Genomic DNA, 57,671 nt, shown 5'->3' on the forward strand with positions numbered 1-57,671 from the left:
GATTTCGGCGGCGACACCCACGCTGCGCTTATTGCGCTGTGCGCAGCGCTGTTCTCCATCGTGGTCTACAGTGTGGGCGCTTCATTGCTCGGCATCCCGACCTCCGAAAGCCACAGCCTGATTGCGGGCCTGTCCGGTGCGGCCATCGCCATCCAGGGCGGTATCGCCGGCATCAACATGGGGGAGTGGGTCAAAGTCCTCTATGGCTTGGTGGCAAGCTTGGTCATCGGATTCGGCATGGGCTGGCTCGTGTGCAAGATCGTCACTCTGGTATGCGCCGGATTCGACCGCCGACGCACCAACGGATTCTTCACATACGCCCAGATCGTTGGTGCCGCGGCCAACAGCTTCATGCACGGAGCGCAGGATGGTCAGAAGTTCATCGGTGTATTGTTCCTCGGCATGGCATTCTGCAACGGACAGCCCAGTGTAGCCGGTGTGGTCATCCCCGTATGGCTGATGATCCTGTGCAGCACCATCATGGGCGTAGGCACTTCCGTGGGCGGCGAGAAGATCATCAAGTCAGTGGGCATGGACATGGTCAAGTTGGAACGTTATCAGGGCTTCTCCGCCGATTTGTCCAGCGCATTGTGCTTGTTGTTCATGACCATGTTTGGTATCCCGGTCTCCACTACGCATACCAAGACCAGCGCCATCATGGGTGTAGGTGCCGTACGACGTCTATCCGCCATTAACTTCGGCGTAGTACGCGACATGATGCTTACATGGGTATTCACGTTCCCCGGTTGTGGCCTCATCAGCTTTGTCATGGCCAAGCTGTTCATGTTTGTGTTCTGAGCCGCAAGTTCTTCGTTTTTTCAGCACATCTTCAACCTCATCCCGCGCCCAGAGATCAAGAGCAGAAAGGAGCTTCCTCATGGCACGCAAGAACGATTCATTCTATTTCGACTGCTTCCGTCAGAGCGCCGAATGCGCCTGCCGTGCCGCACACCTGTTGTACGAGGTCATGAACGATTATGATCCCCAACGACTCAAGGATCATATGGATGCGATGCACAAAATCGAGCAAGAAGCCGACAGTGTCCGACACCGGTTGCTCGACGAGCTGGTCACCGCATTCATCACGCCGTTTGACCGTGAAGACATTGCTGAGCTGAGCCACGTGCTCGATGATGTGACCGACAGCATCGAAGGAGTGCTCGATCGCATGTATTACGACAACGTGACTACCATGCGTCACGAGGCGTTGCAGATGACCGATATGGTGGTCCACGCATGCGAACAGATCGCTGCCCTCGCCGATGAACTGCCGCAGTTCCGCCGCTCGAAGACGTTGCGTGAGCGCGTATTCGCCGTCAACACCATCGAAACTGATGCTGATCATGTGTTCATCGAGGCGATGCGTTCGCTGCACACTTCCGAAACCGATCCGCTGCAGGTGTTCGCTTGGCATGATGTGTATCGCAACCTTGAACAATGCGCCGACGACTGCGAACACGTCGCCGATGTGGTGGACAGCATCGTTATGAAGAACAGCTGACCAACTGACCGTTCCCAGTGTGAACACGCCGCGTCACACACCGATGATAGGATGAAATTCCATGGTTAGAAGAACACATGGCAATTCGCAAGAGCACGTTACCAAGCATATCTTCGTCACTGGTGGCGTGGTCTCATCTCTCGGTAAAGGCCTGACCGCATCGTCTCTTGGCCGACTGTTGCGTTCACGCGGCCTGCACGTTCTGCAGCAGAAGCTCGATCCGTACATCAATGTGGATCCGGGTACGATGAACCCCTTCCAGCATGGTGAAGTGTATGTGACTGAAGACGGTGCCGAGACTGATCTGGACATCGGCCACTATGAGCGTTTCCTTGATGTGTTCCTGAGCCAGAAGGCGAATGTGACCACCGGTCAGATTTATCAGGAGGTGCTGCGCAAGGAGCGCGCCGGCGAGTACCTCGGCCAGTGTGTGCAGGTCATTCCTCACATCACCAACGAAATCAAGTCCCGTATGCGTGCCCAGGCCTCCGACGATGTGGACGTGATCATCACCGAGATCGGTGGTACGGTCGGCGATATCGAATCCCAGCCGTTCTTGGAGGCGGCTCGTGAGGTTCGTCGTGATCTTGGTTCCGACAACTGCATGTTCGTCCACGTTTCGCTCGTGCCGTACATCTCTGCTGCTCATGAGCTGAAGACCAAGCCCACCCAGCACTCCGTGATGATGCTGCGTCAGCTGGGCATTTCCCCGGATGCATTGGTGCTGCGTTCCGACCGCCCGCTCAACCAGTCCATCAAGGACAAGATCTCCCTGATGTGCGATGTGGATGCGGAAGGCGTCGTCAACTGCGTGGATGCCAACAGCATCTATGATGTGCCGAAGATTCTGTTCGACGAGGGCTTGGATGCCTACGTGGTGCGCGAACTCGGACTGCCGTTCCATGACGTGGATTGGGATGAGTGGGAGGACCTGCTGGAGCGTGTGCATCACCCCAAGCATGAGGTCAATATCGCTATTGTCGGCAAGTACATCGATCTGCCGGATGCGTATCTGTCCGTTACTGAAGCTATTAAGGCCGGCGGTTTCGCCAACTGGGCTAAGGTGAACGTCAAGTGGGTGGCCGCGGATCGCTGCGAAACCACTGAAGGCGCCGCCGCCGCACTCGACAACATCGATGGCATCGTCATCCCCGGAGGTTTCGGCATCCGCGGTATCGATGGAAAGATCGGTGCCCTGAAGTTTGCGCGTGAAAACAAGCTGCCTGCTCTCGGCCTGTGCCTCGGTCTGCAGTCCATGGTGATCGAGTACGCTCGCCACGTGCTGGGCATCGAGGACGCCAATTCCTCCGAATTCGAGCCGGATTGCGCCAATCCGGTCATTGCCACAATGGAGGAGCAGAAGGATATCGTGGCAGGCAAGGGCGATATGGGTCACACCATGCGCCTCGGTTCCTACCCGGCCGAGCTGGAAGAAGGCTCTCTGGTCGCCGAATTGTACGGTACTACGCATGTCACCGAGCGCCATCGCCACCGCTATGAGGTTAATGTGGCGTACAAGGATCGTCTGCGCGAAGGTGGTCTGCGTATTTCCGGTCAAAGCCCGGACGGCGAACTGACCGAATTCGTGGAACTGCCGCGCGAGGTGCATCCGTTCTATGTGGCCACTCAAGCCCATCCGGAGTTCAAGTCTCGTCCGACCAAGCCCCATCCGCTGTTTGCTGGTTTGGTCAAGGCTGCTCTGGAGCATCAGGAAGCACGTTGATGTGATCTGACATAAAGTCGGTATCACTTAATTATCGAGGTGGTGGCGTTCGCCTGTTTGGCGCGGATGCCACCACCTCGTTGCATATGGGTGGACGATACACGGCGCTATCGCAGATTCATGCGGATTTGACGGTGTGATTCGTCGTTGAGACGAAAAGTATTCAATGGGTCGTGAGATTCGTCACTTTGCCTGTAAAACCGAGATATGAAGGGGTCTTATCGTCCTGCTGTTCCATAGCATACTGCTACTATGCAGGTAGCGTATGCGAAATATCGCACTAAACTGTAAGTAGCGTATAGGAAGACCGTCTATGACCAACGAAAATAGGCATTCAACTCTGCAATTCACTGCAGCGGGCAGTGATGCAGCGGCTCTTTCGGACACCGATATTCTGATGCCGATTGCAGACACTGCGTCGTCGGAGCATGGTCCATTATCGGTGAAAGATCACAAGCGTCATGTTTGGCCGTGGGCTGTGCTCGCCAGTGTCTTCATTGTCATGGCAGCAGCCTGTGGTTTTGGCGTGTGGTTCTTCCAAAGCCATGTTCTTCCCGGTACCACCCTTTGGGGCAACTCTGTGACCGGCAAGACCCAGCAGGAGATCGCTGACACCATCAACGATCAGGTGAAGCACACCACAGTGACGGCCAAGTATCAAGGTAAATCCGCTAAATTCACGTTGGAAAGCTTGGGCGTGGATGTTGACGGAGACGCGATCGCTTCCGATGTATTCAACGCGAAGCGTGGTGATGTTTGGTGGCAGCAGTATGCGTTTTGGATTACTAAAGACATCGCTCCTGAAATCAATGCCAAGCTTGCCAATGGATCGGTAGTCGACAAGGCTCTTGACATCGATGCTAAAGAGCCGGTCAACGCGCAGGTCAAGCTCAATGATGCCGGTGACGCCTTTACCGTTGTTGCAGGACAGAATGGACAAGGTGCCGATGCTTCCAACATCGCGGCACAGGCCATTAGCTCATTGAAGTCACTGGGTGCCACACAGCCCCGAACGGTTACCGTTACGCTCGATGTGACCGAACCAACTGTTACGGATGCCATTGCGAACGATGCCAAGTCGACTTTGGATACCATCGCCGGCAAGAACGTATCCATCAAGGTTGCCGGCACCGATATTGCCACTGTCACCGTGCCCATGCTGGCTTCATCCATGAGCGTGAACGCCAATCAGCAGGCGACATTGAAGAGCGGTGAAACCCGTAATGGCTATGTGGTGTTTGATTCCGCTAAGTTGCAGCAGTACTACAACGATCAGATTAAGCCGAGCCTTAAGCTGGAGCGCGAGGATACGAAACTGGTGGTCAACAACGCCGGGGAAGTGATCAGCACTGAAACAGAAGGCCATGATGGCGTAGTCATTGCTGATGGCGCTGATACAGGCGTCGGTACCAAACTTGCGGATGCCCTCGCTTCAGGATCGAACTCCATCACTGTGGCGGGTACGGTCGACCCGAAGCAGGAGGTCAAGGTTACGCACCATGTGGTTATTGACTTGTCCGATCGCAAACTCTACGCGTATGAAAATGATCAAGTGGTCAGGACGCTGAATGTTGCGGTGGCACAAGGCAATGACATGACTACAGGCGAATGCGTAGGCCTCATGTGTACTCCTACCGGTGATTTCACCATTTGGCAAAAGCTCCCCAGCCAGGATATGAGCGGATCTCTGACTTTGGCGGACGGCAGTGTGGAGAAGTGGGACGTCAAGGACGTGGGCTTCGTAAACTACTTCTCCCATGGTGGTTGTGCCATCCACCGTATTGCTGGTGGCTATACTGCTGACGCCTCGATGCCATATGTCGCCAACGGTTCCCACGGTTGCGTGGGCATCGGCTGGGATGTGGCCGAATGGTTCTATAACTGGTGCGGCATGGGCACCAGTGTGCATGTTCAAGTCTGAGCAAGCCGGCCAGAGTGTGTTCAAAGCGAACGCCGTCTCCGTTGTGAGACGGCGTTCGCCGTATTGCAACGTAATACAGACGAATTCGCCTGTAATGAAAAGCACAATCACTATTCGTCGTGGCCGGTAGTGTTTCCCCATGGGTTCTGCTAGGTTTACGTAAGACTATGTCTATGAGCGAAACGAGATGGAAGGCAGGAAGGTGACCGATAACACAGCACCGAACGCCGCCGCTGACGTGGAGATGAGCCAGTACGTGGCCGATCGTTCCCGCGTCAACGAGGACAAAATCAAACAGGATGACGAGATCATCAGCCAGTTCGGCGAATACAGCTATGGCTGGCATGATTCCGATGCCGCCGGTGAAGCGGCTAAGCGAGGTATCGACGAAAATGTCGTGCGTGCCATCAGCGCCGACAAGGGTGAACCACAGTGGATGCTTGACATGCGTCTGCGTGGTTTCAAGGCGTTCCTCGACAAGCCCATGCCCAATTGGGGTGTGGACCTCTCCGGCTTCAACGCAGATGATTTCAAGTATTACGTCAAGCCGATCGACAAGCAGGCCAAAAGCTGGGAGGAGCTGCCTGACGATATTCGCTCCACCTATGATCGTCTGGGTATTCCCGAAGCCGAGAAAAAGCGTTTGGTTTCCGGCGTGGCCGCTCAGTATGAGTCCGAGGTGATCTACAACTCCATTCAGGAAGACCTGAAAAAGCAGGGTGTGATCTTCGTGGACACGGACACCGCCGTGCGTGAATACCCCGAGCTGGTGAAGAAGTATTTCGGCACCGTGGTGCCGCCCGAGGACAACAAGTTCGGCGCGCTGAATACCGCCGCATGGTCTGGCGGCTCGTTCGTCTATGTGCCTAAGGGCGTCCATGTGGATATCCCGCTGCAGGCATACTTCCGTATCAACACCCCGGCCATGGGCCAGTTCGAACGTACGTTGATCATTGCGGATGAAGGCTCCTACGTTCATTACGTAGAAGGCTGCACCGCTCCAATCTGGTCCGAGGATTCTCTGCACGCAGCCATCGTGGAGATCATAGTGGAGAAGCATGCCCGCGTGCGCTACACCACTGTGCAGAACTGGTCGAACAACGTCTACAATCTCGTCACCCAGCGTGCCTACGTGCGTGAAGGCGGCACCATGGAATGGGTGGATGGCAATATCGGTTCCAAGGCCACCATGAAATACCCGGCCTGCATCCTTGCTGAGCCGTATGCCAAAGCTTCCACCATGTCCCTCGGTTTCGCTGGCAAAGGCCAGTATCAGGACACTGGCGCCAAGATGATCCATCTGGCTCCGCACACCAGTTCCACCATCGTGGCCAAGTCCATCTCCCGTGGCGGTGGCCGTTCCGCTTACCGTGGCTTGGTCAAAATCGTCAAGGGTGCGGAAGGTTCGTCTAATTCCACCGTGTGCGATGCGCTGCTCGTGGACGACTTCTCTCGCTCCGATACGTATCCGCATGTGGACGTGCGCGAAGATAATGTCTCCATGGCCCATGAAGCCACGGTTTCCAAGGTCTCCGAAGACCAATTGTTCTACCTGATGAGCCGCGGTCTTAACGAGGACGAGGCAATGGGCATGATCGTGCGTGGCTTCGTTGAGCCGATCAGCCGCGAGCTGCCGATGGAATATGCGCTTGAGCTCAATAGACTTGTCGAACTGCAGATGGAAGGATCGGTGGGCTGATCCCATGACCAACGAAGCAACCAAAAACGTCAAGGAAATCGCCATTCCGGTCGCGGATCCGAATGATCCGTACGCCGTACCGGCTGCCATGCCTTCTTCTGTGGACCATGCCGCCCGTTCGTTCGACATGAACGACTTCCCGGCGCCGGACCGCAAGCAGGACGAGTGGCGGTACACGCCGATCGAGCGTATCAGTGAATTCTTCGATACATTCAAGCCTTCCGGCGAAACTCAGATCGAAGTCTCGATGATTGACGGATCACCGCTCGTCGAAGGCGTGCAGCTCAGCCAGGTCAAGCTCGGCGAGGCTCCGTCCGGTACTGTGTCCAAGCCGAATGACCGAGTTTCTGCCGTGGAATGGAACTCCGGCGCAACCGCCACCGTCATCGAACTGAGCGGTGAGATCAATCAGCCGGTGCTCGTCAAGGTGCATGGAGCGGGGGAGGATCTCGACGCCTTCCATCTGGTGATCTCTGCTGCAGACAAGTGCCATGCAGACGTTGTGGTGGAACACGACGGTGACGCCCGTCTTGCCGAAGGCGTGGAAATCACCACCGGCAAGGACTCGCATATCTCTGCCACATTTATTCAGGAATGGGACAAGACGGCCAAACACGTGGGCAATCACCGTATTCATGTGGGAGAGGGTGCCTCGTTGCGTCACTCCGTGGTAACTCTCGGTGGTGATGTGGTCCGCATCCGCATGGATCAGGATTTCGGTGGGCCGGAGGGTGATCTCAATATGCTCGGCATCTACTTTGTCGATCCGGGCGAGCATATCGAGCATCGCACGATGGTGGTGCACAATCACCCCGAGTGCAAGTCCCGCGTGGTATATAAGGGTGCTCTTGACGGCAAGGGCGCTCACTCCACTTGGGTGGGCAACGCCCTGATTCAGCCGACAGCTCCTGGCACCGACTCCTATGAGCTCAACCGCAATCTGGTGCTGACTCCGGGAGCCATCGCTGATTCCGAGCCGAATCTGGAAATCGAGAACGGTAATATCGTCGGAGCCGGCCACGCTTCCTCAGTGGGGCGTTTCGACGATGAGGAGCTGTTCTACCTCCAGTCGCGAGGCATTCCCGAAACCGAGGCCCGCAAGCTCGTGGTACGCGGTTTCTTCGGCGAACTTGTAGAAGAGATCGGTATTCCCGCCATCTCCGAACACCTTATGGATGTCATCGATCGTCGTCTGGCTCGTGGTGAAAGCGACGCCATGGCTCAGGTACTCGAAGACAAGTAAGCCCGAAAGCAGATCGGATTGCCGAAAGCGATCCCTCCAAATAGACATCGCAGAACAGCACAGACATTTTTAGGAGTACGCACATGTCAACACTCGAAATCAAGGACCTTCACGTCCATGTCGAAACCAAGGACGGCATCAAGCAGATCCTTAAGGGGGCCAGCCTGACCGTCCATTCCGGCGAGACCCATGCCATCATGGGACCCAACGGTTCCGGCAAGTCCACGCTGGCCTATACGCTCGCCGGCCACCCCAAGTATGTGGTCGATTCCGGTGAGGCCCTGCTTGATGGCCAGGACATCCTCAAGATGACCCCGGATGAGCGTGCCAAGGCCGGCCTGTTCTTGGCCATGCAGTATCCGGTGGAGGTTCCGGGTGTATCCATGACCAACTTCCTGAGGACCGCCAAGACCGAGATTGATGGCGAAGCCCCTGGCATCCGTCAGTGGACCAAGGATCTGTCCGCCGCCATGAAGCGTCTCAAGATGGATCCGAAGTTCGCCACCCGTTCCGTGAACGAAGGTTTCTCCGGCGGCGAGAAGAAACGCGCTGAAGTGCTTCAGCTCGAACTGCTCAAGCCGAAGTTCGCCATTCTCGACGAAACCGACTCCGGCCTCGACGTGGACGCCCTTCGCATCGTGTCCGAAGGCGTGAACCGCGCCAAGGAAGCCAACCAGTTCGGCATCCTCATGGTCACGCACTACACTCGCATCCTCAAGTACATCAAGCCGGACATTGTGCACGTGTTCGCCGATGGCCACTTCGTCAAGACCGGCGGCCCCGAACTGGCCGACGAGCTCGAAGAGAACGGCTACGACGCCTACCTGCCCGAAGGTGCCGACTCCGAATCCGCACTCGCCTAATCCGTTGTCTGTTGACCGCGAGATGGATGTGGTATGTGTTGTTCGACACACTCAAGGCCGTTCGGCCTCGCTCTGGTGTGTGCTCGCAGAGCTTAGCACACACCTACGCTGCTTATGGTCGAACAACACATACCACATCCATCTCCCTCCTCATGAGATTGTCTGAGAGCTAGATGCCAATATCAGGCAGCGGCCAACGTCTCACGATACGGTAGGGAACGTAAAAACCTAAGGGGATAATGAATGATGGTTGATTTCAAGGCGATTCGGGACGAGTTCCCGATTCTCGATCAGGAGATTCACGGGCACCCGCTGGTGTATTTGGATTCTGCAGCCACTTCGCAGAAGCCGAATGCGGTAATTGACGCTGAGGCGAACTTCTACCGTACGATCAATGCCGGTGTGCACCGTGGTGCTCATGAGCTGGCAGCTCGTAGCACTGTGGCTTTCGAAGAGGCTCGTGCCAAGGTAGCAAAGCTTGTTGGCGCGAATGCGGCCGAGGGTGAGGAGGAGATCGTCGTCACCGGCGGTGCCACGGCAGGTCTGAACCTGCTGGCTACGGCATTCGGCAACGCTTCGCTGGGCCGTGGGGGAGAGGCCGCCAAGCGTTTCGCTCTGAAGCCGGGTGACGAGATCGTTGTTTCGCGTGCAGAACATCATTCGGTGCTGCTGCCGTTCCAGGAGCTTGCTTATCGTACCGGTGCCAAGTTTAAGTGGATTGATTTGACCGAGGACGGACGAGTTCGCACTGACAACCTCGATGAGGTTATCACCGAACGTACCAAAGTAGTGGCGGTAACGCATGTGGGCAACACCACGGGTGCCATCACCAACGTGGGCCCGATCATCAAGCGTGCGCATGAGGTAGGCGCAGTGTTCATTCTCGACGCTTGCCAGTCCGTGCCTCACCTCAAGGTGGATTTCCACGCGCTGGATGTCGATTTCGCCGCTTGGAGCGCGCATAAGATGTACGGTCCTACCGGCGTGGGATTCCTGTATGGCAAGCGTGAGTTGCTGGAGGCTCTGCCGCCGGCCAATTTCGGTGGTTCGATGGTCGAACTGGCGTATATGGATCATGAAGCGCAGTACATGGCACCGCCTGCACGATTCGAAGCCGGAACCCAACCGGTCGCTCAAGTGGTTGCTGCCGGTGTGGCCGCCGAATGGATGATGAACATCGGTATGGAAAACATCGAGGCGCATGAGAAGACCCTCTCCGCCGAGCTGCTCAAGCTCGGTGACATCGACGGTATTCGTATTCTGGGCCCTCGCGAGAATGTAAACCGCATTGGTACGGTAGCCTTCGATGTCAAAGGCGTTCATCCGCATGATGTAGGCCAGTTCATTGACGCACAAGGCATTGCCATCCGTGTCGGGCATCACTGTGCCCAGCCGGTGCATCGTCATTTCGGCCTATACGCATCCAACCGCGCTTCGTCCGGCGTCTACAATTCGGTGGCGGATGCGCATGCGTTGGTCGAAGCCGCCAAAGGCATCCGTCCGTTCTTTGGCGCGGAATAAACCTGAGATCGGGAATATTGAGCAGGACCCGGTCCGCAGATTAGGCAGTGAGGAAAAGGAATAACGATGAGTGATTTCGGCATGAGCGGCGATGAGCTGGAGCAGATGTATCAGGAAGTCATTCTGGAGGCATCCAAACATCCGCATGGCAGGGAATCGTTTGCCCCCAACGCGGCTGAGGAATCCTCCGGTGAAGCGGCTGCAAATACCACCGTGCGCGCCGCCCACGAATATTGCACACCCGGAGAATCCCATCAGTTCAATCCGACCTGCGGTGATGAGGCAACTGTTCATGTCGAGGTGTCGGACGACGAGCCGCACACCATCAAACGTCTGGTGTGGGACGGTCACGGTTGTTCCATCTCCCAAGCCAGCCTGTCGGTGATGGTGGATCTCGTGGACGGTAAAACCGTGGACGAAGCCATGCATCTGGAGCAGGTGTTCCATCAGCTGATGGAGTCTCGTGGTGCGGGCCTCCAGAGTGAATCTCTGGAAGATGAGCTTGGTGACGCTGTGGTGTTCCAAGGTGTTTCGAAATACCCTATGCGCATCAAATGCGCTCTGCTAGGCTGGGAAGGGCTAAAGGACTCCGTCGCCAAAGCCCTGGCTGCAAAGAACTGAGGTGAATATTATGAGCGACAATAATTTGGTGCCTGAACCTACGGCTTCCGTGTTTGAAGCCGTTAACGGTGTGTTGCAGGATGAAGAGGCCGCACGCCGCGTGATGGCCAATCCGGCATTGGCCAAGGGCTTCCCCAACGGCCATCCTGAGGAGCACGCCGAAAGTGCAGCCGGTGGCGCTTGCGGTTGTGGCAATCATCAGGGTGCCTGCGGATGTTCCGATGAATCGGATGGTAATGAGATTCCGCTCAAGGCCGTGGATGATATTGGCCGTGCTACTGCTGAAGACGTGCGTGAAGCACTGCATCAGGTTATCGACCCGGAACTTGGCATTGACGTCATCGATCTTGGTCTGGTATACGGTATCGAAATCGATGAACTTGGTCGTGCCATCATCACGATGACATTGACCACGCCGGCATGCCCGTTGACCGATTTGATTGAGGATGAATGCGCTTCCACGCTGGCCGGACTGGTGGAAGAGTTCCGTATCGACTGGACCTGGAATCCGCGTTGGACCGTTGAGCGCATTACGCCGGAAGGCCGGGATCAGCTTGCCGCGCTGGGTTTCAATTTCGACAATCTGCCAAAATACTGAGTCAGAAGAGCCATAAGAACAGCCATATCAAGGATATATTAAAAGGGTCTGGCAACCACGACGGTTGTCAGACCCTTTATTGTTACGCTGTTGAATGAGATCACTCAGTCATCAACGATGGTGTTCTTCGGCACCACGGTGATGCCCTCCGGCGTAACTGTGAAGCCACGAGCCAGATCGTGCTCGGTATCGATACCAACGGTGGAGTTCTCAGTCAGGACTACGTTCTTATCGAGAATGGCCTTGTACACGCGGGCGCGACGGTTAATGACCACGCCATCGAACAGCACGGAATCGACAATCTGCGCCCAAGAGTGAATACGGACGTTGGGGGAGAGCACGGAGTGGTGCACTTCACCACCGGAGACGATCACACCGGGGGAGACGATGGAATCAGTGGCATGGCCCAGACGATCACGACCGGCATGCACGAACTTGGCCGGCGGCAGGTTGCCGGACATCGTGTAAATCGGCCAATCCTGATTGTACAGGTTGAACTCGGGCACGTAGGCGATCAGGTCCATATGCGCATCGTAGAACTGCTTGATGGTACCCACGTCGCGCCAGTAGGCGTGATCAGTGGACGTGGAGCCAGGAATCTCGTTCGAGTTGAAATCGTATACGCCGGCCTCATTGCGGGCAGCGAAGTACGGAGCGATGTCGCCACCCATGTCGTGCTTGGTATCGGCGGCCTTCTCATCGAGCGCCAGAGCCTCGAACAGAGCCTTGGTATTGGCTACGTAGTTGCCCATGGAAGCCAGAATCTGATTCGGATTGTCCGGCAAACCAGTGGTGGTGGCCGGCTTCTCCTGGAAGTTCTTGATCATGTTCGGATGCTCCGGGTCAACCTCGATCACGCCGAACTGGTTCGACTGCTCGATAGGTTGACGAATGCCGGCGACCGTGAATTCGGCACCGGATTCGATGTGCTGCTGCACCATCTGCTCGAAGTCCATGCGATAGACGTGGTCGGCACCTACAATCACCACGATATCCGGCTGGACATCTTCGATGATGTTAATGGTCTGGTAGATAGCGTCGGCCGAACCCAGATACCAGTGCTTACCGAGACGCTGCTGCGCCGGAACAGGGGAGACGTAGGATCCCAGCAGAGGAGAGAAGCGCCAGACCTGCGAAATATGACGGTCCAGTGAGTGAGACTTGTACTGGGTGAGCACCACAACCTGACGGTAGCCGGAATTCACCAAGTTGCTCAACGGGAAATCAATCAGTCGGTAGACGCCGCCGAAGGGCACGGCGGGCTTTGCGCGATCACGGGTGAGTGGCATGAGGCGTGTCCCCTCACCGCCTGCAAGCACAATTGACAGAATCTTGGGATTCTTGGCCATCGTAACTGTCCTCTCTTGTTACCTAGCGCCTTTCGGCACCGTACTGCTGGGCCGAGCGCTTCCTTGCCCTCGGTGTACATAGTTAATAATTGCAGAAAAAATCGAACACGCAAGGTAATTCGCTCCGCGTGCCGCAGACTTTGTCATGAACTTGGAATGAACCCACGGTTGCGAAAGCCGTGAGATGCGGTTGCGAAAACCGGGAGGCCTGGCTAGAGGTTCTAGATCAACGGGCGTGTTGCATAGAATGCCACTGCGCTGGATGCGGCGACATTGAGACTGTCCACATCATGGCTCATGGGGATCTTCACAGTCAGATCGGCTCGGGCAATGGTGTGATGGGACAGGCCGTCGCCTTCAGTGCCGAAGATCAGTGCCAGCTTGCCGATGTGCAAAGGGTCATCACCGGGAAGATTGAGTCGTCGAGTAAGCTCGTCCAAGGATATGGAGTCGTCTTCGAGTGCCATGGCTACTGTGGTGAAGCCCAGCGATCGCAATTCGTCAATGCCTCGGAATGGCCAGTAATGCTTGTCTTCGGTGCCATCATCGTTGTATCCGGTAATGCGGGTCCACGGCACTTGGAATACCGTACCCATGGATACGCGGGCTGCACGCCGGTACAACGGGTCTCCGCAGGAGGGTGTTACCAGCACGGCGTCCACATCCAGCGCGGCCGCAGAACGCATCAATGCGCCCACATTGGTATGGTCCACGATGTTTTCCATGACCGCGACACGGCGGGCATCGCGGCAAATCTCGGATACCGAGGGCAAAGGCCATCGTCTCATGGCGCATAAGGCACCACGATGAAGTCGGTAGCCGGTCAAACGTTTGAGCTGGTCGGGAGATGCCACGTACACTGGAATATTCGGACCCCAGTGAGCGTCTACAAAAGCGAATGTTTCGCGCATGCCTTCCAGCCAAGGTTCCTCGACCAGTAAAGACAACGGCTCGCGCCCGGCGGCCAGTGCCCGATCGATAACCTTGGGGGATTCGGCTATGAATACGCCTTTAGCTGGTTCCAGCCGATTGCGCAGCTGCATCTCCGTAAGACTGACATAGGCTTCGACACGCGGGTCGTCGACTGACTGGAGCGTGATGAACTGCATAATCGCCTTTCATGCAAACGGCGGGGCCGTGGAAAAGTGCTGCCGATAACGAAAAACCCCTTGCAGTGCAAGGGGTTTATTCTGTGCCCGAGACGGGACTTGAACCCGTACGCCCGTATAAAATAGGCACTAGCACCTCAAGCTAGCGCGTCTACCATTCCGCCACCCGGGCAGGTGTCGTGTGGACAACGAGTAGATACTTTAGCAGCAGATTCGCGGAGTGCAACTCGACGGGTGCTTTCGGCGTGTCGCGTTTTCGCTCGGTAGCCTTGAGGCTATGACAGATGCTCTTTTCCTGTTCGATCCGCAGGTCGATGATGTTCCAGTAAACAGCGATGAACTCCATGCCGGTTGGAAGCTCACCCTTCCGCCGCATATCAAACGTCATGCCGTGCAGGCCATGCGTTTGAAGGTGGGCGACAGCCTGCAGCTTTCGGATGGTAACGGCCTGAGGATTCAGGCGGTATTGGATGATGCCGAAGCCGGATTGGCTGATGTGGTCAATGTAGGGAGAGAGCCCGAGCCGTTGACCAGGCTTGCCTTGATTCAGGCTTTGGCGAAAACCGGCCATGATGAGCAGGCCATTGATACGGCTACGCAGATCGGAGTGGATCAGGTCATTCCATGGCAGGCCGATCGTTCCATCGCCAAGTGGAAAACCGGCCGCACGGATCGGAAGTGGAGCTCTGTGCTTGATGCCGCCACGGAACAATCCCGGCGGGCGTTCAAGCCACGGCTGGAGGCATGCGTATCCAGCAAAGAGATTGTGGCGATATGCCGTCGTGCGTGCGTACATGGTGACTTGGTGATCGTTTTGCATCAGGACGCCACGGATACTTGGACCAGTGTGGAGACACGTGTCTCGCAGTTGATCGATCGTACGTTGGAGGACGGCAGACCTCGCACCATCAACGTGATCGTGGGGCCTGAGGGCGGTATCAGCGAGCAGGAGGTGTCTGCGTTCCTTGAGGCAGGGGCCGTCAGTTGTGTGCTTGGGCACAATATCCTGAGAGCTGCCGCTGCAGGTCCCGTGGCGCTTTCCCTGTTGTCTCGAACCCTGGGACGTTACGAGTAGATTGTCAATAAGGCCAACAGTATGAAAATGCCGGGGAAAGAATTGGCTGAAGGCTGACCTGGAAGTCATGCATGGGCATCGCCCCGCGCTAAGCTGAATACGGAGTAATACCAAACGTTCGAGGAGCAAGATGAGCGCATCTGATGATTGCCTGTTCTGCAAGATCATCGCAGGCCAGATTCCCAGCGGCAAGGTGTACGAGGATGAGACGACGTATGCCTTCAAGGACATCAATCCCAAGGCCAAAGTCCATGTACTGATTGTGCCGAAGAAGCATTATGCCAATGTGGCGGAGCTCGCGGCCGCAGACCCGGCCGAGCTGGCGCATATTGTTTCCGTTGCCCAGAACATTGCTGATGAGTCCTTCCACGGTGCTTACCGTTTGGTGTTCAACACGGGTCTTGACGCGGGACAGACCGTATTCCATGTGCATGCTCATGTACTGACCGGCGAGAAGCTGGACGAGTAGCGAGGAGCGAGAAGTTTTCGTGGCCACGACTACACGTACCATCACCATCCCGCCGCAGCTTGATCCGGTGTCTGTGCTCGGCCCGGTGGATGAGGTCATTCGAGAGGTGGAACGAGCCTTCCCGGACCTCACCATCATCGTGCGCGGCAATCGGGTGGCCATTGTCTCCCGTTCCAAGCAGTCCGAACCGCAGGCCGCGCAAGCCGAGGACTTGGTCAACACCATCATTCAGGCTGCCTATACCGCACCGATGGACGCCGATACGGTGCGCCGCATGCTTGACCAGAACGTGTTGAGGAATGACGTGAGATTAAGCCGTCCGGGGCATGGGCCCACTCACGCCAAACTCATACAGTCCACCTCCGGTGAGACGAATGGACGAACCCGGAATCAATCACGGGGCCAAGCCGGGCGCGAGAGCACTTACCGCAAGCCGACGGTGCCTGGCGTCATCACTTTTGCGGCGGGCGTGCCGGTTCGTGCGAAAACCGCCGGACAGGTGGCATACGTCAATGCCATCGAGTCGCACACCATCACATTCGGCATCGGCCCCGCCGGCACCGGAAAGACGTACCTCGCAGTGGCCAAGGCAGTACGTGCCTTTCAGGACAAACAGATCCGACGGATCATCCTGACCCGCCCTGCCGTGGAGGCAGGGGAGAACCTGGGTTTCCTGCCGGGAACACTCAACGACAAGGTCGACCCATATCTGCGACCGCTGTATGACGCTTTGGGAGATATGCTCGGAGCTGATCAGCTCAGACGTCTTATGGACGACAACACCATCGAAGTAGCGCCACTTGCCTACATGCGTGGCCGTACGCTCAACGATGCGTTTGTGATTCTCGACGAGGCGCAGAACACCACCGAGCAGCAGATGAAAATGTTCCTGACGCGACTTGGCTTCAATACCAAAATGGTGATCACCGGTGATATTTCACAGGTCGATCTGGCTGTGCCGCGATCCGGTCTGGCCACCATTGAACAGATTTTGGGGACTATAGAAGGCATTTCGTTTGTTCATTTGGACAGCGACGATGTGGTACGTCATCAGTTGGTGGGCAAAATCGTAGCAGCTTATGACAGACACGCTGCTATCGCCGGAGACCATCGTTCCATCGAACGTCGTGGACGTCGCCGCGGCAAAGCCGCCGATGATGCTGATGCCAATTCCGACCAACGAATCACTTCCACCGGCGCTTCTGATAACACTTCTGGCGACGACACCCCGACAACACGAAACGAGGCAGTAGATGAGCGTTGACGTGACCAACGAGACCCAATGGATTATCGATCCGAAGATTTTCTCGGATCTAGGCATATGGGTGCTCGATCAGATGCGTGTAAGCACGCAGTCTGATCTGACCATCATGTTTGTGGATCCCGACCCCATCGCCGAACTGCATATGCGTTGGATGAATTTGGAAGGGCCGACCGATGTGATGAGTTTCCCGATGGATGAACTGCGCCCCGGCGATGGCAGAACCGTGATGGAGGGCGTTCTGGGCGATATCGTGATTTGCCCATGGGTTGCCGCGCAGCAGGCAGCGGCGGCAGGACACAGCACCATGCAGGAGATGCTGTTGCTGACCATCCATGGCATTCTGCACCTGCTCGGATACGATCACGTGACCCCCGAGCAGGAGCGTCAGATGTTCGGTCTGCAGCGTCAGCTGTTGCTCACGTTCTTTGCCTTGCGTCATGACTCCGGAGTACAAGCCACATTGCCCGCTGGCGCTCCAGACGCATTGGCCATCTATGATGCCGCGCACGGCAGCGGACGCGATCTTGATGCGAAAAGCTGATCCGATTCCGTCCATAATTCTGATTCAGCCGACAGCACCGTACGGCCAGACGCAAGATGATCTTCGTCGACGCTGTACACGTATTGTTCTCCGATAATATTTTCCTCTCAACGACCAAGGACGACAATCGATATGGAGTATTCCAGTACCACCCTGATCGCCATCACCGTTGTTTTGGTGTTCGTGGCGGCCGTATCCGTCTGGTTCTCATTGACTATGGCTGCTGCGGAAGGTGCCGTAGCCCGTGTGACCCGATCCAGTCTGAACAATCTCATTCTGGAGGTGCAAACCGATTCTGAGACCAGTCAGTTCCTCAAGATGAAAAAAATCGACAGAATTCATCTGGTCCAACGGCTGATCTCCAATCGGTATGCCACGGCGGGAAGTTGCGCTTTCTTCCGTGTGGCTTGCAATGTGATCGATGGCGTGTTGGTGGCTTCTCTGGCATCGATATGGGGTGCTGAACTATGGGTGGGACTGTTGGCCGGGTTCCTGTTCGCGGCGATCGTGGCCGTGGTCTCGGTATTGGTCAGGCCGCGCACTGCTGGCATGGCTAAGCCGGTAGACAGCCTGCTGTCCCACTCCCGCACGGTGTCGATTGTTGTATGGTTGACGCCATTTGCCCGTCTGGGTTCTGACAAGAATGGCGGTAAGACAGGCCGACGCTCCAAGAACGACGATTTGTCCGATGATGAGGAGCTGGAAAAGATTCAGCTTGAACAGGGCAAGGCAGCCATTGATCGATTGGTGGAATCCAACGAATTCGATCCCGAAGTCTCGGAGATGTTGCGCAATGTGCTCACCCTGTCCGACACGCTCACTCGTGAAATCATGGTGCCGCGCACCGACATGATTTGCATGGAGCGGGACACCACTTTATCGGCAGCTCTCAAACTGTTTTCGCGTTCAGGCTTCTCCCGCGTGCCGGTGATCGGCGAAGATATGGACGACCTTGTAGGCGTGGCCTATTTGAAAGATGCCGTGCGCGCCACAGCCTTTAACCCGGCTGCTTTGGATCGCCAAGTGGAGACCATCGTGCGTCAGCCGATGCTGGTGCCCGAATCAAAGCCGGTGGATGATTTGTTCCATGAGATGCAGCGGTCACGTCAGCATGTGGCCGTAGTGGTCGATGAATACGGCGGCATCGCCGGTATGGTAACCATCGAAGACGCGTTGGAACAGATCGTGGGCGAGCTGGAGGATGAGCATGATCGTACCCAGCGTAGCGAGCCCGAGAAGATCGGCGACAACAAGTGGAAGATGCCGGCCCGCACTCCAATCGCCGATCTGGAGGAGATCTTCGAGATCGATATCGATGAGGACGATGTGGACACGGTCTACGGTCTGCTGACTAAGATTCTCGGCCGTGTACCGATCGTCGGTGCGTCGGCCGTGACCCGTGGCCTCAAACTTACGGCGGTCGACTCCGCTGGACGTCGTAAGAAGGTGTCCACCATCGTGGTCGAACCTGCCCACGTCGAGGGTGACGAGGAAGATGGCAAGACCAGCGAGGAAGACGGCGAACCGTCCGCCGACGAAGACAAGACCGCCAGCAAGGAGTGAGATGAGCGATCAGAACAATACCGCACACGTTGATGAGCCGGTTAAGCAGGATACCCCATATCGTTCAGGATTCGTGGCCGTGGTGGGTCGTCCGAACGTGGGCAAATCCACGTTGATCAACGCGTTGATCGGCAAGCAGATTGCCATCGCATCCTCCCGTCCGGAAACCACGCGAAAGGCGATTCGTGGCATTCTGACCACGGATCATGCACAGCTGGTATTGGTGGACACTCCCGGTATCCATCGTCCTCGCACCCTGCTTGGTCAGCGTCTTAACGATGTGGTGGAGGAATCCCTGTCCGACGTGGACGTAGTGGCGTTCCTGTTGCCTGCCGATCAGGAGATCGGTCCTGGAGACCGTCGCATTCTCTCTCGCCTGCGCTCCGATTTCGCCACCAAGCGTGAGGACGGTACCTTCGCTTGGAAAGTCCCGCTTATCGCCATCGTCACCAAAATCGACGAATTGGGCCGCGAACAGCTGATCAACAAGCTTATCGAAATCAACGAGTTCGCTGATTTCGCGGATATTGTGCCGGTCAGTGCGCTGAAGCATGACAACCTCGCCGAGGTCAGGAACGTGCTGATCGATCACACGCCGGAAGGTCCGCAGATGTATCCAGAGGACCAGATCAGTGAGGAACGTCCGGAGGACACCATCGCCGAGCTTATCCGCGGCGCGTTCCTGGAAACGCTTGATGACGAATTGCCGCACTCGCTGGCTGTAGTGGTAGATTCCATCGATTACCCCGAAGACAATGAAACCGGGGCGGCTTATGACGGCAAGGCTCAGGTCAACGTATCCATCTACGTGGAGCGCGACTCGCAGAAGCCCATCATCATCGGCAAGGGCGCGTCGAATCTCACCTATGTCAAGAAGAAGCTGCGTACTCCGGTCAATCGCATCGTCGGGCAGAAGGCTCGCCTTGACCTCCACGTCAAGGTTGCCAAAGGTTGGCAGTCCGATCCTAAGCAGTTGGAAAAATTAGGTTTCTAATTATCCCAACTGCTTAAGGTCACTTTAGGGAAGTCTGTTGGCTTCCCTTGTTATTGCATCCGCTGTCTCACCGATGGGTGTTGATCCACAGGATAGCGAGTTGTGTACGATTGGCTAGGCCCAGTCGGTCCAATATAGTGCTGATACGGTTGCGGACCGTGCCCTCGCTCAGGTAAAGGCGCGCAGCGATATCCCGATTATCGAATCCCTGCGCCACGAGCTCAGCGATGCTGCGGCTGCGTTCATCCATGGCATCCAGTGCGCGTCGGTCCGCATCAGAATCGATGGGAACGGACCCATGCCGGTGAGCTGCGGTAACGGTCTGTGATGGATGGCTCGGTTCATCGGCTTGCGTGTCGTCGCCGTTGGCATTCGCACTGTTGCCGGTGAGCTTGCCGAGCACCTCAGCCCCTAGCACCACTTGTCCGGCCATCACCGCTTGCAAGGCGGGCGCTACGGCGGAGACATCCTGCTTGATGAGATATCCTCTGGCACCCAGCGTCATAGCTTGTGCTATATATTCCCGGTCTGCGAATGTAGTGAGGAACAACACGCGAGCGGCAGGATCTTTCTTCAAGATATCTCGTGCCGCGTCCAAACCACTCGTGCCGGGCATCTGTATATCGATGAGTAGAATATCCGGGTGATTGGCCGGTGTGGTGAAATACTGTTCGACCGCGGTCTTTCCATCGTGTGCGGTCCATAGCACCTCAGCCGCGCCGGTGGCAGACAGGATGGTTGCCAACGATTGGCAGACGATAGGATCATCGTCCACGATTGCGATTCTCATCATGCTGCTTCCTTCATCGAACGATTCCATTGCTGTTTTGGCACCGAGACGAACACGCGCCATCCTTGTCGATATGGTCCACATGACGATGTGCCGCCGATCGCACGTACACGTGACTCGATATCAGCCAATCCCATGCCCCGGGACAAGACGCTGCTGTTCTTGCTGTTCGTTTGTTGTTGCGGGATCGCGGGTCCAGGATCCTGCACAACCAACTGCCAGAATGCAGGAAAATCACGCAGTGTGACTTGCGCTGTGCGAGCTTGGCTGTGGTGGATGACATTCGACAAAGCCTCGCGAATCACTGTGGAGCAACAGCGAGATACGGGAGCCGGAGCAGAGGCAATATCATTCTCAAGTTCGACGATAAAGCCAGGAGAAATGCCATTGAACGAGCGTACAGCCGCTTCAATCTGCGCAGTAAAATCAGTGCCGTCATCCTCCAGATCATGTACAGACCGGCGCACCATCATCATCGCATCATCCAATGTTTCGCTCAGCGCTCCAAAATGTTGAGATGCCATGGTGTCGCCGGTTGCGTCGGCTACGGCTCGTCCGGCTTGAGCTTGCATAATGGCACGAGTCAGCAAATGGCCTACATTGTCGTGAATCTCACGTGCGATACGAGTACGCTCACCCAGCGTGGCCATACGGACCGACTGAGCTCGCTCCTCGTCCATATCGGCGAGCCGTACGCGGTTGGACCGGCTCGCCTCACGTGCGCGGTCCTGCAATGCACGCAACTGGTGACGTTCCTCAGCCTCTTTCGCTGATCGGCCTCCCAGCGCGAAACCTAGCGACGCTATGCCTGCGATAAGTGCGATTCCAGCCAGGTCGTAGTTCGTTCGATCAACGTCGATTACCGGCAACAGCCAGGCTGCCGCCAGCGGGGCTAGCCATATCCAGTGAGATACGGTAATGCAATATGGCAGGAAATTCGAAGAATCCTCGGTCAAAAGCGTTTTGTCCGGCCTCAACGAAAAACGATGCAGCTGCGGCGTCGAAGACGGTGATGCTGACATCATCCGCGCACTCGGCAACCTTGCAGCGTCATAGGCGATGACTGGCAGAAACACGATCCAGTGAGGTATGGCAAACGTCATCAACGCATATCCGGCTACTGGAATCCATGCCCATGTTGTTTGTCGCAGCCAGTCGAACAACCCTGTTGCCGACAGTACCAGCAACATTCCAGCGATGATTTTGGCACTGGGAACATTTCCGGACGCATTTACCCCCAGAACAGTGCTTTTGACAGCGAATAACAGCACCATGCTGATCGCCACCATCAGCCCTTTTTCCGCCATCGTGCGCATACGTCCTCCGAAGTGCGAGCCTTCCCCTTATCCAAGACTACCCGCTTTGTGCAGATGCGGCTCACTCAACAGAAGTTTTTTATGAAGCTTGTGTCAGATCTGTATGTTTTTGCCTCGGATAGTACCATGTATTGATGTTTCTGATGATTATTCAACGCGTGAAGAGGCAAAGGGGACTCTGATGATGAACGATCATTTGTCTGATTCAGACAGTGACAAGAAAATCTCTGCATTCGATGAAGCTATGTTCGAACATGCGGTCATTCAACGTCTGCAGTCGTTAGGGTACGAATGGCTATACGGTCCGGATGTAAACCGTACGAATGAGTTATATCGCGATGCTCTGTTGCCGGGAGTATTGGAAGATTGTTTACATCGTATCAATCCTCAAGCGCATCCTGCTGCTCTTGCTGAGGCTTTACGTAAGGTAACAGATATCGAAGGGATGGATCTGCTATCCCGCAATATTCAATTCATGGACTATCTCCAATCCGGTGTTGAAGTGTCGTTCTTCGATGGAGAGAAGACGGACACCGACCATGTGAGAATTATTGATTTTGAGCATCCGGAACGGAATATATTCAATGTGGTCAATCAATGGACATATGTTGAGTTTGAAGAAAAACGACCTGACATCATCGTATTTGTCAACGGTATGCCACTCGTGGTATTCGAGCTGAAATCGCCGTCACGTGAGAACGTTGATGCTTCGGACGCCTATCTGCAGCTGAGAACCTATATGAAGGTCATTCCTTCGCTGTTCACGTACAACGCGTTTTGTGTGATGACCGACATGAGTGACACTCGTGTGGGAACTATTACGGCCAATGAAGATCGCTTCATGCAATGGAAGACCGCTGATGGTGACTATTCAAAGATTGCTAACAAGATAGCTGTTCGATGGACTACCTTGCTTGATGGTATGTTTCCGAAAGAACGATTGCTTGATATTCTTCGAAATTTCATCTGTTTCTCCAAGTCAGAAGAAGGAACCGCGAAAATTCTCGCGGCATATCATCAGTACTTCGGTGTTCATAAGGCTGTGGAGAGCACCTTGCGCGCCGTGAATGGCGATGGTAAAGCTGGTGTGTTCTGGCATACTCAGGGTTCCGGTAAATCATTGTCGATGGTGTTCTATGCTCATTTGCTGGCTGAACAGGTGAATAGTCCAACGATTGTCGTGACTACTGATCGCACTGATTTGGATGGGCAGTTATATAGTCAGTTCGCTAAATGCTCAGATTTCTTACGCCAGATTCCCCAGCAAGCGGAAAGCCGTGAGAATTTGATCGAACTGTTGGATAGCCGACAGGCAAACGGCATCATATTCACGACGATGCAGAAGTTCAGTGAATCCGATGAACCGTTATCAGAACGCCGCAACATCGTAGTCATGGCCGACGAAGCGCACCGCAGTCAGTACGGACTGGAAATAAAACTCCATGCGGATGGTACTCATTCAGTGGGTGATGCGTTAAAAGTCAGGCAAGCGCTCCCGAACGCTTCCTATATAGGATTTACCGGCACTCCGATTGAGACTCAGGATAAATCCACCCGCGAGATATTCGGTGATTACGTGGACGTGTACGACATGACCCAATCGGTCGAGGACGGTGCCACTCGTCCGGTGTTCTATGAGAGTCGTGTGGTTTCGCTCAAGCTGGATGAGAACATACTCCGCGAATTGGATGAGCAGTACGAGAACATCTCGGATGATGCCGATGAGATGGCTATTGATCGTAGTAAACGTGACTTGGCGACGATGGACAGTGTGCTGGGAGCTCCTGAGACCATTGACTCACTGTGCCGTGACATAGTGAACCACTATGAGGAAAATCGTGCTGATGAGCTGACGGGCAAGGCATTGGTCGTTGCGTATTCGCGGACCATCGCCATGCGCATGTACGATAAGTTCCTTGAACTGCGCCCGCAGTGGAAAGACAAAGTGCATGTGGTCATGACCTCTTCTAATCAGGACCCGGAGGAATGGCACAAGATTATCGGCAACAAAGCGCACAAACTGGAGCTGGCTAAAGAATTCAAGGATGATAATAGTCCGTTCAAAATCGCCATCGTTGTAGATATGTGGCTAACCGGCTTCGATGTACCTTCGCTGTCCACGATGTATGTCTACAAGCCTATGAAAGGACACAACCTCATGCAGGCTGTGGCGCGAGTGAATCGTGTGTATAAGGGCAAGGAAGGCGGCCTGATCGTCGATTATATCGGCATCGCCGGTGCCCTGAAACGTGCGATGCACGACTACACTAAGCGTGATCGTGAACGGTATGGCGACATGAACGTGGCCGACACTGCATACCCGTTATTCCTCGACAAGCTGAGTGCGTGCCGAGACTTTCTGCATGGTTTGGATTATCAGAACCGAATCCATACCAATTCTGCCGAACAGATGGCTGAAGCCATCGCGGATGGTGCGGACTACTTACTTGATCCCGAGCGGGAGAAAGATCGTAAGGACTTTATCAAGTGTGCCAAGGAGATGGCCCAAGCATTTGGCTTATGCCGCAGCATGGTTGCTGATGAACTGAAGATCGAAGAAGCGTACATCGATGTGTTGCGCACGCAGATGCTGAAAGTGCTAAACGTCAATCCAGACAACCCGCGTATGTCTTTGAAGGAGATTAACAAGCAAATCGCCGCCATCATGGAGCAAGGCGTACATAACGAAGGCGTTATCGATCTGTTCGAAGACCGGACAGTTGAGGTCTCGTTGTTTGATGAATCGTTCCTTGCCGAAGTCGCACAGATGAAGCAGAAGAATCTTGCGTTGGAATTGTTGCGCAAGCTGATTGACGATCAGGTCAAGGCATATCGCAAGAAGAGCGTGGTCATGGCTGGCAAGTTCTCCGAGATGTTGCAGCAATCGGTTAATGCATATCTCAACGGCATGCTCACCAACGCCGAGGTCATCCAGCAGCTGTTGGACATGGCCAAGGAGATTATGGCTGCACGCCAGGAAGGCAAGACGCTGGGTCTGGATGATGAGGAGCTTGCCTTCTATGATGCGCTGACCAAGCCGCAAGCTATCAAGGATTTCTACGAGAACGATGAGCTGGTTGCTATCACCCGAGAGCTGACTGACACGTTGCGCAAGAACCGCACGATAGACTGGCAGAAGAAAGAAGATGCCCGCGCTCGCATGCGTAAGTCAATCAAACGATTGCTGAAGAAGCATAAGTATCCGCCGGACGAAGTGCCGGAGGCCATCGAGACGGTGATGCAGCAGTGCGAGTTGTGGGTTGACTACGGAGAGGGAAACTGATTCATGGCGAAAAAGACAAGCACCAAAGCCCTCGGCTTCGAGGAGCAGATTTGGGACGCAGCTTGTAAACTGCGTGGCAACATCGATGCTTCGGAATACAAGAATGTTGTGCTCGGCTTGATTTTCCTCAAATATATCTCGGATAACTTCGAGGCCAAACACGCCGAATTGGTGGCTGAAGGCGAAGGATTCGAGGAAGATCGCGACGAGTACACGTCCGAGAACATCTTCTGGGTACCGAGAGAAGCCCGTTGGGAAGTCGTGGCCGCGGCCGCGCACACTCCTGAAGTCGGTAAGGTCATCGATGAATCAATGAGGCTCATCGAGCAGGAGAACAAGAAACTCAAGGGTGTGCTGCCCAAGAACTTCGCACGTCCTGAACTGGACAAGCGCCGGCTCGGGGAAGTGGTCGACCTGTTCACCAACGTGAAGATGGCTGAGAATGGAGACACCCATGATTTGCTCGGCCGCACGTATGAATACTGCCTGTCGCAGTTTGCATCGCAGGAGGGTAAGAATGCCGGTGAATTCTACACGCCGAAGTGCGTGGTGAAGACACTGGTCAATGTGATTGAACCGTTCAAAGGGCGCGTCTATGACCCGGCGTGCGGCTCGGGCGGCATGTTTGTACAGTCGGCCGAGTTCGTGCGCAACCATCAGGGTAACATTAACAACATCTCCGTCTATGGTCAGGAGTCGAACCCGACAACGTGGAAGATGGCCACGATGAACCTCGCCATTCGTGGTATCGATGCCGATCTTGGCCCGAAAAACGATGACACGTTCTTCAACGATCTGCATCGCACTGAACGGTTTGACTACATTCTCGCCAATCCACCGTTTAACCTGTCCGATTGGGGCGGCGACAAGCTCAAGGACGATCCACGATGGGAATACGGTGTGCCGCCTGAAGGCAATGCAAACTTCGCATGGATGCAGCACATGATTCACCACCTGTCTCAGTCCGGCAGAATCGGTCTGGTGCTTGCCAACGGCTCGCTATCATCCCAGACGAACAATGAAGGGGAGATTCGCAAGAACATCGTGAATGCCGGACTGGTCGAAGGTATCGTTGCCATGCCGACGCAGTTGTTCTTTTCCACGCAGATTCCGGTATGCCTATGGTTCCTTCGCAAAGGTCGTCCTGCTGATTCGAAGACACTATTCGTGGATGCTCGCAATATGGGTACGATGATCAGCCGCTCGCAGCGGACTCTGACCGATGAGGACATTCAGAGGATCGCGTTCACGTTTGATGCGTTCCGTGACGGAACGTTGGAAGAAGAAAAGGGCTTCTCCGCCGCAGTGTCTATCGAAGACATTGCCAAGCAGGATTACATTCTTACTCCCGGCCGCTATGTCGGCATCGCCGAACAGGAAGAGGACGATGAGCCCTTCGATGAAAAGATGAAGCGTCTGACCGGTGAACTTGCCAAATGTTTCGAGGAGTCCAACCGACTGCAAGCCGAAATCAAGAAAAACCTGGAGGCGATTGGGTATGGGGTGTAAATGGAATCAAGAACCGTTACGTGAGTTCGTTTCGGATCTTTTTAAAGGAGTTGTACCAATATACATCGATGAAGGTCACGAATATGCAGTTCCGGTTATTGGACAGCGATGTGTTAGAAATTATGAGATAGATTTGTCTCCTATTCGATTCCATAATGGATTTTCCAAGCCGATTCCGATTCGGAAAATGCTGCGTAAGCATGATATTTTGATTAATGCGACAGGTGTCGGTAGCGCTGGAAGAGTTGCTCAAATACGGGATGACATACGAGCAACGATTGATGGCCATGTCATTGTGGTAAGAGCGCAAAAAATTGATCCTATGTATTTGGGATATGCACTCAAGTGTCAACAGTCGAAAATCGAGCAGTTGGCGGAGGGATCTACTGGTCAAACCGAGATGAATAAGCAACGTTTGCAAGATGAGATCATCATTTCGTATCCCAATTCAATTGTTGACCAGTTGAAAATAGTTCATATCCTTAATTCCATTGACAGGCAGATAGTATTTCTTAATCAGGCAAACGGCCATTTGTTGGAGTTGCTATCAGCTAAACACGACGACAATTTCAGTTCTCGGCTTGATGCTGAACTGCGTGATGTGTGTGTTCTTGTAAAGGAAAAGACTACGGTCGAAAATGCAAATCTCAACACCTATGTCTCAACGGAAAGTCTTATCCCCGATAAAGGCGGTAGACAGCGTGCTTCTGGTCTGCCGCAATCCGGGAAAGTGACAGTGTATAAATCAGGCGATATCTTGATTTCTAACATTCGCCCTTACTTTAAGAAAATTTGGTTTGCAGATTGTAACGGCACTTGCTCGAATGACGTACTGGTCTTCCGCGCAAAGGATGAAAACCTGGCACCTTATATCTTTTTCACCCTTTACTCGGATGTGTTTTTCAGATATATGGTTGCTGGTTCTAAAGGAACAAAAATGCCACGTGGAGATAGGAACCAGATAATGTCTTATAACATTCCCATCATCAGTAATGAAGCACGAGCATTTTCTAACGACGCCAAAACAGTTTTGAACCTTATTTCTAATAACACTAAAGAAATCGTTACACTTGAACAACTTCGTGACGCGCTGCTGCCCAAACTGATGTCTGGTGAGATTGATGTGTCGAAGGTTGAACTGCCTACGCCGCCAGAACAAACCGTTCCAACAAATGGCCGTTTGTCTGATTAAGACAATCAATCTGACGATCGTATGTGCCAAGGACATAGGCGATTTTGTGCTGAGTGGTTATATCTGGAATGTTGATTACGCAATAGTGAACGTGATTTCGGTTGATACCCGGAACCGCGCTCGCTGTTGTGTAATTGCTCCAGTTGATGGTTTTCAGCAGGTAGTAGATAAAATGAGGATAATTCCCTTTGAAATCAGAGACGTATAGGGTTGTATTTAGAGGCCAATAGTCATTTTCTGTATAGAAAACCTCGCCGATAGTTCCATACCGTCCAGTGATCACTCCTGGGCCATGCACTGCGACCTCATTGTGATATCCAGAGCGTCCCGAAGATGAATAAACCGGAATTTCTCCATTGAGTCGGTTCTTTGAGGGCAGATCATATCCACGTTTGAGCGTAATTGCTTCACCTAGTTTCATGCTCTGCCATGTCATATTGTCCTCTTCTTCTAATTGATAGCGTTGAGGCCATCCGGTGCGATGCGGGATGGCCTCAACGAACTGGACATAGTCCAGCTTATTTCATCCATAGGCTACAGTCCCGGCTGTGAAAATGCAATACTTACGCATGCCTTATAAACGAGTTCTTTCCCTGTTAGTAGGCTCCAGTACATACTCTCCAGTTACCCCAGATACTTTCGGTGCGACGCTTTCACGTTGCTTTGGCTGACCAATGCGTATTGCATGGTGGTGTCTATCTTGACGTGTCCAAGTAGTTTCTGAACCTGTTCCACTGGCATGCCGCGGTTTATGGCGTTGGTGGCCATAGTACGTCGGAACTTATGTGGGTGTATGCGAGGGAGTCGCAGCTTTCTGCCAAGAGAACGAAGTCGACTTTCCACAGAACAGATGGCAATGCGTTTGTGGTTGCCGCTGAGACTGACGAATAGGGCAGGATTATCGTCGTTACGACTTCGCAGATATTCTTCAAGATGAAGTTTGGCTCTGGCGTCGAAGTAAGCTTTTCGTTCCTTATTGCCTTTGCCTTGCACGATGCATTCACGCTCATTGAGGTTGATGCTGCTGCGGTCGAGCTTCACTAATTCGCCGACTCGCATGCCGGTGGAGGAGAGCAGGTCAATCATCGCAAGATCGCGTGGTGTCTCGCATCCGTCACGCAGGCGTTCCATATCCTCATCTGAGATGGTTTCTTTAACTCTGATTGGGGTTTTCACGCGGCGTATCTTACGTGCGGGGCTTTTGACGATATAGTCCTCATCTTCTAACCATGAGAAAAATGTGGCGAGAATACGACGGATATTGTCCACTGTGACCTTCCCTACGTCATGCGTCGTCTGGTATTCGGTGAGATAGGCTCGAAGCTGTTCGGTATCCACTTGAGGCAGCGGAACAGAGGTTTCTTTTAAGTAATGCGTGAGTGTCGAATCATAGTATTTCAACGTACGCTCACTGCACCCTTCAAGTTCCTTGGCAGTAAGGAAGGAGTTCAGCAGTTCTATAGCTTCGTTGTCATTGCCAGGAAGATTATCTGTGCTGAGATTGGCTGACAGCACGGTTTTGAGCTGTTTGAGCTGACGCGCATCCAATGTGTTCTGCATGGCCTTCAGAATCGATTCTATGGTGCTGCTTCCTATCATGTGGAACCTTTAGCTTTAATGCGTGTATGGGATACATGCATGCATAATGCGAGCCGCAGAAAAACGAGGCAATAGGCAGACAAACGGCCATTTGTTGGAGATTGGGCAAAGCCTATTTGATGTAAAGCTTGGACTTTGTGAATCCATGGATGGCAAGATTGGCGTTCTTGGTGATATCGCTGAAGGAAATCCTCGTCGAAAACTCAGCAAAAACGCATTTGCAAAATATGTTGATATGGGAAGCTTATCGACTACTGGATCATATCCTAGTGGATGGAATAAACGGTCATATAACGGAGGAATGCGTTTTACGAATGGAGATACGCTCATAGCTCGTATTACACCATGTCTCGAAAACGGCAAAGCCGCATATGTTAATTTCCTCGATGAGAATGAAGTCGCTTTTGGATCGACCGAATACATTGTTTTAACCGGCAAGCCAGGAATCCCCAATGAGATAATGTATTTTCTTGCGAAGAATGAGGCCTTTGTTGATTACCTAATTCAGCACATGACCGGCAGCAGTGGCAGACAAAGAGTATCAGTAATAGATGCTCTGAATTGTCCGATTCGCATTCCCTCTGATGCGCTCATACAAGAAATAGGGCAAGAACTGTCTAGGATACTGAATGTTGTGCGAGCAAATTCCGAACAGATCATGGAGCTCTCACAACTTCGCGATACATTGCTGCCCAAGCTCATATCAGGTGAGATTGATGTGTCGAAGGTTGAGCTGCCTACGCCGCCAGAACAAACCGCTCCAACAAATGGCCGTTTGCTATATCGAATGACAAATGTCATTGAACTTGGCAGTACTCGTGACGAATGTGGCTGGTTCTATGTGCTCGCGCTTGGGATGATGGAATCATCCAAGGAAGGGAGCGAACATGACAACCGACACTACGGCAGTCCACGTCAGCCAGCTCGTCAAGCGGTACGGCGACATGGTGGCGCTCGACTACTTCGACCTCGACGTGAAGCAGGGCGAGATCTTCGGCCTACTGGGGCCCAACGGTTCCGGCAAGACCACGGCCATCAACTGCATCCTTGCGCTGCTCACCTACGATTCGGGCACCATTCGCGTCTTCGGACAACCGATGACGCCCACTTCATACGACCTTAAGCGGCGCATCGGTATCGTGCCGCAGAACGTAGCCGTGTTCAACGAACTGACCGTCACCGAGAACATCGACTACTTCTGCTCGCTGTACGTGCCGAAGAAGGCCGAGCGCGAGCCTCTGGTCGAGGAGGCCATCGAATTCGCGGGATTGCAGGATTTCCGCAAATTCCGTCCCGGCAAACTCTCCGGCGGTCTTCTGCGACGCCTCAACATCGCCTGCGGCATCGCCCACAAGCCTGATCTCATCTTCTTCGATGAACCGACCGTGGCAGTCGATCCGCAAAGCCGCAACGCGATCCTTGAAGGCATACAGAAGCTCAATAAAGCCGGTGCCACTGTGATCTACACCAGCCACTACATGGAGGAGGTCGAGCAGATCTGCGACCGTATCCTCATCATGGATCACGGCCGTCATCTTGCGCTCGGCACCGCCGACGAGCTCAAAGCCATGATCGACACAGGAGAGCGCATCGCTATCGAAACGCTCGACCTGACTGACGAGACGCTTGCCGCCGTGCGTGCGCTCGCGTTCGTCATCGAAGCCTCCTATGACGGGCGCGAGCTGGAAGTGCGTTGCCGTCGCGGCGAGCACAACCTTGTCGACTTGATCGGTGTGCTGCGTACTTCAGGTGCGAACATCGGACACCTGACCAGCCGGCCGCCGAGCCTCAACGACGTGTTCCTGGAACTCACCGGCAAGGCGCTACGCGACTAGGGGCCCTCCAGCCCCAAGGAAAGGAGAACGCCATGTGGAGCACATTCATCGTCACGATGAAGGCGAACCTCAGGGACAAGAGCTCGCTGTTCTGGCTCATCGTGTTCCCGATCGCTCTAGCGACCATGTTCAACGGCGTATTCGGCAACCTGGATCAGGCCATGAGCATCACCCCGGTATCCGTGGCCGTAGTGGAAGACACGAATTGGACGAACGCGGTCGGCGTGGACACGCTCATCACAGCGATGTCCGGCAAAAACGGCGATTCAGGCAAGGCTCAAGATGACAGCAGGGATGTAATGGACATCGATCCCGGTGTGACCCTACTGGACGTCACCAAGGTCGACTCTGTTTCGCAGGCCCGCGAACTCTTGTCCCAAGACAAGACAGACGGCTATCTCAAGGCTGACGACGACGGACGAATCGCCCTCACGTTGAGCGACAACACTGTGACCGTGGCCAATAACGGCACGCAGGAGGCGGGACTCGACGTTTCTCTCTCGGCGCTTGACAATGTACTCGATCAGTACAACCGCACCAGCGTCACCGTGAAGTCCGTGCTCAAGGACAATCCGACCGCCCCGGCCACGCGCACGTTCTGGAACGGCATCAACGCGTCCATGAACGCCACCAAGGAGGTCACGCTCACCAACTTCAAGCCCAGCGTGATGGCGAGATATTATTATGCACTCATGGGCATGGCCTGCTTAGTCGCCATGTCGTACATGATTCATACGGTCACCACCGCGCAGGCGAACCTCTCCGCGCTCGGCATCCGTCGCACCGTAGCGCCGCTCGGAAGGGCCAAGCAACTCATCGCCGGATTCCTCGCCGGATGGCTGTGTTCCTGCGTCTGCCTGCTCGTTGCGCTCGCCTACATCCGCTACGGTTGCGGTATCGAAGTCGGTGGGCGTGAACCGGCGGCCGTGCTCGCCGTGGTCGTCGCCTCGTTCATGACCTGTGCGTTCGGCACGATGATCGGCGCTATCCCCAAACTCACAACCGGTGTCAAGCAGGGCATGTCCACCGCGATCGCCTGCTCGCTGTCCCTGTTCAGCGGCCTGTATGGCGGATTCGCCATGGAACTCAGCGACCTGATCTCACGCAAGGCGCCGCTGCTCGCCGCCATCAACCCCGCCCAACAGGTGACTGACCTGTTTTACTCACTCATGTACTACGACACCTACCAGCCGTTTATCCGCACCTGTGCCATCCTGCTCGCGATGAGCGCGGTGTTCCTCGCGGCCGGCGTGATCATGCTCAGGAGGCAACGCTATGAACACCTGTAAAGCCACGGTGCGCGTACTGCTCGCACACCGCACGTACATCATCATCTACTTGGTGCTCATGGGCATCATGATGTTCACGCTCAGCTGGTCGCAGATCACCGCAGCCACCCGCACGGTGGCCGACACCTACGAGCCGGAGAAGGTCAACGTCGCAGTCGTCGATCGGGATTCAAACCGAGGTGGCATCGCGGAAGGACTACGCGACTACCTGTCCGATTCCGCCACGTTGGTCAAGCTGGATGACGATCCCGAATCATTGCAACAGGCCGTCGCCTCGAACTGGACCGACCTCATCGTCATCATCCCGAACGGTTACGCCGCCGACTTCCTCAAGGCCGCGCAATCCGGCAGCGACATGCCGAAAGTCGAGACGGTCACAAGCTACACGTCCGGTGCCGGCACCATCGCCGGCATGAACGTGAACGGGTTTCTTTCGCTGACCCGTATCGCATTGATCGGCGGAAACGTGCAGATCGATAACAGCGAACTCGCCGCATGGTACGCCAAGAATGCCAAGATGATCGGCAGCACGAACCCCGGTGAAACTGCTGGTTCCGCTACTGCCGGACAGAATGGCGACTGGTCGCAGGTCATGGACGACTCATCCACGTTCGACCTCAACTCACTACCAGAGGGAACGTTGTCTGGACTGACGATAACCGATATGCAGTCCGCCGCCAAGCGTGCTGCACGCACGGCACACGATGCGAAGGCAAACCGGCCGGTCGCGGTGGAGGACATCACATCGCAGGACGACCAGAAGGCAGACACGGCGAATCCGGTTGCGTCCGGGTTCGGCGACACGATGAAGACGGCGATCTACCCGTTGTTCCTCACCTTGAGCGTATGTGTGAGCCTTGTAGCCCGCGTGTTCGGTGCGGGGGAGCTGCGTCGCAGACTTATGGCTTCTCCGTCCACGGCCTCGATCGGGATCAAGCGTATGGGAGTCCTGTGCGGCTTCGCGTTGCTGATCTGCGTGGGCTATCTGGTTGCCGCGATGGGTCTCACAGCTGCGGCAGGTGTGAATATCGCTTCGATACCGGTAGACGGCGTGATGATGACCTTTACCTCGATCTGCATGTTCGCTCTTATGTGCACGGCCTGTGGATTCATGCTCGGTGAATTCGGCGCTTCGGACATGGTGGCCAACGGCTTCGCCAACGTGTTCGGGCTGCTCATCCTATTCGCCTCTGGCATCGCATTCCCGATGAGCATGATGCCGGACATGATGGTCACCATCGCCCGACTCACGCCCGGCTGGTGGTACTGCACGGCGATCGACAACGCACTCGGCTTCGGTTCCGCCACATTCGGCGTAGACGCAGGAGGCTGGGCCGTGGCCACCGGCATCGTGGCATTGTTCGCCGTCGCATTCGTCTGTGTGGGACTCGCTGCCGGACGGTTCCGTCGCTCCCGGCCGAATGCGGTGGCTTCGACCGTCACTCAGCTCGCCGAAGCATAAACTGGGTGCCGCCCTTACATCCCCTTCAACCGATACCGCTGGGTCGGGTCGTCTTGGAATTTCACCTTGGCGACTCGACCCTCGCGTATGAGTTCGCGCATGCCAGAAGTGGCGGCCAGGGGAGTGAGCTGCAGCTCGCGGATGATTTCCTTGATGCTCATTGCGGAATGTCGTTCCAGTACGGTCAGAATCGCCTTCGATATATCACTCGGCGTACTGTTCGCGGCTGAACGTTGCTTGGTGATGGTCATTGTGAACGTGTTGATGTCATTGACCGTGGTGGCCGGTTCGATACCCGCCTCCCTGAGACTTGCCGCGATACGTTGATAGCCGTCGCCGCCCTCCGGGTTCACGAACCCGCCATCCGGGTACGGAGTGGACTCCAATAACGTGAACAGGAACTGGTTGCGAGTGGAAACAAATGGTGCGCCTGTCACAGGATTCGGATTCGCTAGCACATCGTGCGTCACGGTGCCGTACAAGCCGCCCGGATTGGTGATTTCGATACGATTCGTGAACACGCTGATTCGTACCTGCGTGCCACGTGCATCAGGGGAGTAGTCCCGGTGGGTAAGTGCATTCGCTATGGCCTCACGCAACACCACGGGTGGATAGTCCGGTTTCTTCGCGCCGATCCAGCGCATCAGTGATTCGACCGCGTCGCTGATCATCACAGGAATAGGTCCTACGATGGTCTTGGCTGCCACCAGCCGGTCATCGCCTCGGAATACCTCGTCTCGATCGATGCCGGGAAACACTGCGATGGCAATGGACAGTCGTGGATAATACTTCTGCGGATAGCGGCCAAGCGCCAGAAGCCCGGCTAACGTGGGACGTAAGATGCCTCCGATTTCGTTGCCGTCAGAATCATCGTGACGCAGCACCTGCAAATCGAGTAGTGTGCGGATGTCGTCTTGCCCGGCAAATGCATGTGGATGCTGCTCACGAACACGGGCCAACAGTCCTGAAACCAACGTGGGATCTAGGTCATCGACGGCAGCATCCGGAACGATATCCAAATCATAGGTGGGTTGCAGATGCTCCTCGATAAGGCGGTCCACCTCGTACGAGGTCATGCGTCGGTCGCCGTCGCCGGTGCGGATGAACGAGCCCCCATGCGGGCCTAGCGCAGTAGTGAAACAGGGTTTGTCTCGTGGCAGCATTTCATCGATGCGAGCGAACACCAGATTCGCGCCTTCGAACGGACAGGTCACGATCACCGGACGAACCACCGGCGTCATCTTTTCGCACGCTTGGCTCAGCGCCTCCTGCATGGCGCGCGCGTCGAATCCTTCCACTGGTGTGAAGCCAGCTTTTTCGGAGAGCCCTAGGATGATCCACCCGCCGGAACCGTTTGAAAACGCGGAAAGCGTATCCGTGATGGTGGAGGAGATACGACGTTTGCATTCTTTGACCTCGCACTGCTGCGTATCGTTGCCGATCATGCGCATAAGTTCAATGAGCTCGGTCATCTTTGCGGTGTAGTCATCAACCATGGGAGCGCCTCCTTGACACCATTGTGCCGTATACGGCGCATCTTGATGAACTATATACTGTGCATCATGACGCAATTCATCGAGAATTCACGGTGGTGAATATGCCGTTTATTCCGGTGCCTGAACAGTACAATGGTGAGTGTGTCGGCACTGATGCCGCCTCGCGCGCGGAAAGCATTTCCGTCAGATCGATAGGGGAAATATCATGACCGAAATCAACGAAATCAAAGATCCCGGTGCGTCGCTAGACGAGCCCGACATCGTAGCATCGGCCAGTGAGACCGAGGATTCGGCCGCAGCTTGTCCCAAGTCTGCGCACTGCCCGCTTAAGCATCACCCGGGTATGTGTGGCAAAAATGGTAAGTGCCCGGTAAAGAATCTTTCTCAGAGAGATGTGGTCGCTGGCGCCGTCACCTTGGTATCTGTGATCGCACTCACCGCTGTGGCATATTATGCTCAGTTTGCGCTCACCAAGGCTGCCGTCAAATCCGCGCTGAAGGAGACGCGTCTGCGTTAGCGCGGCATAATACAAATCCAGCGTGATAACGCTCTGTTGCGTTGACGGTCCTATGATTCCTGGGGCGATCTGCTTGTGGGGAGTGTGGTTTCAGCCCAGTGTCACGATGATGGTGTCTTGTATGCTCTCTTTGCCGGTCCAGATGCCGTCTGTGCGGTTCCAGCTCATACCGTTGGCTGTTACGGAGTCGATGCCGTACTCCCGGGCGTGGACGACAAGCCAGCCGGCTGTTTGCCAGCATACATGCTGCTGGTCGGCATCGGATAATCCGGCCGGCAACGCGACAGTCAGTGTGGAGTCAGTTGTTGCGTTCGAATGTTTATCGTCATTGATGGTGTCTCTGGTAATGCTGACATTGGGCAGCGCTGCCGTGGCCGCAGTGATGAGTCCGTTTGCGTCGGAGCCGTTTATAGGCTCAAGTGCGCATGTGATGCCCGCGTTCACCTCGCCGGTCAAGGCCGACGCCCAAGCGTGTGCCATCGAATCCCAATTGGCATACAGATCCGGGTATCCCGAACGCTGCACTTCCTGTGCCGCGTCCTCTACCGGAATAGTTTGCCAATCGGGTACCTGCATCAGGTGGTCGTAGAAGATATTCGTGGCGTATGCCGGATCGGACACCTGTTCAGCCGTGCCCCATCCTTGACTGGGACGTTGCTGAAAGAGCCCCAGTGAATCCAAATCGCCGTGGTCGAGATTCGTGAGTCGCGACTCTTGCATAGCCGTGGCGATAGCTACTGTGACCGCATGATCCGGCAGCTCACGATTGACGGCGATGTTCGCAATCAGCGCGGCGTTGCCGGCCTGTTCGGGGCTGAGCGTGTGCCGTGTGCCATCAGAGGATATGGCGGCGCAATAGGCGTCATCGGCCGAACGCACATATTGCTTTGGTGCGAGCAACCGCGGAAGTAGCATGACGCCCAATAGGACAATGACGGCGAATATGGCTACCGGTAGCATGATCCACGCTGTGAGCGCGACGGGACGATGTACGCCATATCGGTTGTGCTGTCGTCCCATAAATCCCTCCGTTCGTTGCGCCGTCCTGTCGGTATTTCCATACTCCATGTTTGAGCACGTGAGGACAATGCGACTGAAGTATGATTTCGCGTACGGTCATGACGCGGCGATCACTCATCCGGGGCGTATTCGAGGATATCGCCTGGCTGACAGTCGAGGGCTTGACAGATGGCGTCGAGGGTGGTGAAACGTACTGCTTTGGCTCGCCCGTTTTTGAGAATCGACACGTTGGCGGGTGTGATGCCGATTCGTTCGGCTAATTCACCCACGCCGATTTTACGTTTGGCCATCATCACATCCAAGTTGATGCGGATAGTCATATCAGATCACCTGCTCCAGTTCGCTGGACTGATCGGTGGCCGCGCGCAGTAGCCCTTTCATGACTATCATCAGCAGAATGAAGCCGATCTCGGCTACAAAGGTGGCGCCAAGCGCGGCGAGAATGCCGAAATAGTCCATGGCTCGCATGGTGGCGTCATTCCATGAGGAGAACGCGAATAATCCTAATACGGTGGCGGTGAACACCGTGCCGGCGGACGCGCAACCAATGATCAGATTCACACAGGGGAGCGCTTTGGCGGTGAACACCGTGCCTGAGCCGGAGAGCGAGAACAAGCGCCACACACCGATGAATGCAATTTCAACGCAGACCAGAAACAGTTCGCCAAGTATAAGGTACAGCCAACGCAGGGGAGGTTGCGAGGAATAGAGGCTGGCTATCGCCTCACTGAATACGGGCGCGGCAATAATCTGTCCCCATATGCACCCCAGCCAGATGGTCACAACGATGATCTTCAACCCAAGCAAAACCCATCGGTTCATGTACTGTTTCATAGCGGCCTCCTCGTATTACGCCACATCATACCGGAATATATCGAAAAACGATATGTTGACTTGGTTCTGCGATGCGTCATAATGTGGAACTCGTAATCGTCTGGCGCACAACCGTGCGAAAAGTCGGTTTTCGTGCAGTTGTGCACGAGCCTGCGCGTCAAATGTTGATTGCGGAAATTGGAGAATGGCGAGATTCCGCCATTCTTGTGCCGCGATGTTACAGGTGTATCTGTCGGACCTGTACACAACTGCGCAGAACATACGAAAAATCCCTGTTGTGCGCAAGCAACAACAGGGAAAATGAGGAAAGCGGAGACTCGCTCATGCTTTCTGTACGCGGCTCAAGCCATTACTCTTCTTTCGCTGCTGGCGCGCTCAAGAAGTGCTCCTCACTGGGCAGCACGGCGTTGAGGATCACCGCTACCACGAACGCCACGGCGATGCAGTTGGAGGCGAAGATCTGCTGGAACAGGGCCGGGAAGTGCACGAAGATGTCACTCACCTGCGTGAAGCCGATGCCAATAGTCAGCGAAAGTGCCGCGATGGTGATGTTGCGCTGCGAGAATCCGGCCTCGGCGATCATCTGGAAGCCGGAGAGGATGATGTTGCCGAACATCATGATGGTGCAACCACCGAGAACCGCCTGCGGCAACGAGTTGAACACCTCGGCGATGGCCGGCACGAAGCTCGCCAGAATGAGGATCAAGCCGCCGGAGAGAATGACCTTGCGGTTGACGACCTTGGTCATGGCCACCAATCCGATGTTCTGAGCGAAGGAGGTCAGTGGCAGACAGCCGAACAGACCGGAAACCGAGGAGATCAGACCGTCGCCGGCGATGGCGCCTGCAGTCTCACGCTCGGTGGGTGTGCGGTTGAGACCCACCTTGGTCAGAGCTGCGGTGTCGCCCAGCACCTCGACCGAGGAAACCACATACAGCAGTCCGATGGAGATAATCGAACCCCAGTCGAATTCAGGCTTGAATGGCATGAACTGCGGCACGGAAACAATAGCGAGGTTTTGGAAACCGGAGAAATCGACCTTGCCCATGCAGATAGCCACCACATAGCCCACCACGAGACCGAACAGTACGGAGAGCTGTTTGGCCGTGCCCTTCATCAGCAGCTGGAAAGCGAGGCAAGCCACCAGTGAGATGAGCCCAAGCGTCAGGTTCTGCCACGAGCCGAAGTCCTTGGCGCCGGAACCGCCGCCGAAGCTTGTGGCACCCACATTGAGCAGCGAGAAGCCGATGGAGGTCACCACGATGGCCGAAACAATAGGCGGCACGAATCGACGCCAATACTTGGCCGTCAGACCTAGTACCAGCTCCAGAATGCCGCCAACCAGTACGGCACCCACAACGGCACCGTAACCCTTATCCGCGCAGATGGCCACAGCTGCGGCCACATAGGTGAAGGAGATGCCGGTGACCATCGGCAGCCTGGAGCCGATTCGCCATGCGCCGTAGAGCTGCAGACAGGTGCCCAGGCCCGCCACGAGCAGACCGGCCTGAATCACCGCGGCGGACTGTGCTGGTGTCATTTTTGCAGCGGACGCCACGATGAAGATCGGGGCCAAATTCGCCACGAACATAGCCATCACGTGCTGAAGGCCGAACGGGATGCCCTTCCAGAAGGAGACAGGCGCATCCAGTGAGCTCAACGCTTCAAAGGAGACAGCGGATGATTTGCTGGATTGCTTTGCTTCGCTCATGCTTCTTCTCTCTTCTTTGATCGCTCAGTGGCGAAACTCGATCGTGCCGGTCTCGGGGTCCATGGATTCCACAATTGCCAGTGAATCCACGTCGTAGCCCTCCTCGCGCAGCTTGTCGCCGCCACCTTGGAATCCCTTTTCCACCGCGATACCGATGCCCTCGACCGTGGCTCCGGCTTTTTCGCACAGTTCGATAAGTCCCCGCAATGCCTTGCCGTTAGCCAGAAAATCGTCGATGAGCAGTACATGGTCTCCCGGGTTCAGGTACTTCTTGGAGACAATCACCGGGAATTCCTTCTGCTTGGTGAAGGAGTAGACGGTAGTGGTGTACTGGTCACCGTCCAGATTGATGGACTGGGCCTTCTTGGCGAATACCACCGGTACGTCGCCGAAATGATGAGCTGCGCAGCAAGCGATGCCGATGCCGGAAGCCTCGATGGTCAGGATCTTGGTGATGGTCTTACCGGCGAAATGCTCAGCCCACGCCGCACCCATATGATCGAACAGACGTACGTCGCACTGATGGTTCAGAAATGCGTCGACTTTGAGCACATCGCCGACCTTGACAGTGCCTTCGGCTTGGATTCGCTCCTCAAGTTCCTGCAATGGATTACCTCCTTGACATCAAGCTGACATAGTTACGGTTCAGTAACTATTGGATATGGCAAACCAGCTTACGCTGACCGCCGCATATGGGCGGCGCGTATGGTAGATATGAATGTCGCGTTATATATGGGAGCAGAGTGGACGGTTGCCCTGTGAGGCTGTGGTCCACATGGCCAGCTTTCCTATCGGGTATTTACAACGTCGGAGGAGTAGATAGTGTTCGAGGAGCCAGAAGTCATCGCACGCAGCGCTCAGGAACTTGTAGGCGACCTCAATCCGCAGCAGTCCGAGGCCGTGCAGTACCGAGGTCAAGCGCTATTGATCGGTGCAGGTGCAGGCTCCGGCAAGACCCGAGTGCTCACTCGTCGCATCGCATGGATCCTGAGCCAGTTCGGCGCATGGCCCAGTCAGGTGCTCGCCATCACCTTCACCAACAAAGCCGCTGCTGAGATGCGCGAACGACTCGGCTCGCTTATCGGACCGGTGGCCCAACGCATGTGGGTGTCTACCTTTCACTCCGCGTGCGTGAGGATTTTGAGACGTGATGGCAAAGCCATCGGGCTGAAGTCCGGTTTCTCCATTTATGACTCTGCCGACTCCGAACGACTGGTCAAAATCATCGCCACAGAATTCAATCTGGATATCAAGCGCTACACTCCACGCTCGATTCTGGGCCACATCTCCGATCTCAAGAACAACCTGACCGGTTGGAAGGAATACTTGTCCGTGCATGCCCCGGACTTCACGCCCGGCCAACGCGGCTACCAGTTCGGCACGGTAGGGGATCTTGAAGCTATCTACGCAGTGATCTACGCCGAATACGAGCATCGTCTGGCGCTTGCCAACGCCGTGGATTTTGATGATCTCATCGGCCGTACCGTTGAACTGCTGCGAACGGATCCGGCCGTGGCCGAGTACTACCACCATCGTTTCCGCTACATTCTGGTGGACGAGTATCAGGACACCAATCATGCCCAATACGTACTTGTACGTGAATTGGCGGGAGTCGATGCCGGCCTGCAGGCTGTTCCGGGCGCGCCGAACGCTGGCAAGACCGGTCCTGCATGGATCACCGTGGTGGGTGATTCAGACCAGTCCATTTACGCGTTCCGAGGCGCTGACATTCGTAACATTCAGGATTTCGAGCAGGATTTTCCGGCGGCGAAAACCATCATGCTGGAACAGAATTATCGCTCCACGCAGACCATCCTCGATGCGGCCAATGCCGTGATCAGCCATAATGAAGGGCGCAAGCCGAAGAAACTATGGACAGCCCTCGGCAAAGGCGAACCGATCGTCGGCTATGCTGCGGATAACGCCCAGCAGGAGGCGCAATGGGTTGCTGGCGAGATCGCGCGGCTGCACGCCGAAGAGGGCATCGCCTATTCGGACATGTCCATCATGTACCGAGCCAACGCACAGTCCCGTTCGCTGGAAGAGGCGCTGATCAACGCGAATTTGCCCTACCAGCTGGTCGGCGGCACCAAATTCTACGAACGTCGTGAAATCAAGGATGCGTTGGCATACCTGCAGGCGCTCGTCAATCCGGACGACGATGTGAATCTGCGTCGCATTCTCAACGTGCCTAAGCGTGGCTTGGGAGAACGGGCCGAAGGCGTGTTGCTGGCGTATGCGCGCGAACGGGGAACGAGTTTCTTCTATGCGCTTATGCATGTGGACGAGATACCGGACGTTCCTACTCGCACGGCCACGCAGCTCAAGGCGTTCCGCGAACTTATGGGATCGCTTTCCCAGTTCACCCGCGCCCACGACTCCAAACCCAGCGAAGTCGTGGCCGAAGTGCTGGAAAAGTCAGGGCTGAGGGGCGAACTGGAGAAATCCGTGGATCCTCAGGATGCTTCCCGTCTGGAGAATCTCTCCCAGCTGCAGTCCACTGCTGCTGAATTCGAGCAGAACACTCCCGATGCAACATTGTCTGCATTTTTGGAAACTACAGCGTTGGTGGCCGATTCTGATCAGCTTCCCGGCGAGAGCGAAGATTCAGGCAAAGTGACGTTGATGACTTTGCATACCGCCAAGGGACTTGAATATCCGGTGGTGTTCCTAACAGGCATGGAACAGGGTACGTTCCCGCACTCCCGCTCCATGGAAGACACCACTGAGCTACAGGAGGAGCGTCGTCTTGCGTACGTGGGCATCACACGTGCCAAACGTCGTCTGTATGTAACGCGCGCGGCCGTACGCTCCCAGTGGGGACAGGCGGCAGACATGATGCCTAGCCAGTTCTTGGATGAGATTCCGGCCGAACTCATCGATTGGAAACGTCGTGAAGCCGGTGTGGAGCGCATGCGTGGCGAATGGACCGACGGATTCGCCGATGATCTGGGTGGATGGGATGACGATGATTTCAGCGGTGCCACGTTCGGCGGGTCATCTACGTTCGGTGGAAGGGGTTCTGGCTCCTCGTATGGTTCCAGATCTCGATACGGTTCTTCGTCTTATGGCTCGGGCTCATCTTATGGATCGTACGGATCCTACGGTTCGCGCTCCGGCTCCTCGTCCTATGGTGGATCCGGCTCGACATACGGCTCCCGGTCCCGATCAGGTAGCTCCGCCTACGGTTCGCGCACGGGCTCGTCCGATTCGTATGGCCGTACTCGCGGTGGCAAGGTCACGACTCGACGCACCGCTCCCAAATCGTCTGCGACCGGTGGAAAAAGCGTTCCTAGCTCCCAACTGGCCAAAGACAATGGCCTGAACATTGCGGATTTCGCCATTGGCGATATGATCAGTCATGACCAGTATGGCCTTGGCAAGATTACCGATGCGCAGGATAAGGGACGCAACTCTGTGATTACGGTCGATTTTGGTTCTGCGGGAGTCAAGCGCTTGATGCTGCGTGTGGCTCCTATTGAAAAGCTCTAGTGAGCTTTCAATAGGAGCCTGTCGCAGCGAAGCCGCTCCCTTCGCCTACGGACAGTCCGCTGGACTGTCCGCTTAACGGCTCAGCCATTGAAAAGCTCTAGCGAGCTTTCAATAGGAGCCTGTCGCGGCAAGCCGCTCCCTCTGATCGAGCACATAACATAGGTGTGCGGTAAATTCAAGACTTGTTTTTCTGATTTCTCCGTGGACATAATACATAGGTTGCCTTGTATCTCATGCAGAGGAGAGAAGAATCCATGAAGAACAGACTGTTCGCCGCGCTGCCCAATATCGTGTTCGGCGCGCTGATTGCCATTGCGCCTCAGACATTCGCTCACGCCTGCGGTGCTCATGACGGCATGATGCCCGCCTGCCATTATTCGCAGCAGGCCGCCACAGGCATAGGCGTAGTGATTCTCGCTCTCGGCATCGTCGCATTGTTTGTAAATCCTCAGGTGCGTATTGGGCTGAACATCGCTGCCGTTGCCAATACGCTGCTGCTGTTCGCCATCCCCACTGTGCTGATCGGTATCTGCAAGGGTGCCATGATGCACTGCCGTATGGTAATGCTTCCCACGCTTATCGTGCTCGGCGTGTTGGTTATCGTCTTTGCCGCCGCGGCTATCTGGATGGACGCTCGTTGCGCAAGGCGTGCCTGAGATGACTGATCACGCCACCGTGTACGACAGTGTCCAGCATTCACAACGGCGCATCTTGCGTACGCTGGCCGCTCGCAACCTCGTCGGCAGGCCCATGCGCACCGGTGCGCTGCTGGCTGTGGTGACCATTCTTGCTCTTGCCTTCTTCGGCGGCACCATGCTCACCATGAACCTCAACACCGGCATGGCCAGCATGGAGCGCCGTCTTGGTGCGGATCTTATGGTGGTGCCGCAAAATACGGCGCAAAAGGCCGAAGCGCTCCTGACGGACGGTAACCCCAGCACGTTCTATTTCACTAAAGACATCGCCGACGAAGTCAAGAAGGCCGATGGTATCGATCAGGCCAGTGAACAGACGTATATCGCTTCATTGGCGGCAGAATGCTGCGCCGAGAAACTGCAGATTATAGGCTATGATCCATCCACTGACTTCGTGATCGAGCCATGGGTGGCCTCCCAATTCGATGGCACGCTGGAAGACGGTCAGATGATCGCCGGAGCGAACGTCAATGTTTCCGCGGACGGCACTGTGGAGCTCTACGGCCATAAGTGGCCGGTCGTGGCACAGCTGGCCTCCACGGGCACCAGTTTGGATAACTCCGTGTTCATCAATCTTGACACTGTGCCTCAGATGGTGGAAGCCTCTGCCAAGGTTGCCAAGCGTGTCATGCCAGCGGAATATGCGGACAAGGCAGTATCTACTGTACTGATCAAAGTGAGTGAAGGATACGGTGCCGAAACCGTGGCGGAGAACATCAAACGTTTGGACTCGCGTTTCTCTGATCTCGGTTACGTCTATCCAGGCGGCGTTACTGCCACTACTAAAACCGCGCTGAACGCGTTGGTGGCTTATCTGACTGTATTCGTGGCGGCCATCTGGGTGATGGGTGTCATCGTGCTTCTGGCCGTGTTCGCGGCTTCGGTCAACGAACGCAAGCGTGAATTCGCTTCACTGCGCATTCTCGGTGCCACACGAGGAATGCTGGCCGGAATACTCCTGCGTGAATCCGCGTTAATCGGCTTGATCGGAGGTGCTTTTGGCGTGGGGCTGGCGTCATTGGCCATTTTCCCGTTCAGCGCTCTGATCGGCAAACAACTGCAGTTGCCGTATCTACAAGCATCGGTACCAACAGTGCTTGCCATAATGGCGGTGACCTTGGTGTGCTCGGTGGCGATTGGCGTGGCAGGCTCTCTCGCCGTACTTGTTCGCATCGGTCGTCCGGAAGCCTACCTGACATTGCGGGAAGGGGAATGATATGAGCGAATTCCAAGCTGATGTTGCCCCATTGCGCGGCGCGCAGAGTACCAAGAATACGCAGAGCACGAGGAATACGCAGAGCGCTGGGCGAGATGCTGCGCGGAGTACTGCTCAGATGGATTCGTCGAATTTCGCTGCCGAAGATGATCGCGGTACTGCACTAGTCGAGATTATCGATCTCACACGCAGCTTCAGCCGTCGCGGGGTGCCATTCGATGCGGTCAGCCATGTGAACCTCACCATCAAGCCGGGGGAATTCGTGGCCATAGTGGGCCGATCCGGCAACGGCAAGAGCACGCTCATCAATATGATCGCCGGTCTTGTACGCCCTTCATCGGGCAGCGTACGTATTGACGGACGTGACATATCCGCATTGCGGGATCGTGAACTTTCGTTGCTGCGCAACAGCACCATCGGTTTCGTTACACAAAGTCAAACCTTGCTCGCCAACCTTACTGTGATGGACAACGTCACGCTTCCGGCCATGCTTTTCGGCGTATCGACGGAGGAACAAGGTCGGAGTCATAAGATAGGGCAACAGCCTTCCGCTGTCGCCCCGTATGATTCGTCGACTAGGCAGGTAGCTGCCGGCGGCACGACAGCATCCGGGACCATCGATGACCCATACATGCCTGATGTCATTGCGCCAATTCGTGTCGAGAAGCAAACGGCGGATACCGTGCAGAAAAAGCAGAACAATCCAATAGAAGACCGCGCGCGCACGCTGTTGGAACGTCTCGGAGTGGGAGAGCTGGCAGAAAGCCACCCGCGAGAGCTGTCCGGCGGCGAAATGAAGCGCGTATCCATCGCTAGGTCGCTGATGAATAACCCCAAGCTGGTGATTGCAGACGAGCCGACCGGTGATCTGGATCAGGCCAGCACGGATATCGTTATGCGATTGCTGCGAGAACAAGCGAATAATGGTACGGCAGTGCTGGTGGTTACGCATGATCCGGACGTCCTGACGTGGGCGGATAAGGTGTATCGCATGGACGCTGGAGCGCTGTCCATGGCCTCGGTGTAGTATTGGACGCTGGTGTTTGCCGACCGGCAAATGCCGTCTGGAGTCATAGCCCATCAACGGGTCGGCGGTAGGTGATCGCAAGAGAGCCAACCCGTTCGTGAACATCACGACGAAGCGTTGGGGAGGCCCGACTCAGCGTCTGCTCGTAACGGTGCAGACGTTCCGTTCAGATAACGACAGAAGGAATAATCCAATGACGAACGTTCAGCGTTCTCGCCGTCAGGTGCGTCTTTCCCGCGCCCTCGGCATCGCACTGACCCCCAAGGCTCAGCGCATTTTTGAAAAGCGTCCGTATGCTCCGGGCGAGCATGGTCGTGACCGTCGTCGCGCCGAATCCGATTACGCAGTGCGTCTGCGCGAGAAGCAGCGTCTGCGCGCTCAGTACGGCGTCTCCGAGAAGCAGCTGCGTGCTGCCTACGAGAAGGCCACCCGTACCGCCGGCCAGACCGGTAACGCCATGCTGATCGATCTGGAGTCCCGTCTTGACAACCTGGTGCTGCGCGCCGGCTTCGCCCGCACCACCGCTCAGGCTCGTCAGTTCGTGGTGCACCGTCACATCCTCGTTGACGGCAACATCGTGGACCGTCCGTCCTACCGTGTCAAGCCCGGCCAGACCATTCAGGTCAAGGCTAAGAGCCAGACCATGGTTCCGTTCCAGATCGCCGCTGAAGGCGTGCACCGCGATGTGCTGCCTCAGGTCCCCGGCTACCTCGATGTGAACCTGCCGTCCCTGAAGGCCACTGTGACCCGCAAGCCGGAGGTCGAAGAGATCCCGGTGCAGGTCAACATTCAGTACGTGGTCGAATTCTACGCCCGCTGAGTCGGGCCCCTCTGGTCAAAACAATCCAGGACATACCGTTCGAACCCCGCGCCTTATCGCGCGGGGTTCGCGCGTTTTGCGGGTAAGACAAGGGATTCTTCTCAGTTTGTCTGGGAGAAGAGAGGTAGGGCAGCGTCTCTGTTACTCTCGATACGGCTCCACGGGGCTGGCGGAATGCAACATGAGGGCAATAAGAGGGGAGCGCAACCAATGGAAATGGCGTTGGAAAGCAATGCGTTTTTCATCGGCATTGAATATCTCGCCATCCTATGTTGGGGACTTTCTGGTGGCTTGGCCGCAATCCAAAAAGGGTATGACATTTTCTCGATTATGCTGTGCGGCTGGCTGACCGCGCTTGGTGGCGGTCTGTTTCGCGATGTGATGTTGGGGGATTTGCCGCCTGTGGGAATCACCGATAAAGGCTATGTGCTCACCACCTTGTTTTCCGGCATAATCGTGGTCATTGCTCATCCGGAAATCAAAAAACTTAAATGGACGATGACAGTCGTCGACGCGCTGGGTCTTGGCCTGTTCGCGGTTAACGGTACCGCGAAAGCTTTGGCATTTGGATCATCTGGCATGACCGCGGTTTTCCTCGGCATGTTCACTGCATTGGCCGGTGGCCTGATTCGAGATATTTTCATCGGTGACGTGCCGATGATCATCCGGGACAAGCATCTTTACGCTATTCCATCGTTCGTCGGTTGTATCTTAACCGTACTGGTCTGGCGAGGCGTGCACTATGGCTGGTTCGATATGCGCTCCGAAATGGTGCTTGACGCATTGATCGTTATTATCGTAGTGGCGATTCGAATATTGTCGGTGGCCTTTAACGTAACGATGCCTGGTGCCATGCCGCGCACTCACGTATATCTGCCAGGGGAGAAGCATTATCTTGAGCGTCCGGATATTACGCCGCATTCAGTTGCAAACTCTGAAGATCGACCTGATGGTGATGATAAATAAGTCGCATATTCGGTGTCTTGCCGCAGTGAATGTCGCGGCCGTGGCTACGTGAAAGTGGTAGCGAGCATCGAACGAATCGTTGTTCTGATGTTTCCTCTCGCTGCTCTTTGATGTTTTTCGGGTAAACAAAACCCTGCAGCCCAAATGGATTGCAGGGTTTTGTTAAACGAACCTTTAGTAAAGGCTTATGCTCACAGAGCGTTGATCGCGGTGGCCAGACCGGACTTGCGGTTGGCAGCCTGGTTCTTGTGGATCACGCCAGCGCCAGCAGCCTTGTCGAGCTTCTGGGCAGCGACCTTGTAGGCGGCCTCGGCGGCAGCCTTGTCACCGGCGGCGATGGCTTCGCGGGTGGCGCGGATGGCGGTCTTCAGGCCGGACTTCACAGCCACGTTGCGAAGGTGCGCCTTCTCATTGGTGAGCACGCGCTTCTTCTGCGACTTAATGTTTGCCACGTTTACTCCAAACGATGTGTTTTACAAGGACATACAAAAGTAAGAGGATAGCATGCACCCCGGAAAAACCCGCGCGATGCCACGCCGAATACAGTCCCTCGGCTACACTGAGGTAAGTTTGAGCTTTTGTCCGGAGCCGCCGGAGCGTTTTTGCCTAGAGGAGGAATGTCGTTGGTCGTCCAGCACAATCAGCCCGGTTCTACCGATCAGTCGGTGATTCGCAACTTCTGCATCATAGCGCATATCGATCACGGCAAGTCCACCGTGGCTGATCGTATCCTGCAGTTGAGCGGTATCGTGCCTGAGCGCGAAATGCGCGATCGCTTCCTTGACCGTATGGATATCGAGCAGGAGCGCGGCATCACCATCAAGTCCCAGGCTGTACGTGTGCCATGGACGTTCGACGGCACCGAATATACGCTGGGTATGATCGATACCCCCGGCCATGTGGACTTCACTTATGAGGTCTCTCGCGCGTTGGCGGCTTGTGAGGGCGCAGTGCTGTTGGTGGATGCCACGCAGGGCATCGAGGCGCAGACTCTCTCTAACCTGTACATGGCCATCGACCATGACCTGACCATCATCCCGGTGCTCAACAAAATCGATCTGCCTTCCGCCGAGCCGGACAAGCATGCTGAGGAGATCGCCGGTCTGATCGGTTGCGAGCCGAGCGACGTGCTGCGTGTGTCCGGCAAAACCGGCGAAGGCGTGTCCGAACTGCTCGACCGCATCGTGCTTGAGGTTCCCGCTCCTCACGGTGATCCTGAAGCTCCGGCCCGCGCCCTGATCTTCGATTCCGTGTATGACTCCTACCGTGGCATCGTCACGTACATCCGTATGGAAGACGGTGAACTGCATGACCGCGAAAAGGTGCACATGATGGGGATCGGCATGACACACGATCCCATCGAGATTGGCGTGATCAGCCCGGATATGACCCGCACCAAGGCACTCGGTGCCGGCGAGGTCGGTTACATCATCACTGGCGCGAAGGATGTGAGCCAGTCCAAGGTGGGTGACACCTTGACCTCTGCCGCTCGTCCGGCAGCCGAACCATTGCCCGGCTACCGTGATCCCAAGCCGATGGTGTATGCCGGTCTGTTCCCGATCGATAACGCTCAGTTCCCGGAGCTGCGTGACGCGCTCGACAAGCTCAAGCTCAACGATGCCGCCCTGATCTACACGCCGGAAACCTCCGTGGCGTTGGGCTTCGGCTTCCGCTGTGGCTTCCTCGGTCTGCTGCATATGGAGATCGTTAATGAGCGACTGTCGCGTGAGTTCGGTCTGGATCTTATCCAGACCGCTCCCAACGTTACCTACGACGTGACCTCCGAAGACGGGTCGGAGCATCATGTGACCAACCCGAGCGAGTTCCCGGATGGCAAGATCAAGAAGATCGTGGAACCGATGGTGGCCGCCGACATCATCACCCCCAAGGAATTCATCGGCGCGGTCATGGATCTGTGTCAGGACCACCGTGGTCAGATGGGCACGATGGAATACATCTCCACCGACCGCGTGGAGATGCACTACCGCATTCCGCTCGCGGAAATCGTGTTCGACTTCTTCGACCAGCTGAAGTCCCGCACCAAGGGCTACGCCTCTCTCGACTACCATGAGGATGGCGAGCAGTCCGCCGATCTCGTCAAGGTGGACATCCTCATCCAAGGCGAGAAGGTCGATGCGTTCAGCGCCATCGTGCACCGTGATAAGGCATACAGCTACGGTGTGATGATGACCAAGAAATTGCGTGAGCTCATTCCCCGCCAGCAGTTCGAGATTCCGATTCAGGCTGCCATCGGTTCGCGCATCATCGCCCGTGAGAACATCCGTGCATTGCGCAAGGACGTGTTGGCCAAGTGCTATGGCGGTGACATTACCCGTAAGCGCAAGCTGCTCGAAAAGCAGAAGGCCGGTAAGAAGCGTATGAAGATGCTGGGTCATGTGGAGGTTCCGCAAGAGGCCTTTATCGCAGCGCTCTCGACCGGTGAGGAATCCAACGATCGCGACACCAAGGACAAGATTCGCGCCGCCCAGAAGACGGAAGGCTGAGCCGTTAAGCAGACAGCCCAGTGGGGTGTCTGTAGGCTCAGCCTGAGCGAGACGATAGTCGAGTGAAGGCAGCATTGAGTCCGAGCATAGCGAGGTCCGTAATTGCAGGGCCGGAGTTGTCGAGGATAGTGTTTGAGGAGAATTCCCGCAGGATGACCTACGAAATCTACATCCATGTCCCATTCTGTCTTCGGCGTTGCGGCTATTGTGATTTCAACACGTATACGGCCACGGATCTCGGTGCCGGTGCCTCGCGGGGCAACTACGCCGATATGGTCATTCGCGAGATGGAACTGACCAGACAATGGCAGCTTGACCACGGCATCGAAGAGCCGCCGGCCTCCACGGTGTTCTTTGGCGGTGGCACGCCCACGATTCTGTCCGCCGATGATCTCGTGGCTATGCTGGATGCGATTCGCCGCATTTGGGGTATCGTACCGGGCGCGGAGATTACCACCGAAGCCAATCCGGACACGGTCAACGAGTACTACATCAACCGTCTTGCTGAAGGTGGCTTCACCCGCATTTCTTTCGGCATGCAGTCCGCGGTGCCACATGTGCTGAAGACGCTTGATCGCACGCACACACCGGCCAATGTGAAGGCTGGCGTTGAGGCCGCGAACAAGGTGGGGCTTCGTTCCAGCGTGGATCTGATTTACGGGGCGCCGGGGGAGAGTCTTGACGATTGGCGTACCTCGGCCAAGACGGCCATCGACCTCGGCGTCAATCACATTTCAGCATATGCACTGACCGTGGAACCGACCACCAAAATGGGCCGTCAGATCGCGGCCGGCACCCTGCCTAAACCGAACGACGACGATGAAGCTGCCAAATACGAAATTGCTGACGACTTGTTCGCGGCTGCCGGCCTCGAATGGTACGAAGTATCTAACTGGGCCCGTCCAGGGTACGAAAGTCAGCACAACCTCGGCTACTGGCGCAATGTCGACTGGGTAGGTCTCGGCCCAGGCGCACACAGCCATTATAATGCCCGACCGTCAATCGAGGCCCTGCGTGCATGGGATATCGCACACCCGCGCCTGTGGGGGACCGCAATCAATGAATCCCGTATGCCATGGGCGGGTAGTGAGGAAATCACCCCAACCGAGAACCTTGAAGAACTTATGATGCTCGGTCTACGTATTCGCGAAGGCCTCGACTTGGACCGCATCAACCATGCCATCGCCGCAATGGGCGGGCTGACCGCCGCAGCTGATGCTGAAACAAGTTTGAATCCTATTGACATCGACCAACTGCAGCCAATGGTTGAGGAAGGTCTTATCACTATCACGGCTGATGTTGAAGGGCATAGCCGCGTCATTCCGACCCGCAGGGGCCGTCTCCTCAACGACGCAGTCATCGAGACATTCTTCGACCTAGCTGGCGTGTGAAATCGCGAACCATACCATGTGCTGACTGCTGACTGCTGACTGCTGACTGCTGACTGCTGATTTGCATTTTGCTAGGTACCTTGTATTATTTGCAAGGTACCTAGCAGTTTGTTGACTTATTGGGAGATGTTGCGAACCATGCCTTTGAGCGACCGGGAACTGGTGGAGCTGTTTCATGATGTGGCGCGCGTCAGTCATCAGCGGGAAGTGCGCAACAACGACGCACTCGCGCGAGGCAGTGGGCAGTCGCGTTGCCTGCTCACGTTGAGCGGTCTCGGTCCGGTCAGCCAACGCAGGCTTGCGGCTATCCTAGATATTCGCTCGGCTTCATTGAGTGAACTACTTGGCAAGATGGAGGCGCGCGGCTGGATTGCGAGGACACCACATCCCGAGGATGGCCGCACCTATATGGTTGCGCTCACCGAGGGGGGCAAGGCCGAAGCACTGCGCCGGCGTTCGTCCGGCAATGATGCATCCGTCGAGCTGCTTGCCGCCCTTGACGAAAACCAGCGCATGCAATTCGAGGAAATCCTGTCGGCAATCAAACGTCATTACCAAGAGCTTGATCAGAATCGTTAATAACAACAAAGCAATACCATGTCTTACCTTGAACAATCTTCATTAAGCAACCGTCGCCGTGCGCTCATTTTCGTCAACATTCTGCTTTCGTGCATCGCCGCCACCATCATGGCGACAGCACTCACCACGGCTCTGCCGCCCATCGTGGCCGATCTGGGTATCACTATGCAAGTCGGCCAGTGGCTCACCAGTGGATATTCGCTCGCCATGGGCATAGTCATGCCGCTGACCGCGTTCCTCATCACTCGATTCCCTACCAAGCCGTTGTATCTCGCCGGCGCGGTGTTGTTCATCGTGGGCTCATTGATTTGCGTAGTCCCGGTGCCGTTCGCAGTCATCATGATTGGTCGTGTGGTGCAGGCGTGTGGTAATGGACTGCTGATGTCGATGGCGCAGGTCGTGCTTCTGACCCTCTATCCAGACAATCGTGGCACGGTTATGGGTTGGTATGGACTCGCAGTCGGCGTCACGCCGGTGATTGCGCCCACATTGTCCGGCCTGATGGTTGACGCGTTCGGCTGGCGTTCGATTTTCTATCTGGTGATCGCGGTGATGGTGGTGTCGTTGATCGTCGCATGCTTCGTATTCGGCAATGTGCTCAAGATCTCCAAGCGTTCCTTTGACGTATTGTCGTTTGCGGTGAGCATTGTCGCGTTCGGTGGCGTGACGCTCGGCGTCGGCAATATTGGCTCCATGCCGTTCGTCAGTACGACGGTGCTGCTGCCACTGGTCTTGGGGCTAGCCGCATCTATCTGGTTCGTGGTGCTGCAGCTGCACCGTGAGCGCCCGTTCCTTGATGTGCGCATTCTGCGCAACCGCGGCTTCGCGTTGAGTGTGATCGGTAGCATGATGCTGTACTTCGCGATGATGGGTTCGTCTGTGATGCTGCCACTGTATGTGCAGACCATCAAAGGCGGCTCGGCGTCGATGGCCGGCTTGGTGAGTTTGCCCGGCTCGCTTGCGATGGCGATCATCAGTCCGATGGCCGGCAGGCTCTACGACCGGTTCGGTGTGAAACGGCTGTTTTTGATTGGTGGCATCTGCCTGACCGCCAGCAACCTGTGCATGAGGCTGTTGTCTCTCTCGGCATCAATCTGGGTGGCGGCCACGATTAACGTGGCGCGTTCGTTGGCGATCGGTTGCCTGATGATGCCGCTCGTAACCTGGGGCACCAGTTCGGCGGGCGAGGGTCGTCTCGCCGACGCGAACGCGCTGCTCACCGCATTGCGTACGATCGCCGGAGCGATCGGCCAGGCTGTGTTCGTTGGGATGATGACCGCGCTGGCGGCTTCTGCGCACGCTGGTGGCCTAGATTTGGCCGCGGCGAACATGCGCGGCCTGAACCTGACGTTCCTGGCCATGGGTGCCTGTGCGGTTCCACTGATTGTCATCCCGCTTGTATTCCTGCGCAGTGAACAGTAGAGCTACTCCACACCGCGCAGCAGGGCATGCGTGTAGTCGTGCAGCTGCGCGCGGGTGAGTGTCTGGCCGCGCAGGTAGGCCCAGTCAAGCACGAGCAGCACCGTGTTCGCGTAATGGTCGGCAATGAGGTCGGCCGGCAAATCGAATCGATTGCGATCGACGCAGGTGAGCATGAGTCGCCTGGCGTTGTGTTCGATGAATCGGTGCAGACTGGCGAACAAAGGGCCTTCGGGAGGATTGTGCGCCAGCACCGCGTGCAGTAGAGCGTTATTCGATTCCAGCAGGTCGGCCATTGAATCCAACGCCACGTCCACGCGACGAGAGGAATCGACGGCAGTGAGGTCGGCGGAGTTCGTCTGCCTGGACAAGGCGATCCAGCAATAGGTGAGCAGGTCGTCTCGATCCTCGAAGTAGTTGTAGAACGTAGCGCGCGGATAGCCGGCTCGTTCGCATAGTTCGTTGACGCTGATATCGGCGAACGACTTTTCGGCAAGTAGTGTCGTCATCGCATCAAAGAACGCATCAAGCGTACGCTGTGTGCCGCGCGTGAGTTTGGCGTTGAGGTCTTTCTTCATGTCTGTCAGCATAGTCTAACGTCCACAATTTTGCATCTGTCTAAATTTATGCTATTTTGACAACTGTAAAAATATGGACGTTTGGAAAGAGGAATAACATGATGAGCGAGATGACGACGACAATGCCTCCGCTGGTCGCCGAGCCGTTGACTCTGCCCTGCGGAGTGACAATCAAGAACCGGTTCTACAAGTCCGCGATGAATGAGGCGCTCGCCGGCCGCGACTGTGCGCCGACCGAAGCTCATATACGCCTGTATCGCACGTGGGCGGAAGGTGGTGCTGGTGTGCTCGTCACCGGCAATGTGATGGTCGACCATACTCAGCTGGGAGAGCCCGGCAATGTCGCGGTGGAGGACGAACGCGACCTAGCCATGCTGCGCCGTTGGGCCGCGGCCGGCACTGAAAACGGCGCGCACTGCTGGATGCAAATCAACCATCCCGGCCGCCAGTCGCCGATTACCATCAATCAACATCCATTCGCGCCCAGCGGCGGCAAAGTCGACGGTGCATACGGTCGTTTCTTTGCTGAGCCGACTGAGTTGACGCGCGAACAGATTCATAACATCATCCATCGGTTCGCCAATACTGCCCGTATCGCCAAGAAGGCTGGATTCACCGGCGTGGAAATCCATGCGGCACACGGCTACCTCATCAACCAGTTCCTCTCGCCGCTTGACAATCGCCGTACCGACGAATATGGCGGCAGCCTCGAAAATCGTGCGCGCTTCCTGTTCGACGTGTTTGATGCGGTGCGTAAGGCGGTCGGCCCGAAATTCCCGATTGCAGTAAAGCTCAACTCATCCGATGTGCCGATTGCCATCAAGATCAATGAACAGAACGGCGCGCCGGGAGGGTTCAGCGAAGAGGAATCCATCTGGGTGATGAAGCAACTCGAAACCCGCGGCGTCGACCTCATCGATATTTCCGGTGGCACGTACTCCAAGCCGGTTATCCAGACCAATGACGGTGCGGCCGAGGATCGCAGACGTGGTGTCTACTTCACCGACTTCGCACGCCGCATCAAAGGCGAACTGACTGTACCGGTCGCGCTGACTGGTGGATTCCGCAATGCCGACGATATGGAACATGCACTCAACGAGGGCATTACGCAGATGATCGGCATCGCCCGTCCGATCGCGCTCGTGCCCGACCTGCCGAACCGCATCATTCGCGACGGTTGGCGCGGAAACGTGGACCTGCCACGGGTCTCGACCGGCATCAAGTCGCTCGACAAGGCGTTCGGCGGCATCCTCGTCATCAGCTGGTTCGAACTGCAGATGAACCGCATTGCGCGCGGCAAACGCCCGAATCCACGTAGCGGCGGCATGCGTGCGCTACTGTTCGCCATCAAACAGCATGGTCCCGCAGCACTCACCCCGCGCCGCCGCAAAGGGCATCAGTGATGTCTGCCATGAGCATTTTGGTAAATCGGTAGTCACGAACCTACAAGGAGATTTCAGATGAATATCGCCATTGTAACCGGTGCGTCGTCCGGTCTTGGAGCTGCATTCTTTAAAGCGATTGCGGCGCGTTACCGGAATCTGGATGAGATTTGGATCATTGCGCGACGCGAACAACGATTGCGCGCGCTTGCCGACCGGTATGGCAATCCGCGTATGCGCATACGAGTCATTCCACTGGACCTAACTGAGATGGCGGCCCATAAGGAATTGGCTGAGCTACTGGAGAATGGACGGCCAAATATCCGCATACTCATCAATAACGCCGGTTATGAGCGTGAGGGATTGTTCCGCAATATGACGTCTGCGGATATTCGCTCAATGATCGACCTCAACGTAACCGCCATGACAATGATTAACCGCCTCTGCCTGCCGTACATGCAACGTGGAAGCTTCGGGATCATCACTGGATCAGTGTCGGCATTCGCTCCGATCCCATGGCAGGCCGTGTATGCCGCGAGTAAGGCGTATGTGCGATTTTTCTCTCGGGCGGTACGGGAGGAGGAGCGTGCACGCGGTGTGAACGTGATGTTGTTCAGTCCCGGCAACATGAACACCGAAATGAACGTGCGGGGTTCTTCCACAGGCAAACTGGCCCGGCTACCGTATTTAAGTTTGCGACGAGAAACCGCAAAGGCGCTGGCCAAAGCTGAACGTGGTGCCGCAACCTACACGCCTATGCTGTTCTACAGACTATACCGTGTATTTGCCAAACTCATGCCCTCCGCGCTCGCCGTGCATGTCACCAGTCTTGAATCAGGTGGGACCATCAGACGATCATATCTGTCGGACCGGTATGTGCCGGGTGACCAGTATGCGGATTGAGAATGTGGCGATAGATGGTGTCGTTGGCAATGAAACGTCGTTCATGGACGCCGCTAACGACTACGGAAATGCCGTTTTCGATTGAAATTGTTTGTATGTTCGCGTGATGAATAAGTACCCCGCGAACATACAAAGGATTTCAATGGACAATTCGTTTGTATGTTCGCGCAGGGTTCGTCAGTTGCTTCACATCGTGAAACGGTTTCGTGTTGAATTTCAGCACGTTTGCTATCGCACCAAACGGAAAGTAAATGATCGGCTTGTCTCAGCCCAGTTTCTTCAGCAACGACTCCACATGTCCCTTGGCGCGCACATTGTAGCGGGCAAGTTCAATGGTTCCATTGGTGTCAATCGTGAATGTGGAACGCAATACTCCTACGTGCGTCTTGCCGTAGAGTTTTTTCTCGCCATAGGCGGCATAGAGCTTATGAACGGTCAGATCTGGGTCGGAAAGCAGCGGGAACGAGAGATGATCGCGCTCGCGGAACTTCTGCAACTTCGCAATCGGATCCTTGGAAACGCCGAGCACCGTATATCCCAGTGCGCCAAGCCGCGCCATATTGTCGCGGAAATCGCAGGCTTCCGTGGTGCAACCGGGTGTCATAGCCGCTGGATAGAAGTAGAGAATTACGCTCTTACCTTGTGTGGTAAGCGAGGAAAGTGTGATTGTTGCTTCGCTGCCATCGGGATTGACTGCGGGCAGCGTGAAGTCCGGTGCCTGTGTTCCCTCGTTCAGTCGTGCTGGCAGTTCGGTATCTGTTTGAACTTCAGTAGTGGTCATGTTTCCCATCG

The 57,671-nt window shown here is 55.6% G+C and carries 51 protein-coding genes and 1 tRNA gene (1 of these 52 cut by a window edge); 35 read left to right on the forward strand and 17 right to left on the reverse strand.

Annotated features, from left to right (window positions below; genetic code table 11):
• The 10 genes from CUU80_RS01405 to CUU80_RS01450 all read left to right on the forward strand — a co-directional run.
• On the forward strand, window positions 1-798 hold the 3' portion of the coding sequence (locus CUU80_RS01405) for an inorganic phosphate transporter (RefSeq protein WP_100495578.1). It extends 255 nt beyond the left edge of the window; the window shows 798 of its 1,053 coding nt (coding positions 256-1,053); its start codon lies off the left edge, out of view; it ends in the stop codon at window positions 796-798.
• Between the two features lie 79 nt (window positions 799-877).
• Window positions 878-1,501 carry a DUF47 domain-containing protein gene (locus CUU80_RS01410; protein WP_100495580.1) on the forward strand — a complete coding sequence of 208 codons (624 nt, stop codon included), beginning with the start codon at window positions 878-880 and terminating at the stop codon, window positions 1,499-1,501.
• Window positions 1,502-1,562: 61 nt separating this feature from the next.
• The gene (pyrG, locus tag CUU80_RS01415; protein WP_100495581.1) at window positions 1,563-3,224 is read left to right on the forward strand and encodes a CTP synthase; all 1,662 of its coding nucleotides are present in this window, start codon (window positions 1,563-1,565) and stop codon (window positions 3,222-3,224) included.
• Window positions 3,225-3,537: 313 nt separating this feature from the next.
• On the forward strand, window positions 3,538-5,145 hold the full coding sequence (locus CUU80_RS01420) for a L,D-transpeptidase family protein (protein WP_243388589.1): 1,608 nt from the start codon (window positions 3,538-3,540) through the stop codon (window positions 5,143-5,145).
• Between the two features lie 187 nt (window positions 5,146-5,332).
• On the forward strand, window positions 5,333-6,844 hold the full coding sequence (gene sufB / locus CUU80_RS01425) for a Fe-S cluster assembly protein SufB (protein ID WP_277348142.1): 1,512 nt from the start codon (window positions 5,333-5,335) through the stop codon (window positions 6,842-6,844).
• A 4-nt stretch (window positions 6,845-6,848) separates the two neighbouring features.
• Window positions 6,849-8,087, forward strand: a complete 1,239-nt coding sequence (gene sufD, locus CUU80_RS01430; RefSeq protein WP_100495582.1) for a Fe-S cluster assembly protein SufD — start codon at window positions 6,849-6,851, stop codon at window positions 8,085-8,087.
• An 83-nt stretch (window positions 8,088-8,170) separates the two neighbouring features.
• The gene (gene sufC, locus CUU80_RS01435) at window positions 8,171-8,950 is read left to right on the forward strand and encodes a Fe-S cluster assembly ATPase SufC (RefSeq protein WP_100495583.1); all 780 of its coding nucleotides are present in this window, start codon (window positions 8,171-8,173) and stop codon (window positions 8,948-8,950) included.
• A gap of 246 nt (window positions 8,951-9,196) precedes the next feature.
• A complete protein-coding gene (locus CUU80_RS01440; RefSeq protein ID WP_100495935.1) occupies window positions 9,197-10,471 on the forward strand; it encodes a cysteine desulfurase in 1,275 nt (424 codons plus the stop codon).
• A gap of 66 nt (window positions 10,472-10,537) precedes the next feature.
• Window positions 10,538-11,092 carry a Fe-S cluster assembly sulfur transfer protein SufU gene (gene sufU, locus CUU80_RS01445; RefSeq protein WP_100495585.1) on the forward strand — a complete coding sequence of 185 codons (555 nt, stop codon included), beginning with the start codon at window positions 10,538-10,540 and terminating at the stop codon, window positions 11,090-11,092.
• A 10-nt stretch (window positions 11,093-11,102) separates the two neighbouring features.
• The gene (locus CUU80_RS01450) at window positions 11,103-11,690 is read left to right on the forward strand and encodes a metal-sulfur cluster assembly factor (protein WP_100495586.1); all 588 of its coding nucleotides are present in this window, start codon (window positions 11,103-11,105) and stop codon (window positions 11,688-11,690) included.
• 104 nt (window positions 11,691-11,794) lie between these two features.
• On the opposite strand, the gene glgC is transcribed toward CUU80_RS01450, so the two are convergent.
• The 3 genes from glgC to CUU80_RS01465 form a co-directional block, all read right to left on the reverse strand.
• Window positions 11,795-13,039, reverse strand: a complete 1,245-nt coding sequence (gene glgC, locus CUU80_RS01455; protein ID WP_100495588.1) for a glucose-1-phosphate adenylyltransferase — start codon at window positions 13,037-13,039, stop codon at window positions 11,795-11,797.
• 221 nt (window positions 13,040-13,260) lie between these two features.
• On the reverse strand, window positions 13,261-14,148 hold the full coding sequence (locus CUU80_RS01460; protein ID WP_100495590.1) for a TrmH family RNA methyltransferase: 888 nt from the start codon (window positions 14,146-14,148) through the stop codon (window positions 13,261-13,263).
• Between the two features lie 84 nt (window positions 14,149-14,232).
• A tRNA-Leu gene (locus tag CUU80_RS01465) sits at window positions 14,233-14,320 on the reverse strand.
• A 105-nt stretch (window positions 14,321-14,425) separates the two neighbouring features.
• Between CUU80_RS01465 and CUU80_RS01470 the strand changes: the two genes are divergently transcribed.
• The 6 genes from CUU80_RS01470 to era all read left to right on the forward strand — a co-directional run bounded on the left by CUU80_RS01470 (window position 14,426) and on the right by era (window position 20,054).
• Complete coding sequence (locus CUU80_RS01470; protein ID WP_100495592.1) at window positions 14,426-15,223, forward strand: 16S rRNA (uracil(1498)-N(3))-methyltransferase; 798 nt, start codon at window positions 14,426-14,428, stop codon at window positions 15,221-15,223.
• Window positions 15,224-15,353: 130 nt separating this feature from the next.
• Entirely contained in the window at window positions 15,354-15,692 is a 339-nt protein-coding gene (locus CUU80_RS01475) for a histidine triad nucleotide-binding protein (protein ID WP_100495594.1), read from the forward strand.
• 19 nt (window positions 15,693-15,711) lie between these two features.
• Window positions 15,712-16,956, forward strand: a complete 1,245-nt coding sequence (locus CUU80_RS01480) for a PhoH family protein (protein ID WP_100495596.1) — start codon at window positions 15,712-15,714, stop codon at window positions 16,954-16,956.
• Window positions 16,946-17,497, forward strand: a complete 552-nt coding sequence (gene ybeY / locus CUU80_RS01485; RefSeq protein ID WP_100495598.1) for an rRNA maturation RNase YbeY — start codon at window positions 16,946-16,948, stop codon at window positions 17,495-17,497. The genes CUU80_RS01480 and ybeY overlap by 11 nt, the downstream gene beginning before the upstream one ends.
• Window positions 17,498-17,629: 132 nt before the next feature.
• A complete protein-coding gene (locus tag CUU80_RS01490) occupies window positions 17,630-19,060 on the forward strand; it encodes a hemolysin family protein (RefSeq protein ID WP_100495600.1) in 1,431 nt (476 codons plus the stop codon).
• A gap of 1 nt (window position 19,061) precedes the next feature.
• The gene (era, locus tag CUU80_RS01495; RefSeq protein ID WP_100495602.1) at window positions 19,062-20,054 is read left to right on the forward strand and encodes a GTPase Era; all 993 of its coding nucleotides are present in this window, start codon (window positions 19,062-19,064) and stop codon (window positions 20,052-20,054) included.
• A gap of 67 nt (window positions 20,055-20,121) precedes the next feature.
• On the opposite strand, the gene CUU80_RS01500 is transcribed toward era, so the two are convergent.
• Window positions 20,122-20,844: a response regulator transcription factor gene (locus CUU80_RS01500; protein WP_165775810.1), complete on the reverse strand. Its 723-nt coding sequence runs from the start codon at window positions 20,842-20,844 to the stop codon at window positions 20,122-20,124.
• On the reverse strand, window positions 20,844-22,160 hold the full coding sequence (locus CUU80_RS01505) for a sensor histidine kinase (protein ID WP_100495606.1): 1,317 nt from the start codon (window positions 22,158-22,160) through the stop codon (window positions 20,844-20,846). The genes CUU80_RS01500 and CUU80_RS01505 overlap by 1 nt, the downstream gene beginning before the upstream one ends.
• A gap of 181 nt (window positions 22,161-22,341) precedes the next feature.
• On the opposite strand from CUU80_RS01505, the gene CUU80_RS01510 reads away from it, so the two are divergent.
• The 3 genes from CUU80_RS01510 to CUU80_RS01520 are packed head-to-tail and all read left to right on the forward strand — an operon-like array spanning window position 22,342 to window position 28,144.
• Entirely contained in the window at window positions 22,342-25,443 is a 3,102-nt protein-coding gene (locus tag CUU80_RS01510; RefSeq protein ID WP_207760060.1) for a type I restriction endonuclease subunit R, read from the forward strand.
• Window positions 25,444-25,446: 3 nt separating this feature from the next.
• Window positions 25,447-26,952, forward strand: a complete 1,506-nt coding sequence (locus CUU80_RS01515) for a class I SAM-dependent DNA methyltransferase (protein ID WP_100495608.1) — start codon at window positions 25,447-25,449, stop codon at window positions 26,950-26,952.
• Window positions 26,942-28,144, forward strand: coding sequence for a restriction endonuclease subunit S (locus tag CUU80_RS01520; protein ID WP_100495609.1), 1,203 nt, complete (start codon window positions 26,942-26,944; stop codon window positions 28,142-28,144). Before CUU80_RS01515 ends, CUU80_RS01520 begins: the two co-directional genes overlap by 11 nt.
• Here the strand turns inward: CUU80_RS01520 and CUU80_RS01525 are convergent.
• Both CUU80_RS01525 and xerA read right to left on the reverse strand, forming a co-directional pair.
• Window positions 28,095-28,580, reverse strand: coding sequence for a restriction endonuclease subunit S (locus CUU80_RS01525; protein ID WP_100495610.1), 486 nt, complete (start codon window positions 28,578-28,580; stop codon window positions 28,095-28,097). The genes CUU80_RS01520 and CUU80_RS01525 overlap by 50 nt on opposite strands.
• Window positions 28,581-28,768: 188 nt before the next feature.
• Entirely contained in the window at window positions 28,769-29,740 is a 972-nt protein-coding gene (xerA, locus tag CUU80_RS01530) for a site-specific tyrosine recombinase/integron integrase (RefSeq protein WP_100495937.1), read from the reverse strand.
• 890 nt (window positions 29,741-30,630) lie between these two features.
• Here xerA and CUU80_RS01535 point away from each other — a divergent pair.
• From CUU80_RS01535 to CUU80_RS01545, 3 genes are read left to right on the forward strand one after another with little or no spacing between them, the layout of a single operon-like run.
• Window positions 30,631-31,578 carry an ABC transporter ATP-binding protein gene (locus tag CUU80_RS01535; RefSeq protein ID WP_100495612.1) on the forward strand — a complete coding sequence of 316 codons (948 nt, stop codon included), beginning with the start codon at window positions 30,631-30,633 and terminating at the stop codon, window positions 31,576-31,578.
• A gap of 32 nt (window positions 31,579-31,610) precedes the next feature.
• On the forward strand, window positions 31,611-32,867 hold the full coding sequence (locus CUU80_RS01540) for an ABC transporter permease (RefSeq protein WP_100495613.1): 1,257 nt from the start codon (window positions 31,611-31,613) through the stop codon (window positions 32,865-32,867).
• Window positions 32,854-34,329, forward strand: coding sequence for an ABC transporter permease (locus tag CUU80_RS01545; RefSeq protein ID WP_100495615.1), 1,476 nt, complete (start codon window positions 32,854-32,856; stop codon window positions 34,327-34,329). Before CUU80_RS01540 ends, CUU80_RS01545 begins: the two co-directional genes overlap by 14 nt.
• 14 nt (window positions 34,330-34,343) lie before the next feature.
• Here the strand turns inward: CUU80_RS01545 and CUU80_RS01550 are convergent, their stop codons facing one another.
• Complete coding sequence (locus CUU80_RS01550; RefSeq protein WP_100495616.1) at window positions 34,344-35,825, reverse strand: ATP-binding protein; 1,482 nt, start codon at window positions 35,823-35,825, stop codon at window positions 34,344-34,346.
• A 205-nt stretch (window positions 35,826-36,030) separates the two neighbouring features.
• On the opposite strand from CUU80_RS01550, the gene CUU80_RS01555 reads away from it, so the two are divergent.
• On the forward strand, window positions 36,031-36,342 hold the full coding sequence (locus CUU80_RS01555) for a hypothetical protein (RefSeq protein ID WP_100495617.1): 312 nt from the start codon (window positions 36,031-36,033) through the stop codon (window positions 36,340-36,342).
• A 90-nt stretch (window positions 36,343-36,432) separates the two neighbouring features.
• Here the strand turns inward: CUU80_RS01555 and CUU80_RS01560 are convergent, their stop codons facing one another.
• The 5 genes from CUU80_RS01560 to CUU80_RS01580 form a co-directional block, all read right to left on the reverse strand.
• A complete protein-coding gene (locus tag CUU80_RS01560; protein WP_100495618.1) occupies window positions 36,433-37,362 on the reverse strand; it encodes a cobalt transporter in 930 nt (309 codons plus the stop codon).
• A 110-nt stretch (window positions 37,363-37,472) separates the two neighbouring features.
• Window positions 37,473-37,682: a helix-turn-helix domain-containing protein gene (locus CUU80_RS01565; protein ID WP_100495620.1), complete on the reverse strand. Its 210-nt coding sequence runs from the start codon at window positions 37,680-37,682 to the stop codon at window positions 37,473-37,475.
• A gap of 1 nt (window position 37,683) precedes the next feature.
• Window positions 37,684-38,196, reverse strand: coding sequence for a DUF2975 domain-containing protein (locus CUU80_RS01570; protein WP_100495621.1), 513 nt, complete (start codon window positions 38,194-38,196; stop codon window positions 37,684-37,686).
• Between the two features lie 349 nt (window positions 38,197-38,545).
• Window positions 38,546-39,907, reverse strand: coding sequence for a nucleobase:cation symporter-2 family protein (locus CUU80_RS01575; protein WP_100495622.1), 1,362 nt, complete (start codon window positions 39,905-39,907; stop codon window positions 38,546-38,548).
• Between the two features lie 24 nt (window positions 39,908-39,931).
• The gene (locus tag CUU80_RS01580) at window positions 39,932-40,513 is read right to left on the reverse strand and encodes a xanthine phosphoribosyltransferase (RefSeq protein ID WP_100495623.1); all 582 of its coding nucleotides are present in this window, start codon (window positions 40,511-40,513) and stop codon (window positions 39,932-39,934) included.
• Between the two features lie 216 nt (window positions 40,514-40,729).
• Between CUU80_RS01580 and CUU80_RS01585 the strand changes: the two genes are divergently transcribed.
• The 6 genes from CUU80_RS01585 to CUU80_RS01610 all read left to right on the forward strand — a co-directional run bounded on the left by CUU80_RS01585 (window position 40,730) and on the right by CUU80_RS01610 (window position 48,123).
• Window positions 40,730-43,399, forward strand: coding sequence for an ATP-dependent helicase (locus CUU80_RS01585; RefSeq protein ID WP_100495625.1), 2,670 nt, complete (start codon window positions 40,730-40,732; stop codon window positions 43,397-43,399).
• A gap of 254 nt (window positions 43,400-43,653) precedes the next feature.
• Entirely contained in the window at window positions 43,654-44,055 is a 402-nt protein-coding gene (locus tag CUU80_RS01590; protein ID WP_100495627.1) for a DUF4418 family protein, read from the forward strand.
• A 1-nt stretch (window position 44,056) separates the two neighbouring features.
• A complete protein-coding gene (locus tag CUU80_RS01595; RefSeq protein ID WP_100495629.1) occupies window positions 44,057-45,310 on the forward strand; it encodes an ABC transporter permease in 1,254 nt (417 codons plus the stop codon).
• 118 nt (window positions 45,311-45,428) lie between these two features.
• A complete protein-coding gene (locus tag CUU80_RS01600; protein ID WP_100495938.1) occupies window positions 45,429-46,337 on the forward strand; it encodes an ABC transporter ATP-binding protein in 909 nt (302 codons plus the stop codon).
• A 193-nt stretch (window positions 46,338-46,530) separates the two neighbouring features.
• The gene (gene rpsD / locus CUU80_RS01605) at window positions 46,531-47,157 is read left to right on the forward strand and encodes a 30S ribosomal protein S4 (protein WP_100495631.1); all 627 of its coding nucleotides are present in this window, start codon (window positions 46,531-46,533) and stop codon (window positions 47,155-47,157) included.
• Window positions 47,158-47,367: 210 nt separating this feature from the next.
• Window positions 47,368-48,123 carry a trimeric intracellular cation channel family protein gene (locus tag CUU80_RS01610; RefSeq protein WP_100495632.1) on the forward strand — a complete coding sequence of 252 codons (756 nt, stop codon included), beginning with the start codon at window positions 47,368-47,370 and terminating at the stop codon, window positions 48,121-48,123.
• Window positions 48,124-48,314: 191 nt separating this feature from the next.
• Here CUU80_RS01610 and rpsT read toward each other — a convergent pair whose 3' ends face one another.
• Window positions 48,315-48,575 (reverse strand): 30S ribosomal protein S20, encoded by a 261-nt coding sequence (gene rpsT / locus CUU80_RS01615; protein ID WP_100495633.1) that lies wholly within the window; start codon window positions 48,573-48,575, stop codon window positions 48,315-48,317.
• A gap of 171 nt (window positions 48,576-48,746) precedes the next feature.
• Here rpsT and lepA point away from each other — a divergent pair, with 171 nt between their 5' ends.
• The 4 genes from lepA (at window position 48,747) to CUU80_RS01635 (ending at window position 54,019) form a co-directional block, all read left to right on the forward strand.
• Window positions 48,747-50,627, forward strand: a complete 1,881-nt coding sequence (lepA, locus tag CUU80_RS01620) for a translation elongation factor 4 (protein WP_100495939.1) — start codon at window positions 48,747-48,749, stop codon at window positions 50,625-50,627.
• 152 nt (window positions 50,628-50,779) lie between these two features.
• A complete protein-coding gene (gene hemW / locus CUU80_RS01625) occupies window positions 50,780-52,018 on the forward strand; it encodes a radical SAM family heme chaperone HemW (RefSeq protein WP_100495634.1) in 1,239 nt (412 codons plus the stop codon).
• A 138-nt stretch (window positions 52,019-52,156) separates the two neighbouring features.
• On the forward strand, window positions 52,157-52,597 hold the full coding sequence (locus tag CUU80_RS01630) for a MarR family winged helix-turn-helix transcriptional regulator (RefSeq protein ID WP_243388590.1): 441 nt from the start codon (window positions 52,157-52,159) through the stop codon (window positions 52,595-52,597).
• An 18-nt stretch (window positions 52,598-52,615) separates the two neighbouring features.
• Window positions 52,616-54,019, forward strand: a complete 1,404-nt coding sequence (locus CUU80_RS01635; protein WP_100495636.1) for a DHA2 family efflux MFS transporter permease subunit — start codon at window positions 52,616-52,618, stop codon at window positions 54,017-54,019.
• 2 nt (window positions 54,020-54,021) lie between these two features.
• Here the strand turns inward: CUU80_RS01635 and CUU80_RS01640 are convergent, their stop codons facing one another.
• Window positions 54,022-54,606: a TetR/AcrR family transcriptional regulator gene (locus CUU80_RS01640; protein ID WP_100495638.1), complete on the reverse strand. Its 585-nt coding sequence runs from the start codon at window positions 54,604-54,606 to the stop codon at window positions 54,022-54,024.
• An 86-nt stretch (window positions 54,607-54,692) separates the two neighbouring features.
• Between CUU80_RS01640 and CUU80_RS01645 the strand changes: the two genes are divergently transcribed.
• Both CUU80_RS01645 and CUU80_RS01650 read left to right on the forward strand, forming a co-directional pair.
• Window positions 54,693-55,997, forward strand: a complete 1,305-nt coding sequence (locus tag CUU80_RS01645) for an NADH:flavin oxidoreductase/NADH oxidase family protein (RefSeq protein WP_243388591.1) — start codon at window positions 54,693-54,695, stop codon at window positions 55,995-55,997.
• 57 nt (window positions 55,998-56,054) lie between these two features.
• Window positions 56,055-56,879 (forward strand): SDR family NAD(P)-dependent oxidoreductase, encoded by an 825-nt coding sequence (locus tag CUU80_RS01650; protein ID WP_100495642.1) that lies wholly within the window; start codon window positions 56,055-56,057, stop codon window positions 56,877-56,879.
• Here CUU80_RS01650 and CUU80_RS11180 read toward each other — a convergent pair.
• Window positions 56,824-57,012 (reverse strand): FAD:protein FMN transferase, encoded by a 189-nt coding sequence (locus CUU80_RS11180; protein ID WP_100495643.1) that lies wholly within the window; start codon window positions 57,010-57,012, stop codon window positions 56,824-56,826. The genes CUU80_RS01650 and CUU80_RS11180 overlap by 56 nt on opposite strands.
• Before the next feature lie 132 nt (window positions 57,013-57,144).
• Window positions 57,145-57,669, reverse strand: coding sequence for a peroxiredoxin (locus tag CUU80_RS01660; RefSeq protein ID WP_100495644.1), 525 nt, complete (start codon window positions 57,667-57,669; stop codon window positions 57,145-57,147).
• Between the last annotated feature and the right edge of the window lie 2 nt (window positions 57,670-57,671).

The sequence above is a fragment of the Bifidobacterium scaligerum genome (assembly GCF_002802865.1).
In the GTDB taxonomy this organism is placed as follows: domain Bacteria; phylum Actinomycetota; class Actinomycetes; order Actinomycetales; family Bifidobacteriaceae; genus Bifidobacterium; species Bifidobacterium scaligerum.

Bases quoted from the DNA above. Each gene is read 5' to 3' on its own strand.
- CUU80_RS01410 (WP_100495580.1), top strand. From the start codon at position 878: ATGGCACGCAAGAACGATTCATTCTATTTCGACTGCTTCCGTCAGAGC.
- pyrG (WP_100495581.1), top strand. From the start codon at position 1,563: ATGGTTAGAAGAACACATGGCAATTCGCAAGAGCACGTTACCAAGCAT.
- CUU80_RS01420 (WP_243388589.1), top strand. From the start codon at position 3,538: ATGACCAACGAAAATAGGCATTCAACTCTGCAATTCACTGCAGCGGGC.
- sufB (WP_277348142.1), top strand. From the start codon at position 5,333: ATGGAAGGCAGGAAGGTGACCGATAACACAGCACCGAACGCCGCCGCT.
- sufD (WP_100495582.1), top strand. From the start codon at position 6,849: ATGACCAACGAAGCAACCAAAAACGTCAAGGAAATCGCCATTCCGGTC.
- sufC (WP_100495583.1), top strand. From the start codon at position 8,171: ATGTCAACACTCGAAATCAAGGACCTTCACGTCCATGTCGAAACCAAG.
- CUU80_RS01440 (WP_100495935.1), top strand. From the start codon at position 9,197: ATGGTTGATTTCAAGGCGATTCGGGACGAGTTCCCGATTCTCGATCAG.
- sufU (WP_100495585.1), top strand. From the start codon at position 10,538: ATGAGTGATTTCGGCATGAGCGGCGATGAGCTGGAGCAGATGTATCAG.
- CUU80_RS01450 (WP_100495586.1), top strand. From the start codon at position 11,103: ATGAGCGACAATAATTTGGTGCCTGAACCTACGGCTTCCGTGTTTGAA.
- glgC (WP_100495588.1), bottom strand. From the start codon at position 13,039: ATGGCCAAGAATCCCAAGATTCTGTCAATTGTGCTTGCAGGCGGTGAG.
- CUU80_RS01460 (WP_100495590.1), bottom strand. From the start codon at position 14,148: ATGCAGTTCATCACGCTCCAGTCAGTCGACGACCCGCGTGTCGAAGCC.
- CUU80_RS01470 (WP_100495592.1), top strand. From the start codon at position 14,426: ATGACAGATGCTCTTTTCCTGTTCGATCCGCAGGTCGATGATGTTCCA.
- CUU80_RS01475 (WP_100495594.1), top strand. From the start codon at position 15,354: ATGAGCGCATCTGATGATTGCCTGTTCTGCAAGATCATCGCAGGCCAG.
- ybeY (WP_100495598.1), top strand. From the start codon at position 16,946: ATGAGCGTTGACGTGACCAACGAGACCCAATGGATTATCGATCCGAAG.
- CUU80_RS01490 (WP_100495600.1), top strand. From the start codon at position 17,630: ATGGAGTATTCCAGTACCACCCTGATCGCCATCACCGTTGTTTTGGTG.
- era (WP_100495602.1), top strand. From the start codon at position 19,062: ATGAGCGATCAGAACAATACCGCACACGTTGATGAGCCGGTTAAGCAG.
- CUU80_RS01500 (WP_165775810.1), bottom strand. From the start codon at position 20,844: ATGAGAATCGCAATCGTGGACGATGATCCTATCGTCTGCCAATCGTTG.
- CUU80_RS01505 (WP_100495606.1), bottom strand. From the start codon at position 22,160: ATGCGCACGATGGCGGAAAAAGGGCTGATGGTGGCGATCAGCATGGTG.
- CUU80_RS01510 (WP_207760060.1), top strand. From the start codon at position 22,342: ATGATGAACGATCATTTGTCTGATTCAGACAGTGACAAGAAAATCTCT.
- CUU80_RS01515 (WP_100495608.1), top strand. From the start codon at position 25,447: ATGGCGAAAAAGACAAGCACCAAAGCCCTCGGCTTCGAGGAGCAGATT.
- CUU80_RS01520 (WP_100495609.1), top strand. From the start codon at position 26,942: ATGGGGTGTAAATGGAATCAAGAACCGTTACGTGAGTTCGTTTCGGAT.
- CUU80_RS01525 (WP_100495610.1), bottom strand. From the start codon at position 28,580: ATGACATGGCAGAGCATGAAACTAGGTGAAGCAATTACGCTCAAACGT.
- CUU80_RS01535 (WP_100495612.1), top strand. From the start codon at position 30,631: ATGACAACCGACACTACGGCAGTCCACGTCAGCCAGCTCGTCAAGCGG.
- CUU80_RS01540 (WP_100495613.1), top strand. From the start codon at position 31,611: ATGTGGAGCACATTCATCGTCACGATGAAGGCGAACCTCAGGGACAAG.
- CUU80_RS01545 (WP_100495615.1), top strand. From the start codon at position 32,854: ATGAACACCTGTAAAGCCACGGTGCGCGTACTGCTCGCACACCGCACG.
- CUU80_RS01550 (WP_100495616.1), bottom strand. From the start codon at position 35,825: ATGGTTGATGACTACACCGCAAAGATGACCGAGCTCATTGAACTTATG.
- CUU80_RS01555 (WP_100495617.1), top strand. From the start codon at position 36,031: ATGACCGAAATCAACGAAATCAAAGATCCCGGTGCGTCGCTAGACGAG.
- CUU80_RS01560 (WP_100495618.1), bottom strand. From the start codon at position 37,362: ATGGGACGACAGCACAACCGATATGGCGTACATCGTCCCGTCGCGCTC.
- CUU80_RS01565 (WP_100495620.1), bottom strand. From the start codon at position 37,682: ATGACTATCCGCATCAACTTGGATGTGATGATGGCCAAACGTAAAATC.
- CUU80_RS01570 (WP_100495621.1), bottom strand. From the start codon at position 38,196: ATGAAACAGTACATGAACCGATGGGTTTTGCTTGGGTTGAAGATCATC.
- CUU80_RS01575 (WP_100495622.1), bottom strand. From the start codon at position 39,907: ATGAGCGAAGCAAAGCAATCCAGCAAATCATCCGCTGTCTCCTTTGAA.
- CUU80_RS01590 (WP_100495627.1), top strand. From the start codon at position 43,654: ATGAAGAACAGACTGTTCGCCGCGCTGCCCAATATCGTGTTCGGCGCG.
- CUU80_RS01595 (WP_100495629.1), top strand. From the start codon at position 44,057: ATGACTGATCACGCCACCGTGTACGACAGTGTCCAGCATTCACAACGG.
- CUU80_RS01600 (WP_100495938.1), top strand. From the start codon at position 45,429: ATGGATTCGTCGAATTTCGCTGCCGAAGATGATCGCGGTACTGCACTA.
- rpsD (WP_100495631.1), top strand. From the start codon at position 46,531: ATGACGAACGTTCAGCGTTCTCGCCGTCAGGTGCGTCTTTCCCGCGCC.
- CUU80_RS01610 (WP_100495632.1), top strand. From the start codon at position 47,368: ATGGAAATGGCGTTGGAAAGCAATGCGTTTTTCATCGGCATTGAATAT.
- hemW (WP_100495634.1), top strand. From the start codon at position 50,780: ATGACCTACGAAATCTACATCCATGTCCCATTCTGTCTTCGGCGTTGC.
- CUU80_RS01630 (WP_243388590.1), top strand. From the start codon at position 52,157: ATGCCTTTGAGCGACCGGGAACTGGTGGAGCTGTTTCATGATGTGGCG.
- CUU80_RS01635 (WP_100495636.1), top strand. From the start codon at position 52,616: ATGTCTTACCTTGAACAATCTTCATTAAGCAACCGTCGCCGTGCGCTC.
- CUU80_RS01640 (WP_100495638.1), bottom strand. From the start codon at position 54,606: ATGCTGACAGACATGAAGAAAGACCTCAACGCCAAACTCACGCGCGGC.
- CUU80_RS01645 (WP_243388591.1), top strand. From the start codon at position 54,693: ATGATGAGCGAGATGACGACGACAATGCCTCCGCTGGTCGCCGAGCCG.
- CUU80_RS01650 (WP_100495642.1), top strand. From the start codon at position 56,055: ATGAATATCGCCATTGTAACCGGTGCGTCGTCCGGTCTTGGAGCTGCA.
- CUU80_RS01660 (WP_100495644.1), bottom strand. From the start codon at position 57,669: ATGGGAAACATGACCACTACTGAAGTTCAAACAGATACCGAACTGCCA.